Genomic DNA, 57,284 nt, shown 5'->3' on the forward strand with positions numbered 1-57,284 from the left:
GTTCCGGTAAGCTTTTCCGAGTTGGACGACACCAAAGGGTAATTTGTTTCTGAAGAATCTTAGGAGTCTTTTAAATGGTGTGAATATGCCCTGGGCTGTTTCGGGTCTGAGGTATCCTATCTTTTTGCCCTTTGCCCCTATTAGCGTCTGGAACATGAGATTGTAACTCCAAACGCGTGTAAGGTGCCCGTCACAACGTGGGCATCTTATCTTCTCATTGGAGATTATCTCTGTGAGTTTCTGGTTCTCCAAGCCCTCAACGTCCCTGCCTGTGGCTTCCTCGATCAGGTGATCCGCCCGGTATACCTCATTGCACTCTTTGCATTGGGTCATGGGATCATTGAAATGGTCCACGTGACCTGAAGCTTTAAAAACTTCCTCTGGCATTACTGTGGGCGATTCCATCTCATAGAATCCCTCTTTTATGATATAGTATTCTCGCCATTTGTTCATGATCTTGTTCTTTAACAGGGCCCCTAGTGGACCGTAGTCTACGAATCCAGCCACTCCTGAGTATATTTCAAAGGATGACCATAGGAACCCTCGTTTTCTCGCGATCTTCATCACTTCTTCGTGGCTCATCATTTATCCCTCTTACTCCTTTTTTGTTCTGAGTTTTCTGAGTTCATAGTCTTCTTTTATCTTGCTTGTTTCAGGTTTGAGTTGACCCATATATTTACTTTCTCTTTCAGGATGCCCGTAGGGTTTTTCTGCTGGTGATGTCATCGTCTCGAATACAATCTGGCATACTCTCTGTTTTGGGTAGAGTGCCACTGGCATTTTACCAATATTCGAAATTTCAAGGGTGATACGGCCATGAAATCCCGGGTCTATGTATCCTGCTGTGACGTGCATGGTGATCCCAAGTCTTCCAATGGATGATCTTCCCTCCACCCTTGCGACGAGATTGTCTGGTAATCCTATATATTCATATGTTGTGGCCAGGGCAAATTCCCCTGGGTGTATTATGAAGGATCCTCCGTCTTCTATATGATATGATTCCATGTAGGATTCTATGTCCCCTGGTTCTTGGGGGTCTATACATGGTTTTCTTATGATCTTGAATCCCTTGAATTCGTTCCCTATCCTAAGATCTACTGATGATGGTTGTATTTGCCTTTCAGGATCCTCTAGGGGGTCTATGATTATCAGGCCCCTTTTTAGGTACTTTTTTATGTCATGGTCGCTTAGGATTGCCATATTATGTGTCTCCCTTTTCATCATCCTCTTCTTCTTTTAATTTTATGATAGATGGGTCTTCGACGATGTTAGGTATGCCGCAACTGTTACCCACCCCTACAACTAGTATGTTCCCCTCCCCTGTCCTTTCTATGCTAGCCTTAACCCTTTCGAGGGCTGTTTCACATCCCCTGAAGATTTTCTTATCCATCTGGGTTATTGCCTCTTCCGGACCCATCTTGATCACTATTGAATCTATTTCGATATCGCCTTTGAGTATTTTATCCTCGATGAACCATTTTTCGACTCCAGTGCCTCCGATGACGATACCAACACCCTCCGCGACTCTACCTGTTTCCTCACCTTCCATTTTAACAGCCGCATCCACCATTATAATCTTCTGGATGTTGAACCTGTCTATTAGTGTGTTCACAGCCCTCGCAATCTTACCCAACCTTGCCCCGGGCCCTTCTGGTCTGAGTATGATGAGTTTTCTACCATTGTATTCCCTCTTTGCATAGATCATCTCATCTATGGATTCTATTTCGTCATCCTTTTTAAGGAGCATGGCTGTTGTGAGCGGACCCGCACCGTCACCTACTGGGAGGCCCTTGGAGAATGCTTTCGCCCCATTATATTGGGCTTTGAATATTCTCATGATGAGTGGCATGTTCATTTGTAGGGCGAGGAGTATCTGGAGGTTTCCTGTTTTCTTTGCTAATTCGAAGTTGTGCCTTATCATCTTATATACGCTGTTAAGTCCTATGGCAACCTTGAGGGTCATTATTATATTCGCTTTTGTTTCTCTGCTCGCATCTGGGGCTATAATGTTGACCATATTTTTGAATCGGGATTCGCTTAACTCTAATATTTTGTTGAATTTTTGGACTATACCATGGGGGTCTAGGTCTGTTGGGGGTACTATGAAGAAGTCTAGGAATTCATTAACCTTTTCCCGAATCTCCTTGTCCCCATTGGAGAATTTGATTATCGTGTCCCTTGATTCTTTCACCATGTTCTCCATTTCAATTAAGGCCTTTTGTAGTGTTGAGAATATTCGGATCCTCATTATAATTGGTAGGAATATGATGAGGACTATGAAGAATATTATGCTAAGGATGTCCCAATTTCCTATTCCAAAAAACAGTGCAAAAACCCCCCTATAGTTCGTTTTTTATCCTTCTAAATATGCCCTTTAGGGTGTGGGCTTCTCTTCCTGTGATGAAAGCTCTCCCTATGAGGTTCTTGAAGGCTCTTAAGGCCACTCTCCTCTTATGGTCTGGTAATCCTAATGAGGATATTATATCCTCCATATCAGATACCAGGAGTCTCTTTTCAAGTCCTGAAGCCTCCTCAACCCCTTCAAGGTTATAGTCTCTTTCCTTGAATATTTCATAGAATATTATCGCGGCTGCGTGTGAAACATTCATTATAGGATATTCCTGGCTTGTGGGTATGCTCACGATAATGTCACATTCTCCTATTTCATCATTTGTGAGGCCGTTTCCTTCTCTACCGAATAGTATGGCTATCTTCGCCTTTGTATTTAATGCCTTTGCAAATTGTTCTGGTCTGAGGGGTGTTCTTGCTATCTTGTAGCTTCCACCAGGCACTCCCGTTGTGCCGATGATGAAGTCCGGTGAAACTTCCTCTAGCATCTCATTGAGGGATTTGAATTTTATTGAATTTTCTAGGATGTCTGTTGCGTGCATTGCATGTAAGTATGCTTCATCGTCTAATTTGCATGGGTTTATGAGGACCAATTTTTTTAATCCGAAGTTTTTCATGGTCCGGGCTATGAAGCCGATGTTTCCTGGTGTTTCGGGTTCGACGAAGACCACGATGATATTATTTTCGAGCTCTTTTATTCTTTCTTCTTTCATTTTCCATCATATGCTAGGTCTAGTAATTCTAGTATGTTCATGACTTTGATGTTTCCTAGTCCTTCTCTTTCGAGGGAGTCTTTTATGTGTAATTGGCAGAATGGGCATATTGTTATGACCGCGTCTACGTCTAATTTTCTTATCATCTCTGCTTTCTTTTTCCCTAGACTATATGCTAGGTCTGGTTTTCCAGATTTCACACCACCCCCGGAGCCGCAGCACTGGTCTGGTTTTTCCATTTCAACAAATTCCAGGCCCTTTATCTTTCCGAGTATCTTTCTTGGTTCTAGTCGCACTCCCTGGCCCCTTGCAAGGTGGCATGGGTCATGGTATGTTACTCGCATGTTCACCGGTTTCATGTCCTTTGTGTTGAGGTTTTCTGATAATAGTTCGCTTATGTCCAGGACGTTTAATTTTAGGCCGTATTTTGGGTAGTCGTTTTTGAGTGTGGAGCCGCAGCCTGCGCAGACTGTTATGATAGCATCATATCCTTGTAGTGCTTTCCTGTTTTGGGCTACAAGTTCCTCTATTATGTCTGTTTGTCCTGTGCGTATCATGGGGGAGCCGCAGCATACTTGATTTTTTGGCACGTCGATTTCTATTCCATGTTTTTTCAGGACTCTGAGTAGTGCTAGTCCTACTTCTGGGATCCTGTAGTCTACTAGGCATCCTGTGAAGAATCCTAGTCTTGGATTCTCACCCTCCAATTCTAGGGATTCTATGAATCCCTCCTTTATGTGTTCAACCGATCTTCCAGTCTCTTCTATGAGCTTTTTAACCCTCTTGTGGGCTTCTAATGGTCCGATGTCCTGTTTGCATGCTAGTGCTCTTAATTTTTCGATGGCGTCTCCTGGTACGTTCAGTTGTTTTGGGCAGATTTCTTCACATTTTGCACAGGTTGTGCAACAGTATAATCCCTCTTTGAATCCTTCCTCGGCCCTGTCTGCCTTGTCTCGGGGGTCGAAGGCGAATTTTGACAAGTAATTCATGAAGTATGGTCCTGCGAATTCTGAGCTCTCTTTGATAACCGGACAAGCAGCTATACATGAGAAGCATTCAATACAACTTCTAAGCTTCTTTGAGTCCATGTAATCTTCCGGTCTGATCTCCTGGAGTCCCTCACCAGACGATTCTAGGTATAATCTCATTTGGCGTGCTTTTTCCTCTATTTCGCTCCTGTCAACTATGAGATCCTTTATTACTGGGAAGTCTAATGGTTCTATCAATGCTCCATCCCTTACTTCCGCTTTACATGCTAATACCACTTCACCATCCATTTTAACCGCACAGGACCCGCATTGACCGGCCCTGCACGAGCTCCTGAATGCGACGTTAGCCCCGTATTCATCATTGACCAGGTTAAGGGCGTCGATTATCCTCATCTTCTCCTTAAATGGGATCCTATACTCTTCAATGAATGGTTCATCGTCCTTTTCCGGGTCGAACCTTAATATTTTAACTTTTATCATATCCTTTTTATCTCCAAAATTTTTTGGGGAAATTATAAAAGTCTAGTAAAATCAGATTGGAATTATAAAACTTTTAAATTTTTTTCATTATTATAATTTTCCCCACACACGGGGTGATTCTCCTAAAATCTAAAATTTAATGGTAGGTGATCATATGACCAAAATCCTAGAGGCAAGGGACGGTGATGAACTTTTCCTCCTAGGCAATGAAGCCGCTGCAAGGGCAGCCATAGAATCTGGGGTGGCTGTTGCAAGCACTTACCCTGGAACGCCATCATCAGAGATAGGGGATGTCCTCTCAAGGATAGCATCCAAGGCGGGCTTATACTTTGAATTCTCGACAAATGAGAAGGTTGCGGTGGAAGTGGCTGCAGCGGCAGCAGCCTCTGGTGTGAGATCATTCACCTTCATGAAACATGTAGGACTTAACGTTGCATCAGACTCACTTATAAGCATAGCATATACCGGAGTCGAAGCAGGAATGGTCATATTATCTGCAGATGACCCATCAATGTTCTCATCACAAAACGAACAAGACAACAGACACTACGCAAGCTTCGCGAACATCCCCCTCCTCGAACCATCAAACCCCCAAGAGATCCTAGACTTTACAAAATACGCCTTCAATTTATCTGAAAAATTCAAAATACCAGTATTAGTCAGGACAACAACAAGAGTATCCCATATGAGAAGCAGAGTAAAAGTGGGTGAAATCAAAAAGATGAGGAAAAAAGGCCAATTCAAAAAAAACCCCAAAAGATTCGTCCTCGTACCATCAACCGCAAGGACCATGCACAAACAACTTATCAAGAAAACCGATAAAATATCCAAGATCGTGAACAAGTCCCAATACAACCAAATCCACCACAAAACCGACAGCAAATATGGGATCATAACAAGTGGCGGTGCATTCAACTACGCCCACGACCTAATAAACGAAAAAGAACTCCCCATATCCATACTAAAATTAGGATTCACATACCCCTTCCCCCACAGGATAGTATCAAAATTCCTAGAAGACCTTCAAAAAGTCTTCATAATCGAAGAAGTCGACCCCATAATAGAAAAAAATGTACTATCCATAATCGGCCAAGAAAACCTCGAAGTAGACGTCCACGGGAAACTAGACGGCACATTCCCAAGAATCTACGAATACAACCAGGACATAATAGAAGCCTCCATTGGAAAACAAATACCACTAAAAATTGAAAGAAAAAAGCCCCTGAAACCCCATCTCCCCGAAAGACCCCCAACATTCTGTCCCGGATGCCCCCACAGGGCAACCTATTACTCCATTAACAAAGCACTTGAAAAATTAGAAACTGATGCCATCTTCTCAACCGATATCGGATGCTACACACTAGGTATAGAATCACCATATAATACAGCAGATTACCTCCTATCAATGGGATCAAGTATAGGGGCGGCCTGTGGCTTTTCCAAGGCAACAAGGCAGAAGATAGTGTCATTCATAGGTGATTCAACATTCTTCCATGCTGGAATCCCACCACTCCTCAACGCCGTTCATAACAAACATGATTTCCTCATTGTAATCCTAGATAATAGAACAACCGCAATGACAGGAGGACAACCACACCCCGGCCTCCCATTCGATGGTATGGGCAGCGAAGCCCCAGCCATCCCCATCGAAAACATCGTGGAAGCCCTTGGCATAAAATTCAAAGTGATAAATCCCATGAATATAAAAAAGAGCATCAAAACCTTCAAAGATGCTCTAACAAAGGACTCGCTTAATGTTGTGATCGCAAGATACCCATGCCAACTTACAATTAAAGCAAAGGGAAAACCAGTTAAAGTAGATAACAATCTCTGCAACGAATGCCTAGAGTGTATTAATAAACTCGCATGTCCAGCCATAATATACGATAACGGCATCAAAATAGACCACAGATACTGTCGAGGATGCGCCGTTTGCATCCAAATCTGTCCAGAAAAGGCCATAAAACCTGAAAGGGGGAGTTCAAGGTGAAATTATCATATGACATTTACATCTGTGGTGTTGGCGGACAAGGAATCATAAAAGCTGGTGAAATCATAGGATGGGCTGCTATGAAAGAAGGGATGAACGTGGTGATGAGTGAAATACATGGAATGGCCCAGAGGGGTGGTGGAGTATCTACCAACCTCAGGATAGGCAAGGCAAAAGGTACCATAATCCCAAATGGCCATGCAGATCTCATGATGGCATTCGAACCCCTCGAAGCCCTAAGGGCCATTGACAAGATAAAAAAGGACGCCCACCTGGTGGTTAATCTGACACCTATTCCACCATTTAACATAAACCCGGGGGAATATCCACCAGTAGATGAGATAATAATGGAGCTTAAAAAGGTTTCAAGGAATGTATATGCCTTTGATGCCGACAGGATGGCCTTAGAGGCTGGACATCCCCTTTCAATGAACATGGCCATCTTGGGTGCTGCCACGGCCACCCCAAACTTCCCCCTATCCCAGGATGTTATAATAGAATCCATGAAAGAGAACTTGCCCAGCAGATTCTTCAAGGTTAATCTGAAAGCATTCAAGGGGGGTTTCATGAGCTTAGAGGGTTGAAATGTCCTCTGCCGATAATAGTGGCACTCCAGCCCCCCTTAATACCCTTATACCCTCGTCGATGTCTTCTGTCCTTATCACAACAATCGCTTTTTCACCCTTTTTTTCCACGAAAGCATAGATATATTCAACATTCATATCCGCCCGTGTGAGGATACCTAATATCTTATCAAGTCCTCCAGGCCTATCAGGCACTTCAACAGCTATAACATCATTAAGTTTAACCACGAAATTGTTCTCTTCAAGGACCTTCTTCGCCTGTTCAGGGTCTGGGACCATAAGCCTTAATATCCCGAATTCTGACGTGTCAGCGATGGATAAAGCCCTTATATTTATGTTGGCCTTGGCGAGTGCATGTACAGCCTTTTTTAATCTTCCCTTCTTGTTTTCAAGGAATACAGATATTTGTTTCACTTTCATTCTCAAGTCCCCTAAAATTTTCTTTTATCAATAACCCTTATAGCTTTCCCCTCACTCCTGGGCAGAGTTTCTGGTTCGACTAGGGTCACGTTAACCCTTAATCCTATCTCCCTTTGTAGGTGTTCTTCTATCATCTTCTTGGCTTCCTCCACATGTTTCACCTCATCTGAGAATAGTGCTGGTGAGGCTTCAACCTGGACTTCGAGTTCATCCAAGTATTTTGGTCGTGTTACCACTATCTGGTAGTGTGGTTCGAGTCCATTGATTTTAAGGAGGGCCTCTTCGATCTGTGATGGGAACACTATAACTCCACGTATTTTTAGCATATCATCGCTTCTTCCTGTTATACGATCCATTCTTATGAGGGTTCTGCCACATGGGCATCTCCCCCTCCTCAGGGTTGTGATGTCCCTTGTCCTGAATCTTATTATGGGCATGGCCTCCCTTGTGAGGGTTGTGAGTACCAGTTCTCCCTTTTCTCCTGGGGGTAGGCTTTCTAGGGTTTCTGGGTTGATTATCTCTGGGTAGAAGTGGTCTTCGAAGATGTGTAAGCCATTTTTTTCATGACATTCCATGGCGACTCCCGGGCCGATAATCTCTGTCAAACCGTAAATGTTAAGGGCCTTGAGGCCCAATCTTTCCTCTATAGCATCTCTCATCTCCTCTGTCCACATTTCAGCCCCGAATACTCCTGCCTTGAGTTTGAGGTTGTCTATTTCAACATTTTCTTTTTGGAGGACTTCTGCGAGGTATAATGCATAGGATGGTGTGCATGTGAGTATTGTTGTCCCGAAGTCTTGCATGATTTCGATTTGCCTTTTGGTGTTGCCCGCTGATATTGGGATTACTGTGGCCCCTATCCTCTGAGCTCCATAGTGTACTCCTAGGCCACCTGTGAATAATCCATACCCGTAGCAGTTTTGTATGCGGTCTTTTCTTGTGGCCCCTGCCATTGTCAGGGCTCTTGCCATGACCTCCGACCATAGGTCTATATCCCTTTGGGTGTAACCTGATACTGTTGGTTTGCCTGTGGTCCCTGAGGATGTGTGGACTTCTATGATGTCCTCGTCAGGTACTGCGAACATCCCAAAGGGGTAAGCTTCTCTGAGATCCTGCTTCGTAGTGAATGGCAACTTTTTAATATCTTCTAGGCTTTCTATGTCCTCCGGTTCTATTCCAAGTTCATCGAACCTCTTATGATAGTATGGGACGTTCTCATAGGCCCTTTTCACAGTATCCTGGAGTCTTTTAAGTTGTATTCTCTTTCTTTTCTCCTCATCCATGCATTCTGCCTTCGGATTCCATATCATTTTAATCTACCCTTTCACTCTACCCTCTAGCCGGGGTGTGATGATAAAATTTATAAATTCTATATCTTCATTATTTTTTTATAATAATTCCGATTCTTCTAAGGGAGGTAAACTATATGAACATAATAGTCCTTGGCGTAGTCATATTAGTCTATTTCATCATGGTAGGCTATGCAGGTTATGTTGCATGGAGGAGAACCAGCACATCAGAAGATTACATGGTAGCCGGTAGGAAAACACACCCCTATATCATGGCCATGAGTTATGGGGCCACCTTTATCAGTACCGCTGCTATAATTGGTTTTGGTGGGATGGCAGGCGTCTATGGTATGGGTATACTCTGGCTTGTATTCCTTAACATACTCGTGGGGATATTCATAGCCTTCATATTTTATGGTAAAAGGACTCGTAGGATGGGTGAGAACCTTTCCGCCTTCACTTTCCCAGAGTTCCTCGCAAGGAGGTTCAAGAGCAAGTTTATACAATATTTTGGGGGTGCTGTGATATTCCTGGGCATGCCACTCTATGCTTCCGTGGTCCTTATAGGCGCTGCAAGGTTCCTCGAAAGTTCCTTAAAATTGAACTTTAACATTGCACTTATTATAATGGCACTAATAGTAGCTGTTTATGTTGTTATGGGGGGCATAAAAGGTGTTATGTATACCGACGCCCTCCAGGGTACTATAATGTTCCTTGGCATGATATTCCTCGTAGTGTCAGTCTATTATATGCTCGGTGGTGTTACAAGCGCCCATGAAACCCTTACAAGCATGGGACATCTCATACCAGCATCTGCCAAAAGTGTGGGTGCAACAGGCTGGACCAGTATGCCCATCCCTGGAAGCCCATACTGGTGGACCCTCTTCTCCACCATAATACTAGGAGTGGGTATAGGAGTTTTGGCACAGCCACAACTTGCAGTAAGGTTCATGACAGTTGAATCCAACCGTGAACTTAATAGGGGAGTTCTCATAGGCGCATTATTCATATTTGTCATGACATGGGGGGCATATATTGTTGGTGCGTTATCAAATGTCTACTTTTTCCAAGAAAAGGGCCTGTTAGCGATCCAGGCAAGTGGGGGTAATGCCGATAAGATAATACCTGTTTTTATAAGTTCAGCCATGCCTGAATGGTTCACATACCTTTTTATGTTAACATTGCTTTCAGCGGCCATGTCCACTTTAAGCGCGCAATTCCATGTGCAAGGGACGGCTATTGGTAGAGACGTTTATGAAACCTTGAAGAGAGGGGGAAGATCAGTGCTTATCACAAGGATCGGTATAATAATCGCCGTTATACTCGCGGTTATACTAGCGTATATTCTCCCAGGTAGTATAATAGCACAGGGGACCGCCCTATTCTTTGGTTTATGCGCGGCCACATTCCTTTCTGTTTATACTTGCGCATTATTCTGGAAGGGGATTACAAGGGCCGGTGCAATAGCAGGGATGGTCTCAGGGGCCACTATAAGCATATTATGGCTTCTCCTAGTTTATAAGAAAACCGCCACGGCCCTTGGCTTGGCAAAGTTGCTCTTCGGCGGTTTACTCATCAAGACGATGCCTTGGCCCTTCGTGGACCCCATACTGGTAGCCGTCCCAGCCTCGATGATAATAACAATACTCGTGAGTCTATTAACAGAAAAACCCGATGAAGACCATCTCAGAGAATGTTTCAAAGGTATAGGTGGTGTATGATCATGGAAGTCCTTGGCATACCCGATCCATGGGTTTGGAGCGCCTACATATCCTGCATGCTAATAACAGTAGTATGTATAGCCTATGGTCTAATAAACTGGAACAGAAACTGAATCTTGGAGTTATCAGATCCCCCTCCAAAATTATAAATAACCATAATATCATAGGAATATAAGGTGAATAATATGAGAGTTGTTGAAGATATTATAGGTAAAGAGGTTCTTGACAGTTCAGCCAAGGTAATAGGGAAAGTAAAGGACATTGAAGTAGACTTCGAAACAAGAACCATAGAAGCGCTCATACTCGGTAAAGGTGGATTGTCAGAGGGCCTCGGACTATCCAAGGGGGAAACAATAGTACCCTACGAGATGGTTAAAAAGATAGGGGATAAAATACTCCTTGAAGGGCCGATAGAATGATCCCATAGGCCCCCATATTATTTTTAGGGTGTTGAAATTGGAAGTTAGGGGTTTATGCAGCCTCTGTGGCAAAGTTGCCTTTTTACACACTTGTCGTCTATGTGGGGCCCTAGTATGTTCAGACTGTTATGTTCCAGAATTGGGAGTTTGTAGAATATGCGCGGGGAAACTGAGAAGGAGAAACTTAAAAGGCGCCTTTTAAAGCTACTAGATGAAAAAAATGTTATAAAAACGGGTACTTTTATTCTCTCCTCCGGGAAAAAAAGCAACTATTACGTAGACATTAAAAAGGCCATAACAGACCCCCAGGTCCTAGATCTGATAGCGGAACTGATAAAAATGAACATAAACAGTGACAATATCGATAAGATAGCTGGACCAGCCCTGGGTGCTGTGCCCATCGCCACAGCAGTATCACTCAAAACCAAAAAGCCACTTATCATAATAAGAAAAGAAAAAAAGGGATACGGAACCTCAAAATTGATCGAGGGCACTATAAAAGAGGGTGACAAGGTGGCGATAATTGAAGATGTTACAACAACAGGAAACTCCCTCCTAAGGGCCATCAGAATAATAGAAGAGAATGGTGGCCGGGTCAGGAGAGCGTTTGTGATAGTAGACCGTGAAGAGGGGGCGAAAAAGAACCTTCAAAGGGAAGGTTTCACCTTAGAACCTTTATTCTCCATCAGTCAAATGAAATAACCTAGTTTATTATTTTTTTTGGATGGGGCTTTTCTTCTTTTTGCCTTGAATGTGTGGGGGGTAATTTTTATATGGGGGATACGAACATAATGTAAGTAAGTGCCTACGTACCTATGTTCCTTTGTGGTACCATGAAAACTACAAGAGAAAGGATACTCGAAGCTGCAAGGGAAACCTTCATAAAGAAAGGATATAAGGGTGCTACAACGCGTAAAATCGCCCAGAGAGCGGGTGTAAGTGAAGTCACATTATTCAGGAAATTCAAATCAAAAAGCAACCTACTCAAGGAGATACTAAACGAAAACGCCACCCTATCCTCCCAGATATTCAACAAACTCCTAGAGTCGGAGTTCAGAGACAAACCCGAAAAATTCCTATATAAATTAGCAGAAGAGTTCTTCAAATTAGTCACTGAGAAAAAAATAGACCTCATATTCATAATACTCGTGGAAAAAGAACTGGAAGAACATGGCCTAGAAGAATGGGAATTACTAGACTCAATCAACAAAACACTCTACTCCAACCTAACCAACTACTTCAAAGAACAGATCAAAAAAGGCAACATCCGAAAAATCAACCCAGAAACAGCAGCACTAATCTTTGTAAGCTACCTTTCACATCTAAACCTACTATCACACTTCAAAGAATGCGAAATACAAGAAGAAGAATACATCAAGAACTTCATCAACATCCTCCTAAATGGGATAAAGGGGGAGATTAAATGCTAGACAAAGGAGGTGAGGAAGAAACCAACATGGGGGACATGATCAACACATTTAAAAGAATAGCTGAAAATCCCCTATCAAGACTCCTAATAAACCTCATGCTCCACAAATGCAGAAAAGATAATAAAACACGCCTAGAAGCCGCACTAGAAAATTATATAAAGGATAGAAACTGTTGCATGGAATGCAAGATCCTATCATACTTCCTCTCAAATATAATAAAAACCGGGGCAAAGGCCTTCGGAGTAACAGAAGAAGAACTCAAAGAACAAATGAACGACCCCTACTGGTTACAAGGCCTGATAAACGTCCTCAAGGGTATAGGCATCTTCGGGGTTAGAAGACCATTCGTGCCAGGAGCACCATTCCAGGTCGTTTGGAACATCACACACCGCTGCAACATGAACTGTAAACACTGCTATGAAACCGCAGGCACCCCAAGAAAAAACGAACTAGACAAAAAAGAGGTAATAGAAGCCATAAACATCCTAGCCGATAATGGTGTCACATCAGTCGCATTCTCTGGTGGAGAACCAAGCATCCACCCAAATATACTCGATTACATATCACATGCAAGAGAAAGGGGCCTATACGTTGCAATGGCAACCAACGGTTACATATTAGCCGATGAAGGTCGCTGCCAAAAATTCATAGACGCAGGCCTGCAATTCGTCCAGGTTAGTATTGATAGTCTAGATCCAAATGTCCATGACACTTTTCGCGGCGTTAAAGGCTCATGGGAGCGAGCCTGCAAGGCCGTTAAAAACTTCTCAGCCCATGACGTTTTCGTTGAAGTGGCCATGACAGTGACAGCTGAAAATCATCATCAAATCCATGGGATGATGGAACTAGCCCACCACCTTGGCGCTGATTGGCTCATGTTATTCAACTTCATACCCACAGGTAGGGGAATGGAAAACATAAACCTCGACATATCACCTGCCAGAAGGTATAGGATACTACAAGATGCATATTATGGCAATTTCAACAATGATATACAAGTGCTTTCCACAGCACCACAATTTGCAAGGGTAGCCGAAGAACTTAACAGTTGCGACAATCAGATCATCCCCACACACTTCTACAATCCAGAGTATACAAACCCTGACCTGAAACAGTTAGCAGATTTTATAGGTGGCTGCGGTGCTGGGAGATTCTACCTAAGCCTAGAACCCAACGGTGACATATACCCATGTGTATTCTTCCCCCACAAAGATGAACTTAGAATAGGCAACATCCTAGAAGACGATTTCGAAAAACTTTGGAAAAATAATAGGATACTAGAAGCGCTCAGGGACAGGGAAAAACTCCACGGGGCCTGTCACACTTGCAAATCAAGGAACATCTGTGGCGGATGCAGGGCAAGAGCATACGGGTACTTCGGTGACGTGTGCGCCCCAGACCCCGGGTGCATAAACAACAAAAACCTATGGCACAAGATAAAGGAAAGCGCACTTGCAAAATAAAAATAGGGAGAGTGTTAAAAGTGGATGTGGTCCTCTTAAACCCCCAGGACAAAACCGCAGTTAAAAACAAACTAGGATTAAGTTTACCCCCACTAAACCTAATGTATCTCGCAGCCTCACTAGAGAAGGCATCATTCTCTGTTAAAATAATAGATGACGACCTTAAAAGGTGGGGCTCTGAAAGAATAGCTAATATAATAGAAAAACTCAACCCCCTGATTGTGGGTGTCACAGCAACCACAGCAACAATCAAAAGCAGCCTAGAATATATCAAAACCATTAAAAAGTTATTACCCGATGTTCTCACAGTCATCGGAGGACCCCATCCAACATTCCTACCCCTGGACACCCTAAAAAGCCTAAAAGAACTTGACGTGGTCGTGATAGGTGAAGGGGAAGAAACCATCACAGAACTCGCCGAAAAATATGAAAAAAAGGACAAAAAAGGACTGGAAGAGGTTAAGGGGATCGCATACCGTAAAGGATCCAAGTTAAAGATTAACGAACCACGACCCCTTATAAAAGACCTTGACAGGCTCCCATTCCCCGCAAGACACCTTATACCATTCCATGAATATGAAACATCAAACGAAGAAGCTGGGGGGATGATAACAAGCAGAGGATGCGTATACTCATGCGAATACTGCTCATCATCCCTCATCATGGGCAAAAAATTCCGTTTCAGAAGCCCCGAGAACGTGGTAGACGAAGTCGAAGAACTCGTATACAAGTACGGCCTCCATGACATAGCATTCCTCGATGATACATTCATGTTGCACCGTAGAAGAGCCCAAGCCATAGCAGATGAAATCAAAGCAAGGGGTATAGATGTTAATTTCGTGACATCATCAAGAGTCGATATGGTGAAAAGGCCACTTTTAGAAAAACTCAAATCAGCCGGTATGAGCACAATCTACTATGGCGTTGAATCAGGGTCACAGAGGATCCTTGATCTTATGAAGAAGGGTATAACACTCCAACAAGCAAAAGATGCTGTGAAAACAGCTAAGAATGTTGGAATAGATGTCATAGCATCATTCATATTAGGTTACCCGGGTGAAACACCAGAGGAAATGGATAAAACAATAGATTTCTCAATTAAACTTGACCCAGATTATAGCCAGTATTCTATCCTAACACCATTCCCCGGAACGCCAATCTACTATAAACTGAAAAAGGATGGTTTGCTCGAAGAAGACTGGGACAAGTATACCGTGATCCATCCAGTGATAAAATATGAAAAATTGGGCTTGAGCAAAGAACTCGTGAAAAGAAAACTTGTAAAAGCATACCTCAAATTTTACTCAAGACCATCATACCTACTAAGACACACCCACATGATAAAAGTATTCCTCGAAACATTCTATAGAACCTATATAGAACCGAACCTCCCATTCAAAGACGTTACCACCCCTAAGTCAACGTAACCCCTCTATGGATTTCATCTCCTTTTCTATGAACTTTCTTATATCATTTATACTTGACATAAACTGGGCTGGGAATATTATAGTGGAGTTTTTCTCAGCAGCTATCTCACTAAGCACTTGCAGGTTCCTAAGTTGTAATGCTATAGGATGTTCCGCTATAACATCAGCAGCTTCTCCAAGTTTAGAAGCTGAAAGATATTCCCCCTCCGCTGTGATAATCTTAGCCCTCTTCTCTCTTTCAGCCTCGGCCTGTTTTGCCATGGCCCTTTGCATCCCCTCCGGCAGCTTAATATCCTTTATCTCCACCGTGGTAACATTTACACCCCATGGTTCGCTGTGACTGTCAATGATCTCCTTGATCTTATCATTGATCTTGGCTGTTTCTGAGAGCACTTCATCAAGGGCGAATTGTCCTATAACGTTCCTTACTGTGGTCTGGGATATTTGGTTCACCGCCCCATAATAATCTTCTATAGCCACAACAGCTTAAAGGGGTCCACAACCTTGAAATATGCCACCGCTGCAACATCAATTGAAACATTATCCTGGGTTATTATCTTCTGTGATGGTATGGGCATTGTCACTATCCTCAAGGAGACTTTAACCATCCGGTCTACAAGTGGGATTATAAGGCGAAGGCCGGGTTCTTTGACGCCTATGACTTTTCCCAGTCTGAAAACCACCCCCCTCTCATATTGCTTCACGATTTTTATAGATAGGGACGCTATCACAAATAATATCATGGCGACGATTATTAGTAATAATATGTTCATGGTTCATCCCCCTCCTATATTATTTTTTTATGGTAGAAAAATCCTTCCACGTTTTTCGTGTGAGGACACTAAAGTGTTATGTTGCCAATTTAAACAAGGCTAATGTTATTGTTTCACCAATCTTTCTAATGTCTTCTTGGTCAAGCTTGTCTGCGCTGTTCTCCGAACTCCAAGGCGCTACCTTGAATGGTTGGCTCATCACCTGACAGACTGGCACTCTTTTGATACTGTTATAATAAAATGGGTAAGTGTCACTAGGGTATGTCGTTTCTCCAATGGTGACAGGATGTTCTAGTTCTTGTGCACATTCCATTATGAGGTTGATTAGTTTAGGGTCTCCTCTAACCGGCTTTGGCTGATAACTATACTCCGTTAAGAATACATTTTCACCAGCACCAACACAATTTAAATCTATCACCGCTTCACAGTTTCGGACTATTTCAGGGTGTCTTTTCACAAAATCTTCAGAACCTTTAAACCAGAGCTCTTCACCCCCAAATCCTATGATCAAGATCGTCTTCTCGGGTTTAAAATCTTGGGATGATAATATCCTCGCAACCTCAACTTGTACTCCTAGTGCAGCCCCATCATCGGTAGCTCCTTCACAGAATCCTGGAGAATCAATATGTGAAGCCAAAATAACATATTTATTCTGGTTGGTGCCGTTGATAACCCCAATAACGTTGTAAGTGTACTTGCCCCCGCCAAGATCCACCCTTTCTTTACGGGCTTCTATGCCATTTTCCTCGAACTTTTTCTCCATAAGATCAGCAGCCTTTAACTCGACATTGTTACCCCCATATCTAGGCCCTAACTTGCATATTCCCCTGCTAAATCCCATGGCATTTTCTGCATTAAACTCCCTAGCAGTCGCCGACGCATTGAACACCCTCAATTCCTTTTCTTTTTTGTATGGAGTGTAAAATACCAATCCACCCGCCAATATAGCGATTATGACCGCTATCAAAATAATCTTGTATTTCACGATTCAAACTCCCTAGATAAATTTATATCCTTTCCCTATTAAAAATTTATGATACATGATGGGGGGGTGTATAAAGTAAAGAAAATAAAACTCCTGATAAAATCATACACAGAAAAGAACCTCTGATCCAAAAAGAAGGAAAAAGCAAGATATCCCCTAAGTGGCCATGAATAGAGGATATAGGTGGTTGAATAAAATTTTCTTGGTTAGCAACCAGTCCAATTTTAATGGTATAGGTGAAAAATATGAAAATTAAGTATGCTACAATAATAGTTAAGGACATGGAAGAGTCGATTAGATTCTACACAGAAGTTATGGGATTTAAAATAGACAGTCAATACGATCTAGGGTCAAATGGGACGATAACACTCCTAAAAAGTGAAGGAGAGGCCATGTTAGAGCTCATCAGAAGCCCCTTAGACGAGCCCGGCTTATTCTCTATAGGAATAGAAGTTGAAGACCTAAAGGCTAAAATCAAAGAACTCAAATCTAAAGGCGCCAAAGTCATCATGGAGCCGACTCCAATAACAGTCGGACTTCTCGCATTTATAGAAGATCCAAACGGGGCGCGGATAGCCCTAATCCAACACCACTAACCATGAGTTTAAGTATCTCCGAACGCGCGGCCGCAGCCGTTGAAAATATAGACGAAAAACTACTAGCAAAGATTAAAGAAAGTTGGGAGAATGCATTAGAGCAGGTATTAGAAGATTTCGATTTTAAACGGGAAATTTACCTTGAATACAACCCCCTAATCTGGCATGTTTCCAAGTATCCCATAGGGATTAGAGTCTATCGTAGCATACCGGGTGTTATAACAATAATAGAATTCTCCACACCCAATAGGATAATACCCTTTGATATATTCTCCAGTTTCGAGTCGAAGAGGGCTGTTATAGCCCATGAAATCGCCCATATACTCGATGACCAGAAATGGTATCATATGGATTATAATAGAATAGCATATGAAGCCCAAAATTACATTTCAAGAGAACAGAGGGCAGAATTACTAGCATTCTTTTATGAGCCAGTTGGTATAATACACTCCAACAATTCACTTATCAAAGTAGCATCCTATATTTCCAAGACAAAGCTTAAAAACCATTACATGCTGGCTTATGGTATTTTAGAGGCTCTTGGGAGGATTGGTATGAGCAGGACCATCAATGTGCCTTTATTCTTCAAGAAGATGAGCGAAGATCATGAAGATGACCTTTCAGGGCTTCTCAGGTCACATATAACCTATCCATATTCCTTCGCAGGATTATTGAGTTCACCAACTGAAAAACCCGTTGGGATTGTGAAAATTTCAGATCTTATCAACTGCCGTGAAAAATTAATAACCTATTTAAAAGGCCTGTTAAGCCTCCAAGAATTAAATAAGGAACTCAAAAAGATGGGCTACACCACAAGAACCGACAAGAAAAAACTCCTAGAAAAACTGGAAAAGATACTAATACCCCGGATACTAAATGTTTCTTCCCCTAAACAAATGAAAAAAGCCAAAAAGTACACACTGGGTGTTAAATTCACAAGATTAAAAAATGACATGACAGAAGCTCTAAGATTATGTGAAAAACTCCTGAAATAGTTTACCAGCACTTCAATGGTAAGAGATAAGTAAAAAGACCACCCTATAATACTAAGAAGACTAAAAAAATGTTGGGGGTGAAAACATTGGTTAAATTGCCAGAAGAAGCCCGGGAAATGTTAAATAACGAATTCTGCAATAAAGAAAAGCCATTAATCTGGATTGCAACAGTCGACGATGGGAACCCACACCTAGCCCCAGTCTGCTTCACAAAAGTCATTGACAGCGACAAATTACTCATCGCCTTAAACTTCGCCACCAAGACCATGAAAAACATCCAAAGGGGTTCAAAGGTCGCCATAGGATCAGCAATATACTATGACGGGTACATGATAAAAGGAACCGGGAAAATAATAAAAGAAGGCAACCACTTCCAAGAAGTCAAAAAGATGGTGAAAGAAAGATTCGGCGAAAAGATAAAACCACAAGCAGCCCTACTAGTGGAAATAGAAGAAATATATTCTCTCAAACCAAAACCAGGAAGCAAAAGATTATAAATCCCACCAAAAAGACTTCCCTAATGATACAAACAATCAAATGACCCCACCACCGGCAGATTTACTCAAACAATTTCACGTGCAGATTCGATGAGACTCCCCCCATCAACAAATACCATAATAAAAAGTTGACCAAACAGATACCCCATCAAAAACCCCCCTCTATCAACCTAGATCATAGGCTGATAATTTCCCACAAAAAAAGTACCTTCAGAGGGAGCTTTCGGAAAAGTTCAAAGAAAAGGTTATAATCCCCAGATTACAAACCATACCAAGATGAAAGACCTTTATCCATTTATTTTCAAAAGGAAATCCATAAGAAGATATAAAGGCCCCATAAAAGGAAGACAACTTAAAAAAGTCCATGATCTCCTAGATTCCCTTGAACCTCTCACCAATGGCATTGGAACAGAATTCCAGATAATATCAAATGATGATGTTAAAACCTTTATTCAACGCCCCGCACCACATTATATAGCGGCCTTTTCTGAGAAAAACAAAAGAGCAAAGGTTAATGTTGGTTTCATGTTGCAACAGATGGACCTCAGATTATCAAGTATGGGTATTGGGAGTTGCTGGCAGGGAATACCCAAACTAAAATCTCATGTTAAATCCCAACTTGAATTCATCATACTACTGGCCTTCGGGGAACCAGCCGAACCATTACACCGAAAACATGCCGAATTTAAGAGAAAATCATTATACGAGATAACAGACATTAAAGGCATGGATAGAATCCTAGAGGCTGTGCGCCTTGCACCATCAGCAGCTAACAACCAACCATGGTTCCTTAAAGGAGAAGAAAATATGATACATGTATATCAGAAGATCCCCAACATATTAAAGGTCGGGTTCATCGGAAGATGGAATCCCATTGACATGGGCATAGCCCTAGCACACCTTAAAATAACACTGGAACACTACGGTTATAAGCCAAAATTTGAAATTTATAAAAACCCGCCAAAATTAGAAAAACACGAATACATCGGAACCATGAAAATATAGGATTTGGTAAATTTGGGAAAAACCCTTGAAAAATTCCTTAAAGATAAAGAATTCAAAAACTCAGAATTTATAGGGGCCATAATAATAAATCTGATCCTCCTCTATGTTATAAACAACATCCTATCATGGAAACTTTCATTTATACTAGCATCATTCAAGTATGTTATACCCATCCTAAACATTGTAATCGTCACAAGTATCATACTAAACTTCTTATATCTTGTATATAAGAAGGAATGGTTCTGGTCGCTTTCACAAGCAGCTTTGAATCTGATCAATTATATTATGCTCTCGACAGTCTACAGAATCTTCCCATTCCATTTCAAAAACATCTACATATATTACATGTTTAGGGGGCTGTTAATCGTTGCAATGCTCGTAACACTCACCGCAATCTTTGGTCACAGCCTTAAATTCATCTTGAAAAACATCTACACCACAAAAAAATAAGAAATAAATGGAATTTTATTTTATTTTGGGTAGTGTTAGGCCGGCTATTGTCATGAGAACTGAGAGTATTGCAAGTGCTAATGGAGCGCCTGTAGGTTGCATAGGAACCTTACCAGCAGAAACTGGAATAACAGGTTCCAGGATATCGATGACATATTCGTCTTCATTGTTTGAATAATCTGGGTCGTATTGGTCGCCTTCTATCCCTGCTCCAAGGATGCCCGGTCCAGCTTCCTTTGCCGTGAATCCTATCAAGAGCGTGTAAACATCCCCAGCTGGCATGTCACCTATATCCCATATGCCATCTTCTGGGTCGAATGAAGGGTCAAAGTCCACCCAATTGACACCATCCCATGAAACAGACCACCAGTTGACAATATTCTCCACATCAGGGTTTCCGAAACCCTGCTGCCATAAATAGACAACAACACCAGTCGCATCATCCGGTCCATTGTTCGCCGCTTCAACAACACCTACAACCTCATCACCAACAGTAGCCTCATCCAAAGGATTACCCTCAGAATCAGTCAGCGTAACATCAACCGCCAAATCCGCTTCTCCGTCCGGTAGATCATCTTCCTGTGCCGCGACTGCTCCAGCGCCGATTATAGAAACTAGCATCACCAATGCAAGGATTGGTGCAATTTTTTTCATCCCCTTTTCACCCCCCCATAAATTTAGTACATGTGAAGGAGACCATCACCCTACAATTTCACCTCATAGGATGAAGACCACCATTCACATGCCCAATATTATTCTAAACATTATAATATTAAAATTTTGCTAATAATAGATGATTAGTAAACATTATATAGTGTTATTGAGATTTCAAAATCTCTATGCGAAAAGGTTTGAATGCTCCTGTAATAGCCATATCCTAAAAATATGCAGACGAGCGAACCCCCCCAAACTAACAAACGAGGAGAGAAGCATAAAATTCCCTCTGAATACCGGACCCCCCATCAGACAGAAAAGAAAAGTACCGGCCAACCTATGTTGTTGATTTCATTTAATTATTATGTTTTTAAGGTGAAAAGAGGAATGTTCCTTTTCGTCTGCGATTGGTCCTATAATTATGATCTTGAAAACTTTCTTTAAATTCTGTGGATATACATTTAAAGCCCATCAACCACCTGAAATCATCCTTTAAATATATTTTGATCTAGTTGAAATAGCAAGAAACAATAAATAAAAAATGTAATTCCATAAATAATCAAATCAAAAAGAAGTGATGTGAAAAATTCCAAAAAATTAAAAAAATCAGCCAAAGTAGAATATACAAGATAAAAAGTGTATATAACTGATTTTTTTGCAAAATTAGACAAATTACACTAAGATGGTGGCAAAATTGGAATGGACACTATTAATTTATGTGATGGGAATAACACTATTTGCACTTATCCCTGAAGTTCTTGACATAACCCTAGCATACCGATCACAGGATAAAACACGAGAAATACTCCTGAAGAAACTCATAGATAAAGCATCACACGATAAATTAACATTAGCTGAACTAAGAGAATTTATCAACGAAAGTGGAAAATCCCCACCTGGTATACCAAGCCTTACCCGGGGTGTGATAGCACTCACTGTGATACTAATCCTGGGTATAGCCACACTTCACATATTAGTTGCAGGAACTAAAGGAAACGATTCACAAATCATCGGCAACATCCTAAGCATGCTCGCCGGGCTTTTAGCTGCTATAACCGGCTTCTACTTTGGGGGTAGAGCAGCAGAAACCCTCCTCACAGGGGAATCTTCAACCCCACCAAAGCCAACAAGAAAACCAACCCCAAAACCAAAAGTAGAAGAAAGTAAAGTCCCTGAACAAAACCTATAACTCCCCCCACACGGGAGTGTAAAATTCCTTAACCGACCATAAAAAAGAGTGACAATACTCCAAGGGGTATAATACCCCACACCTTAAAAGGGGGGGTGCCAAATGGCCAATATCACCTAAATTTCCCCCTACACTCCAAATTATTCAAATTTCAACGAGAGTGTAAAAAAACCTTATCCTACCACCTTGGATAATCTTCCCAAAAGTTCATGATTTCCCCCATCAACTTCACATTTAACTCCAATTCAGAAAAACAATAAGAGTGTCCTGGACTTTCAGAAGAAAATCCTCTATAAAAGTAAATATAATGTTGGGGGGTTGCTATTTCATTTCAAAGGTTCCTAGAACGCCAAGTGGGGGGGTTAGATGGGTTATATCGAAGGTGAGAGTATCGGAGAAGCCTACTTCAAAGCCTTAAAGGGGATAGTAAATGCCAGGTCACCCCACTGGTACCTGATGGTCCATATTTCAAAGCCAATCCTAGACAATTCAACGTCTATTTCATCCCTAGATGTTACTGATTGGCTTGAAGTTATAAACGTGGAGAATAGAATATACCAAGCTTTCACTGAATTCAAATTTTCTAAAAAAGATGAACAAACCGGCGGTTATTCAGGCAAGGATTGGATAAATGGTAGGATACAAGACCTCCTCAATAGCCAAGGCCAATATAAAAAAAGCTTAGCAGGAGAGTTTTCCTTCCACCAACTCAAGGAAGTAGAAAAACGCCTATCCGCCAAGGACAAAAAAGGCAAGAAAATGCACGGAGGTTCTACAAATGCCATGGTATGCATCCTATTTTCACCAACCAAAGACTTAAAAGCCGCATGCAGACCATGTCCACGGGTAGAAGGGGTGAAATGCTTAACCCAAATCATTTTAAACCCATAAAAGACAAATTAAACCTAATGGCAGTTTTCAGGAGCCAATTTTTCGATACAAAAGCATACGGAAACTTCATAGCCCTAGCCATACTACTCCATAAAATGTGCCAAGCCACCGGATACAAACCAGGGGCCCTCGTCTCCACGGCTAATAAAGTAACATTTGAAGGTCACAAAAAAGATCTCTATAAACACTTAAGAACAAACATCAGAGGACATTTCACTCATCAACGAGCATTGATATACAAGATTAAATAAAACAACAAAAAATATCTAGAGTTTGTTTTATATTAGTGGTTACAAGAGGAACAACCAATCTTCTAGTAAAACCACCCCAACATAATTCTAAAAGCAAGGAGGTAGAAAATATCCAATCATCAGATAAAAACGATCTTGCAACATACCCAATAGGACTTCTAGTCCATGTAGGCGAGGCACGCCCCATCTGCCCCTTCTGTGGCTCTGCTGACACCTATCAGACCAGAACGGGACCAGTAGGAGGGTACTGGTACTATTATTACCATTGTAATTCTTGTGGCAGAGACTTCGCAGAATACACAGAAAACGTACCCACATAAATGGATGCCTTTTCAAAGTGTCATCCCCCTATCTGGGATCTTAACAGTCCAAAACATGGATGTTAGTTCTCAATGACACCAAAATAAACCACCACTATCTGTAAAAAATAAACCTTAAAAGCACCTTCTATGAAAAACGCTATTAAACATACAACCCACAAAAAAACCTTAGGGTACAAACCAAGGACTAGCCCAGGATAACCCCATACCGAGATCACATCTCCGTTAACCTGATATTACCACGGGGGCTTAGTAACCACGAGCCCCTGGAAACAGAACCACAAAAAAGTCTAAATTCCGGCAAACCCTCACTATTAAAGCGGGAAACCCCCAAGTGGTTGGCCAGCTTTTTATTTAGTCGGATTTGGAGGCAAGTTCTTCGAGGACTTCTTTGGGGAGTTTTTTGGCGATGCTTAACTTGGTGGGGCATCTTCCAAGTTTTATATTCCTCTCCTTTGCCGCTTTCTTAAGATCGACAAGTTTAACCTTTTTAACAAGTTCCTCTACTTCCATTGCTTCACCCCCTATAATCTTATATAAACTTTAATATTTAAACGATTTTTTGGAATGTTATTTTGTATTTTGTGCCTTGGTTTGTTTTGAGGGTTAGTTTTCCGTTGATTTGTTTTGTTAGGATGTTTACTAGTTTTAGGCCTAGTGTTTCTGTTTTTTCTATGTTGATGTTTTCTGGGAGGCCTATGCCATTGTCTGCTACTGTTAGTGTTATTTTGTTGTTTTTAGTTGTGAGTTTTATTGTTATTGTCCCTTTTCCTGTTGGGAAGGCGTATTTGATGCTGTTTGTTACCAGTTCGTTGATTATTAGGCCGAGGGGTATGGCGGTGTCAAGGTCCAGTTGTATGTTTTCAATTTCCAATCTTTTTTTAACCTTGGCCCCATAGGATGTGAATATATTGTTCACTAACCTTTCTACGTATTCTTTGAATTTGATCTTTGCCAGTGTCCTGGATTAAGGTGTTCGTGTATCATTGCCATTGCCTGTATCCGCATTTGAGATTCTCGCAACAGCCTACGAACTCTACCATCCCCTATTCTACCAACCTGCAAATTTAACAGGCTACTGATAATCTGCAGATTATTCTTAACACGATGATGTATTTCCCTTAAGAGTATTCCTATCTCCTCAAAAGCCTCCTTAAGATCAGTGATATCAGTAAGTGAAACCACACTCCTTTTCGTCCCCCGAATCCTACCCACTCCCATTTGCACATGCCTCATTCTCCCACAAAAATCACGCAACCTAAAAACACACCTTCCAGATGCTCCACCAAAAAGATATTCCTTCACCCTCAGATCTTGCAATTCCCTTCCCGGCGCTCTTGGCAAGACCTATCATGTTATCCTTGGCACCGTACCTCCGGAGGTATTCCGGGATGTTACATGCAGAGTGGGACAGTTGGTGTCTTCAATACTTGTTAAAACTGAAATTAAGAATCAGGTCTCTGCGATCAGGGAGGTCTACCTACCAGCACCCGTCACGAACCAGCTTGATGGTCTCAGGGTGAAGCTCAACTATGACCGCCACCATGAGGAAATAGCGAATATGAGTGTCTCTGGTTACAAGCTTGGGGATATAGCTGATATCAAAAGGTTCATGATGTATGGCTACATCCTTGTCAAACTTCTACCTGAAAGCTCCATAATCCAGTGATCCAATGAAGAGGGGAGTTTCAGGTTTTATTTTTTAGCATTCCCTACAGCAGGCTACTACATCCTCAACAGCATCACCCTGGGGTTTCTGAGCGCCAGATTCTTGAGCATACCATTCACGCGTTCTGCCGCTGACAGTCATACTTGAGAGGTCACGGTCTTCAAGGTCCACGTACATTTCAATGATATGCCGTTTTCCTTATTTACTTCCTCATTGGCTATGCAGTTTTATTCGCCTTATCCTTTGAGGGTGTATTCTGGCTGAAGGCTATCCTGGTAGTCTCTACAGCACTCCTGGTCGTCTACGGGGTCTTGAATGACATGAAGCTGAAAGTGAGAGTGCTTGAAGTCCCCATGAAGGTGAATGGCAGGTTTGCGCATTTTTCCGATCTTCACATCACCACTGTTCACTCATGGGGGTTTTCTCAGGAAGGTTTCTCTGACTTTAAATGGACTCGACGCTGTCTTCATAACAGGGAATCTTATTGATAGTTCAAAACCGGTTGATTCCCCCATATTATCGGGACTTAATATGGATGCGCCTGTATTCTTTGTTTCAGAGGACCCTGACACCTATGCCGGCGACTTAACGCCCATATCTGATACGGATTTAATTTGTATTGATCAGTCTGTTGTTGAGTTCAAGGGTGTGGAGATTGTGGATGTGGGGGATTCCATGTCAAGCATTTTCTACCCGTCTTCCCCCAATGCCCTTGATTTTGATCTTGAGGAACCCCTTGTACTTTTACACTACTTGCCGGTTGACTGGGAATATGCTAGAGAGAGGAGTGTTGACCTTCAAATTTCGGGGCACACCCGTGGCGGCCAGTTCTATCCCTTCAACCTTCTTGTTGGACTGATGTTCCCCTGCCTCTCTGGCTTGTATGGAGATCCGGTGGGTTTCTTTTCTATTTCGGAGGGTACGGGTATATGGGGGGCCTTTAGTGCCTATTGGATCATCATGTGAAGTTGTGGTGCTGGATATTGTACCCTTGGCTTGATCTCTGCAAGGTTTTTCTCATGGAGGGATCCATAATCAACACCTTTAAATAAAAGTTTTGAATATATATTCAAAACATGCCTAGACCAAGAAGGCACAGAAGAATTTTAGGAGAACCACAAGTGGCTTCATTCTCCCCCGAATCTCCCCCTTCATGTGTGAGGGTTGAAATAACCCTTGATGAATTTGAAGCCATAAGACTCAAAGACCACCATGGCATCCAGCAAAAGAAGGCAGCTGAAATCATGGGCATATCCCAGCCAACATTCCACAGGATCCTGAAATTAGCAAGAAGCAAAGTTGCAGAGGCACTGGTCGAGGGCAGACCAATAATACTAAAAGGAGGTGATTATATTATGGATAGAAGAAGGTACAAATGCATGGACTGCCAATTTGAATGGATATCACCAGGAAAAACCTATGAAAAATGTCCCGACTGCGGATCAGAAAACATAACCTTCGTATCAGCAGACACATTACCACGTGCTGGTAGAGGTCCTGGCAGAGGATTTGGAGCTGGACCTGGGGCACCACGCGTATGTAAATGCATTAAATGCGGATACGAAGTACCCAAAACACCAGGCATACCATGCAGAATAGAGAAATGTCCAAAATGCGGAGCACCAATGTATGGGGCCGATTAAGGAAGGAGGTGTAAATAAATGCGAATATGTTTACCAGTGATAGAAGATAGAAGCATGGATTCACAGATCTCAGAACATTTCGGCAAAACATCCCTATTTGCTTTTTATGATGATGAAACACAGAAACTGGAAATAATAAAAATTAAGGGAAGACATAGTGGAGGCCAGCTAACACCAGCTGAGATCATTCTTGGTGCAAGTGTAGATCTTCTTATATGTGCAAATCTGGGACCAAAAGCTGTGCAGATTCTTAACACCCATGGAGTTGATGTTCTAACAGGTGCGAGAGGAACCATAGCAGAAGCACTTGAAAGTTTTAAAAAAGGAGAACTTAAAAGCGGCGCTGAAAATCCATGCAGAGAACATTAAGGGGTTGCAGAATGAATACGGAAGATACTCAAAAACTTGCAATTATGAAACAGGATGTGGAAATAGCCAGGGCACTTTCCAATATAAAACATAAGATCGTGGTTATGAGCGGAAAGGGTGGTGTTGGGAAGTCTACAATCACAGTGAAGCTTGCTGAAGAATTCAACAGGGATGGTTACAAGGTATGCATACTGGATGCAGATATACATGGTCCAGACATCCCGGAGATGATGCAAGTTCACGAGCCAGAAGTTACCCTAACAGGAAACAAGATAAACCCAACAGTCACACCTTCAGGGGTCAGAGTGCTGTCAATAGAGTTTTTCCTCCCATCAAAGGACACACCTGTGATATGGAGAGGACCAAAAAAGACAGGAGCCATAAGACAGTTCCTTTCAGATGTTAACTGGGATGGAATTGATGTTTTAATGGTGGATAATCCCCCGGGAACGGGTGACGAACCCCTTACGGTGCTGCAGTCAATTCCATCTATTAATGGTGCGGTCATTGTCACAACACCCCATAAGTTTGCAATCCACGATGTGAAAAAGTGCGTTAACATGGTCAAACACATGAAGATACCCGTCCTGGGAATAATTGAGAACATGTCATATCTCAAGTGCCCCTCATGTGGAGAGAAAATATTCCTGTTCGGTAAAGAAGGTGGAAAATATCTTGCAGAGAAATTTAACCTCCGTTTCTTGGGTAAAGTTCCATTTGACACACGGATGACAGCTACAGACGCACCACCCACATTAATTCACTCAGAGATAAGAAAAATCTTTAAAAATTTAAAGGAAAGCTTAAAGGATAGATGAGGTGTTAATTATGAAAATAGCAATCGCATCTTCTGGAAAAGATATTGAATCAAAGATTAGCAGATTTTTTGGAAGGGCACCCTTCTTTATTATTTTAGATATGGAAGATAAAGAGATAATCTCTTCAGAGGTCATTGAAAATTCTTCCGCATTACAGTCAGGAGGTGCAGGTATAAAGACAGCCCAGCTACTTGCAAATAAGGGCGTGGATGCGGTGATATCCTTTTCAACCGGGCCGAATGTATTCGAGATTTTGAATAAACTTAACATAAAAATTTATAGGGCAACTGAGGGATCAGTTGAGGAAAATCTCGCGCTTTTTAAGGAAGGAAACCTCGAGGAGATAAAATCACAAGACAACATCCGCGGAAGAATGGGTAGGAGAATCCGTTGAACTGCCAGTTCCATAGGATAGGACTTCTACTTCAGTTATAGCAGATTATCCTGACAGCCCAAATTTCCTCCTGAAGGTGCTTTCATGAATAATAAGCCATTAAAAATAGCGGTAACTGGCGGGAAAGGCGGCACGGGAAAATCAACTATAGCGTGTTCCCTTGCACTGCTCCTTGCTGAAAAATTCAAAGTTTTGCTTGTGGATGCAGACGTTGAGTGTCCAGATGATCATATTATTTTATCAGTCAAGAGAGAAAAGAGATGTGACGTAACGATTCAAGTGCCGTCCCTTGATTTTTCAAGGTGCCTCATGTGCGGTAAATGTTCAGAGATATGTAGGGAAAATGCAATAGTATTCGTGGAGGGCAGGCAACCTATCTTTATTGAGGATAGGTGTAATGGATGTGGAACATGCATCATTGCATGCACAAATAATGCCATAAAACCTGTAGAGAAGATTATAGGGTCAATATATGAAGGCAAAGTTTCTGAAAATTTCAGGTTACTTTCTGGTGAGACAATGATGGATACGATGGCCAGCGCAGCAGTGGTGGATTCGCTTATAAAAAATGCAGGAAGTTACAGTGATGTGGATTTCATTATCATTGACACCCCAGCAGGAGTACACTGTAATGTGATACATGCTCTTCTGGACGTTCAGATAGCATTTGCCGTCACAGAACCAACACCTTTCGGAGCCCATGACCTGAAATTAATCCTGAAACTTCTGAATAAACTTGGTATAGATTCAAATATCATACTCAACCGTGCAGGCATAGGTAATGCTGATATGGTACTTGACGTCTCCAAAAAAAGTAGAACTCCTCTGGTTGCTCAAATACCCTATTCTGAAGACGTTCTGAAGGCTTACTCAGATGGAAAACCATCCAAACTTCCAGGGATAGAAGATGTTGCAGGGTTACTTGAATCCAGGAGGGGCTAATGTGCAGGAGATATGTGTTCTCTCAGGTAAGGGCGGTGTTGGGAAGAGCAGCATAGTAGCATCAATGGCTGTTTTACTTGCAGATAGGACAGAAATCATCCTGGGAGACTGTGATGTAGATGCACCCAATCTGGAGCTTGTTCTTGGATTCACAGAAGATAAAGTATGTGAAACTATAAAAGCTTCTGAAAAGGCATTCCTCATGGCTGAACACTGCAAATCAAGAAGGAAATGTGTAAATGTATGCAGATTCAATGCAATAAAATGGAACTCTGAAACATCAACACCGGAAATAAATGAACTGCTCTGTGAAGGCTGTGGCGCGTGTGAATACATATGTCCGGCTAGAGCAATAGAAGTCAGATCGGTGGACACAGGAAAGGTTTGCACTTTCACATCGAATTATGGTTTCAGGATAGTTTCAGGGCACCTGAAAATTGGCGAAAAAGGATCTGGAAAAATCGTGGATGCTGTTAGGAAAATGACCCTTGAAATCGGTGAACTGGAGGGTGCAGAACTTTCACTACTGGATGCTGCTGCAGGCATTGGATGTCCTGTTGTATCTTCAGTTAAGGGCGTTAATCATACAGTTATAGTAACGGAACCCACAAAGGCCGCTTTAAGTGACTTTAAACGCGCAGTTCAACTCGTAAGACATTTTGGGATTCATCATAGTATGATAATCAATAAATGGGATATAAATAAACATATTACAGCCAAATTTGAAGAATTCGCAACAAAAAACAGAATCCCTGTCCTGGGGAAAATACCATATGAAGTGACCTTCATGGACGCTCTGGTCAACGGGACCCCTCCTGTCCTCTACAACCCTAACCTTAAAGAAGTTTTCATGGAGATAACCGACAATCTGATGTTAAATATGGAGCTTTAAAAGCCACATTTATTCTTCCAATGAGCAGTGAAACAAGACCTGATTCACTTGCAAGGCTTTAATAGCAGGAAAGGATTGCGGATGTGGATTAAGATATGGGGGGTTAACATGCCATATAACAGCGGGATGAATATCAAAGAGGGTGAAACTGCTTCAAAATACTCCATAGTTTCAAACATAGTTTTGATGTTAATAAAAGGGATTATCGGTTATCTATCAGGAAACATAGCCCTTATAGCTGATGCTCTGCATTCATTTGCAGATGTGTTTTCATCAGCCGCTGTATTCATAGGTTTAAGATTATCACAGAGGAAACCCGACGAACTCTTTCCATATGGATACTACAGGATTGAAACCCTAGCTTCCCTTCTTGTTTCAGTGATGATAATTATTACAGGACTTGAAATAGGATGGGATTCTCTTATCTACTTGATGCATCCACCTCCAGTGGTTTCCATGGCCGCAATAAGTCTTGTTGTAAGTTTAATAGCAATTGTAGTATCCTATGCAGTTGCAGTTTATAAAGAAAGGGTAGGGGAAAAAATTGGTTCAAAGGCTCTTATAAACGATGGAAAGCACAGTTATATTGATGCAGTATCTTCCACACTCGTTTTCACAGGAATAATTGGAGAGTACATGGGGCTTCATGGTTTTCAGGGATTTGCAGGGCTGATCATCGCAGTAATAATAGTATATGTCGGCAGTACTCTTACAAAATATAATCTTCTGGTACTTCTTGATGCATGCATTGACAAGGATTCCCTGGAACTCTTAAGAAAAACGGTTTTATCTGTAAAGGGCGTTGAGGGAGTCCATGCAATTCGAATAAGAAGATCAGGACCCTACCTTTTTGGAGAACTCCACATTGAAATTGAAAGGAGCCTATCAGCAGATAAAATTGAAGATATAATCTCTAAAATAAACTCTGAAGTTAAAAGGGTATTACCATCCATCGACCATTTGATAATCCAGCCAGAAACCTTAAAAAAGGACGAAATAGTTGTAGCAGTACCCCTTGAAGATAACCAGGGCATCGATTCAAAGATCAGCCTTCACTTTGGAAGGGCAGCCTATTTCATAATTGCAAGAACCCGCAAAGGCGATATAATTGATTATGAGATACTGGAGAATCCTGCAAGATCTCTTAAAAAAAAAAGAAAGGAATAAAAGCAGCTGAAGCACTAAAAAAGAGGAACATAGACGTTTTAGTGGTTGAAAAACTATCTGAAGGTCCGAAATATGTCTTTTCAGACTCCCTCCTTGGAACAGCACAACCAGAAGGCTCATCCCTGAAAGAGATTATAATAAATGCATCCACAAAATTTCTAGAGGAACAAGGTCCAAAATAGTCAGTGGTTCACTTTTTGCCATCTTGGCACTATTCATGGAGGACTTCAGTAGAAGATCCAAAATAGCCAGTGTTCCACCCAATTCTGAAGCATCCCCTATAACGGTTTTTATATGCTCCTGCTACTTGCAAACTTCATCAAAAATCGATTTCAGGAACTGCATGTTACCAGAACAAGCACATTTCTGAATACAGAGGATTCAAGTGAACTACCCCTCCATGATGGGAGGGGTTTCCTGTTTCAATGATGAAACTTGCCCAGCTACCATGACCGAAGCAGGGGATGCTGAGTAGGGGGTTTTTCGTGGGCTTGGGGGGCTGTCCCAGTCCCGAGTCGAGTATTCTGGTGGCGGATATGGGGGTCTTGGTATGGGTTATTAGGGATTAGTCCTTTGCTTGTGCCCTTTGGGTTTATTTTCACTGCTCGTTTACCAGCGTTTTCAGCTTTGTAAGCGAGCATGTTGGAGGAATCTACCCCATGAGGCATCCAGTATCCCTTTGGCAAGACGACGGTTCCTGAGCATAGTTCAGGTTTTCAACACAGATAATATCATTTGATGTAGAATTTTGAGAGTTTGTGGAGTCTTTTTGATTTAAGTTTTTCATGGGCCCTTGCAAGTTTTATTCTCGCTTTCTCTCTGTTTTTTTTGAATCTTTCTTTTTCCTTGAAAAATTCTTTTGCAGGATCTATCTTTTTAAGTGTTTTTTTCATAGTTTGGATTTTCTATTTGTCTTCCTTTGCTGTCTGTTAGGAAGTGTTTTATCCCTATACCGGTGGCTTTTCCTGTTTTTGAGAGTGGCTCTGGCTTGCCTTCGACCTGGAGGACTGCGAACCACTTTACAGAGCTCTCTCACTTTATTATCCTATGGGCTTTAATTCTTATTAGCTCCAATTTTAGAAAGGATTAGCCTGTTTCCTTCAAGCGCGGACCCTGATTGATTATAATTTATGGGTACTATTTTCCTTTGTAGCGTAATCTTCCCACCTTTTTTTACCATTCTTTTTCAACCTGGAGAGGGCCCTGATGTTGCCCCAGAGCTACTGGTTTACCATTTGCAAGACTTTACTGTAAACTTTCTTAAGTTCAAGATTCTCCCCATACTATTTTGTGTATCACACGGGGTTGGTTTCCGCCCTTCTGCCCTGGCCTTGTTCTTGGAGTGGGCGGTTGTAGAGCCACCTGCAAAGGTCAAAGTGTTCAAGTAGGTTTCAATGGTTTTAGACGGGTAAAGACGAAACTTGTAACCGAGCACTCTCTTTTGCTCCCCCAACATACAAATATAGTGATACTGGAGAGCATATCACATGTAAGCCATGTATCACTATAAAATGTTTTTCGGCTTTCATCCCCCTTAGAGGGGGACTTCCCGCTGAAAAAGTTAAAATGTCTTATACACTTTTTTTGAGGTGATGGGTCTTAAAGTCTCTTAGCTAGAATCAAGGTGGGGGTTGGTTCGTTGGCATTTTTATATGTTTAGTGTGTATATTGTGTAGTTTAGTGCTGTTGCTATGGTCACCCATGTGATGTATGGTATGAGAATTGCAGCTGCTGGTTTAGACACCCTGTAAAATGTGATCATTGTTAAAAGTATTGTTGTCCAGAGTATTATGATTATGATGAAGGCTCCTAGGGTGGATTTAAGGGCGAAGAATACTACTGACCATAATATGTTTAATATGAGTTGTAAGCTGAATATCCCCAGGGCTATTTTAACTTCTTTTTTCTGGAAGCCTTCACGCCATACTAGAAAAGCTGCTATACCCATTAGTATGTAGAGTGTGGTCCATATTGGTCCGAATAGCCAGTTTGGTGGGGTCCATGGTGGTTTTGTTAGGGAAGCGTACCATGTGTTTATGGATGATATTGTGGCGATTGAGCCTAAGAAGCCCGCGATCAAACATATGAAAACTGAAACAGCTAATTTTGGAATTTCTTTCATTTTAATATTATCTCCTCCCAGTTTATATTCTTAGTTTTTCTGTTACTATATATTATTTGTAAGAGTCTTGTAGGGTGTTTTTTGGCTGTTATATAACTTCGTTTAACATTGCTATAACGAACAAAAAAACAGGAACATAATATAATCGCAAGTTATAGAGAAAAAAGACTTTAAAGAGCTGTGATCATCCTCATCAACCAAAGAAAAACATAACCCCCTGCACCCCCTTTCATGTTATAGGATGTTTTAAGTGGACATTTAAAATCTGGGGGAGTGGTTCCCCTTGTATTGCCGGAAGTGTGGAATTAAAAACCATGACACCGCAAAATTTTGTGTTCGTTGCGGAACACCTTTAAAGCCAAAACCAGAAAATGGAATTCCCGATAAAAGAACAGAAATGATACCAGCACCTGGAACCAGAAAGCCTACTTCTAGGGAAGATAAAAGAACTAAGAAAGAAAAAATCTACAAGCTGATAAAAGAGAAAAAATTTTCAGAAATTTTCGAAGACGAACGCCTGAAAAAAGCAATAACCCAGTATGGGCCAAAAAAACTCACAAAGGGGCAGAAAATCCTTATTTACATTGACGCGTTTTGCGAAGGAATTTTCATTGGATTTATCGCTGGGTTAATCATTAGTCTACTCTTCGCCCTGTTCTTAGGACCTTTTGGATTGATTTGGCTACCCATCGCGATCGCCTATGCAACGTACAAGTGTCTTGCAGACGCTGAACTGAACTATAAGTTCAAAATAGGATACAACCAACTAAAAAGAGAAATAGAAGAAGAAGAGTATGGACTGTAATGTTAAAGGGATTGTCAAGGGATATTATGAACTGTTCGAGGGTTATAACAAGCGATTAGATAAGAAGAACGCTAGTAGACACGGCTATCATATCACCTAAGCTTGTGAAGGAAGTAAAGTTTTCCAATGTTCTGATCCAAAGAAGCTACAAATATTAATGACTATGTAGCTTCTGAAAAATCCTCAGATCTGATATAAAAACTATCTAGTGTGATTATAGAAAAATCTCACCTGCTGTAGAAGTGACATGCGTTAAAATCAGAGGCAGAGAATATTAACTCCTCTTTTCATAAGTCCTAAAAGAACAAAAAACATAAGAAATGAACCACCTTCAAACCTCATGCTAACAACCAATACCCATAAAATAAATTAATAAATTAGGAGGAAAAATCCACACGGGATACAACACCAAAAAAACTGTAAACAAAACATAAACCCCCACAAGGTAGCAGGTATTCGGGAATATGAAGGTGACATTATGAATTGGTTTGTTGAAAATGTTTAGGTAAATTAGGATCCAGAAAAAAGCCCCATATTCTGGGCGTATTTCCTCCCCATTGCTTTAATTAAACTTCTTAGGGCGACAAAGGATCCCATTAGAACACTGCTTTTCTTAGTGGGTCTCTTACCCGAATATAATGTTGGCAATCTCCGATATTTAAATAATGTTTACGGAGAATGATAAATTTCTTTTAGAGGTGCTGATAAGTGTTTGTTCAAGAGATTTGAATGATAAGCAAAGGAAAAACTTGCGTAATATCATCTCTCAAAGACACAATAAAATCATACAAATGGATTCCTTGAAGTTTTAATGCCAATGTGGAACCTTTCATTCTCTTAGAAGTTTTTGTTGGTGAAGATTATTGTTTTGAGCATCTTTCTGATGATGCTCTCATTATAGATGTTGGCGCTTATGTTGGAGATACCGCCCTTTACTTTGCCAGCAAAGGATATAATGTCATCGCATTTGAACCAGTCCCAGAGCTTTATAACACAGCAAAGAAAAACCTCGAACTAAACCCAAAACTATCAAAGAAAATCAAACTTATAAATAAAGCCATTTCAGGAAAAAAAGGCACCAGAACTATTAGATATTCCCCAGATGCTTTGAACATATCCCAATTTTATAGTAAACTGGATAAGGAGCAGGTAGTTGAAACAACAACACTCCAGGAAGTATTAGATAACATCCCAGAAGATCAGGAAATCGGACTAAAACTTGATTGTGAAGGCTGTGAATACGAGGCCATAGAAAAAACAAACCTTTCAAGGATAAAAGAAATAATCCTAGAATACCATCCACAGCCAAAAAACAAAACTCCAAAGGACATAACAAACAAACTAAAAAAAGAAAACTTCAAAATCAAAATAATAAAAGGAAACTATGAAATAGGAATAATCCACGCATATCAAGATACACCAAAGTAGAAAACCAATTCAGAGAGCCTAAAAAACAAAAAAAAGTATTCCCCAATTTCAGCTGTTAATCTTAGACCCCCATATCTAAGATCATAAGAAAGCAGATAATAAGCCCTTTTACTCGGCTTCAACAAAAAAACCCAGAATAGACCATTACTTCTTCAACAATACAGGCCCCTCCGAGCAAGACGACTCATACAAGATTAAGACCAATAAATCCACAACCAGTGCCTAGGAAAGCCACCATAATGTGAATTAAGAAGCCCAGGTTTTACAGTGCATGGCCTCCCAAGATTCAGTAAATGTAAGATCTCCGCTCTTTCTGAATTTTTTATTTAATAACAGCTTACTCCACCCCCAGCGTCTGTCATGTTTATTTTAGAATTATTCAGAATGTTTACCAGTATAAGATTCCTATTCCAGCCCATCCTTGATTTACATCGGCAATGAACTCTTCTGATCTAAATTCTCCCTTTATTTCATCCCAAAACCTTGTCACACCCACCTCAGGATAATCCCAGTGCGGTGCTATGTCATGGAAAGCAATAATCCCCCCTTCTCTAACTAAAGGTGAATAAAGTTCAAAATCTCTTTTCACACCTTCATATGAATGGTCACCATCAATAAAAAGAAAATCCAATTTATTCTCACCCAATAATTTTTTAACATCATTTAAAGTTTCAGTTTTATGAGAATCCTTCCTTAAAAGTACAAGTTTCTGGTTTTCACCGGCAAAGGCAGTGTATACTGGGATCTTCCATTCGGGATAACCACCACCAAAATCTCCTCCAGGTAAGTCAATGCTGATTATGGTCGCATCATCTTCTGCTAATTTACAGAAAGAGAAGAGAGAACCTCCATTCGCTGTTCCAATTTCAAGGATATAACGGGGATTCTGCCCCCTGAAAACTTCCAGGAGCTTCAAAAATTCATATTTTACCTGCATTGGCCTTATAAATCCAAAGAAAAAGTTCCATGAGAAATCAAAAACCTCAGATGGAATATCTGAATTAAATGATCGCAAATTATGGATTATATCCCCCCTAAAAAGTCTGGCCACTAATTCAACAGCAACCCCTTTAGAATTGAAAAGTACAGATCCCATCATGATTCAACGATCTAAATGATTTAATATTTAATATTTTTCCTTGTAGCATCTCCCAGTAGCCTCCAACATGATATTCAGGGGACCATTACTTTATGGCTTTTCTTAAGTCTTCTCATGTGATCTGTAAAAGCCCCCACAGTGATCACCAAAAGAGCCAAGTTACAGAGGATTATGGCCCTCAAGATCACCGGATCAAATTCCTCCACCTAAAAAAATAGCCTAGTTGCAGAAGTCCACTGACCACCACGACATAAAATGGTAAAAAAGGGGTCTCAAAGTTCTCTCTATAACTATATGAAAAAAAGGATATAAAATATGGACCTGTTAAGTGATTGGCCTTCGTACTCCTCATATACCTTGCAAGGATCCTTGGCGAGGCCGACTTCGGAAAATACAGCTTTTTAATCTCACTCACCACCCTCCTTGCAACACTCACAGACCTCGGCGTCAACCAGTTACTTGTAAGGGAGAAGGTTCATATGACCGATAATGACCTATATACAGCAGATTTCCCAGATAGATTTCATTGATAGATTGATCTCCCCCTTTGAACTGAAAAACTGAAGATCCTTGAGAAGTTAATGTTATATTATTTATAAGTCCAACGCATATCCTTAGCCGATGTTGCAAGCGCCACAGCATATGTCCGAACATTATCCTAGATTACTCGCCAATGTTAAGATTAGCAACAGAATTTATAGTATACCGGAATTTGCTTTATCTGCTCTGCAAGGCCACAGTTAATATCAACGCCGGCAATTTAGCTCAGATTCCCCATGTACTCGTCGAAAGTCCCCTAGGACCTTCTGGCAACTACAAAGCCGGTAAAATTTACAAGTCTGAGTATCTGAAGGTTGCGGTGAAAATATTGGATTTTATCAATACCACTGAAAGAGCACCAAACTATGCCACAAGTCTTGGCAGAGTACCCTACCAGAGACCCATGTATGCCAAGATCATAAATTTCTGGAAAAACAACAGTAGACTACCCAGCCCACGTGACAATCTAAACTCCACACACCCCCCCACCACTTATTTTTCGAGAAGCCCCCCAATCCTAGGTGTAGGATAGTTTCACATTGTGTGGTGGGAGGGTGAAACATTCTCTCCATAAAAAAACCAAGGTTAGTCCCCAAAAAACTATTTATATTGTCCCATGGAACCTATCACATGAGAGTGTAGATGTCAAAATAAAATCATATTCACCCCCCTAGAATAAAAGGGTTACTCACTTTGTAGATGGTGCAACCTCATCTTCCCAAGGGTATAAACTCGTGGAGTTAGAGGAAAATCCAAAGCTAACACGCCTAAACCAAACTCATTGGGGGTGCTTCACTACTGGAGTAATTATGTGCGGAGGAGGAAAAAGTGTGAGAAGAGACATCCTTTACATCCTAATACTCTTGATACTCACGGATATTAGTATTATAGGTGATATTCCCTTTTTAAGGCAATCCTTGCCATTCCTATTCTTTAGTATGGTTCCCGGTTACCTGCTGGTTAAGGGTCTTGATCTTAAGCCTATTGAGAAGTTTGTCTTGTCTGTTGGGTTGAGTCTTGCCCTTCTCATGTTCACTGGATTTTTCGTGAATAGCCTCTATCCGCTAATCTTAAGACCCTTAAGTTTAGCGCCCCTTTTAGTTTCATTGAACATCCTCATGGTCTTACTATTGTCTATTCACATGAAAAGGGTGGGTGATGCCAGGTTTTCGCTTGAAGGAGACTGGATGAGTATGCTGAATCCGATTGTCCTTTATCCTCTCTTTTTACCTGTTTTAACCGTTCTCGGATCGTATATGATGAACATGTATTCCAATAATCTCATTTTACTTTTCATGCTACTAAGCATACCAGTATACCTTCTCACCCTAACCCTGGAAAAAAAGAAGGTACATCCTATTGTTTATCCTCTCACACTTTACTGTATCGGATTTTCCCTTCTCTCCTTGAACACTCTACCATCTAATTATCTTATCGGAAGGGACATTCACATGGAATATTATTGTTTCAAGAGGAGTTTAATAGACCATCACTGGGATATCCACGACCCTTATCATGGCTATAATAGTTGCTTGAGTCTTACAATATTACCCGCCATTTATAAATACTTGTTAGATGTTCCATCCATCCTCGTGTTTAAGTTTTATTATTGTATCCTTGGGGCTATTGTACCCTTACCCATGTATGTCTTCGCGAGGAGAATCCTTAAAAGTCGAAAACTTGGATTTTATGCTACCTTACTCCTCATGTTCCAATTCGCTTACATTTACATGGGACAATATGTGCGTCAACTTATTGCATTCATTTTCTTCGCGGCGGCCATCATGATCCTAACATCACCAATAAAAGGATCCCATAAAAAGGCCATTTTCATAACATTCATCACCGCCACGGTCTTATCCCATTACACTTCAGCTTATGTCTTCTTCGCGGTTGTGGCATTGCCACCATTTATTATCTGGGCAAGTAAACACCTAAAATGGAAATCCATCCAATGGGATTACAGTAAGAGATTCTCCAATAAAAACCTGGTCCTTCTCTTCTTTTCAATCATCTTTTTATGGTATGCACAAGTCACAGGCCCAACATTCAGAGACACTTTACATGTTATCATCGAAACGTTTAAGAGTATGGCGAATTTCTTCTCCCTTGACCTGAGGAACTATTCAGAACAGGCAGTATTAGGTATAGGCTTGGCCCATTTCCCTAACTTCCTGAGCACTTTCGTCCATGACATTATTTTTGCGATCATCGGCGTGGGAGTCCTAGCATTATCTTTCAAGGAAGAGTATAGGAGAGAATATCAGGTAAATGATGAATACATAGCATCCACTCTTGTTATACTGGCCATCCTTGCATCATTTGTCATTCTACCCTACGTTTCAAAAGCCTATGGGGGTAGGAGACTATTTTCACAGTTACTCGTGATTCTAGCACCTTGTTTCATAATAGGGACAAGATTCATAATAGACCATGCCAAGAAGCTTAAAATACCATTCAAACGAGAAAAGATGCTAAAAGCCACCATTTTAACACTCCTAATCCTAGGATTTATATGTACAAACTATCTAAACTATCACTTCGCAGGCATACCATATTCTTACGCCTATGACACTGGAGAGAGGAGATACGAGACTTTTATCTATGACAGTGAAGTTACAGGCGCAGCATGGTTAAACCTCTATGGCAACAAAACTTCAATGATACACACCGATAGAGTAGGCGACCACAGAATTTTACTAGGCTTCAACAAAGAACCCAGAATAGACCATTGGTTCTTCAACAATACAGGCCCCTTCAATCAAGGCGACTACATATACCTAAGACACCTTAACATAAACGAAGGCCTTATATTCAAGGATACACCCCTCAAACCCCCAATATTCGTTAATGGCACCATTAAAATGCACAATATAGAACCAATAACCAAATACCTCTGGCTACTCAAGGATAAAAGCGTCATATATGACAATGGAGGATCAAAAATACTAATCTAAAAATAACGTTTATCCTATTCAACCATGCATAAACTTTCAACAGAGGACAAGGCTCTCATAGTATCTAAAAATAGCATTTATCCTACCACCACACAGCAAAAGCTCCCAGAAACTCCATAAACAAAAACAATATTTTCAGGGGGCGCCGTAACAGCCCCCCATTTGACCCCATAAGCCACCTTAAAGGTTCTCATCCCATATTGAAAAAAAGGCCTCAATATCTTTCAAAAAAGGATAATATGCATTTACTGAAAGAGCCTCTATTGAATACTCCAACATCCCAAGAAAAAACTACCCCTAATTATGGTGCGGAGTTATTCAAGAGCGAATGGCACATCTAAATTATTGAAAACCTCAAAAAGGTACACTATGAATGCTGAAAAATATGGTAGGGTATGAAAAAGTTCCATAAAGAAAATTCCTCCAATTCCAACAACCAAAAGGATGTCAAACCTTTCTGATAATTAAATTGTTAAAATTGAACTAGTACAAATGTTGAAATACAAACTGATCATCTATAGAATTTGACCTCGCCCCCTTTCAAAGTAATCAAATACAACATACTTAATGCTAAGTGATAATATGAACGAAGTTCAGAGGATAGTTAAAAACATCAGTGTTACAGGACTTGCCCAAGTTTTAACCTCTTTAATGGCCTTCGTACTCTTCATATACCTTGCAAGGATCCTTGGCGAGGCCGACTTCGGAAAATACAGCTTTTCAATCTCACTCACCACACTCCTTGCAACACTCACAGACCTCGGCGTCAACCAGTTACTTGTAAGGGAGATAGCAAGGGATAAAGATCTCTCAGAAAATTACATCAACAACGCAATTATCCTCAAAATGCCCCTAGGAGTAATCACCCTCACAATAGTACCCCTAATCTCATGGTTACTCTCACTCAGCAAAGAGATGACCATACTCCTTTACCTCTTCGGATTCTATAATGTCCTCCTCACAATCTCAGGCACCTACCTCTCACTCTTCCAAGCATGGGAGAGAATGGAATATGTTGCAATCTTCCAGATAATAGAAAGATCCGTGACCGTCACACTTGGACTCGCAGTCCTCTTCATGGGCTATGGAGTCTTTGCTGTTGCCCTTGTCTATGTAGCCGCGGGCGTCCTTGACATCCTCATCGCAGCCTCTATCAGCTTTAAAAGGTTTGTACGTCCATCCTTCAAGTTTGACCCTGCTCTTCAATGGAGGCTCCTCGTGGAGGGCCTGCCCTTCGGTCTTAACTCCCTGTTTGCAATGTTCTTCTTCAAGATAGACACCGTACTCCTAGGGATCCTCAGGGATGATGTTGCTGTTGGTATATACAATGCAGCCTACAACCCCCTCCTGAACCTCAGCATGATAATAGCCGGTATGGTGTCATCAGCAGTTTATCCAGTGATGTCAAGGCAGTTTACTAATGGAGGAGACATTCTTGAAAACTTCACCATGGTATCCTCCAAGTACCTTTCAATCATCAGCTTCCCCATAGCCACCGGGTGCTTGATACTTGCAGACAGGTTCATCTCCCTCTTCTACGGTGGAGGTTACACTGCATCCATAATCGCCTTTCAAATCCTGAGCCTGTTTATACCCATAAGGCTTGTGAGCACCATCACAGGAACCCTTTTAAGTTCAATAAACAGGCAGGGCTTCAGGATGCTCAGCGTGGGCCTGAGCGCTACCCTCAACATCATACTGAACATCATACTCATACCATTATACAGTTACATCGGTGCAAGTATAGCCACCGTGATGTCTGAACTATTCCTCTACATGCTCTTCCTCCACTATATAGGAAGATACTATAAACCTGTAAATGTGAACAGCACATTCAAGAAACCTGCAATTGCATCTGTAATTATGGGAGTGGCCGTGCACCTCATGAAAGACCTGAACCTTCTAATAATGATACTTCTTGCATCCTGTATTTACCTTGGAGTCCTCATCCTCATCAGGACCTTTGATGAAAAAGATAAAATGATACTGATGAAACTTATGGGGAGGAACCATGAAGAATGTTGATGAGATCGGTGACCTATGCACCGGCTGCGGGACATGCGCCGCCATGTGCCCCAGCGAAATAATTGAAATGAATATTAACAAAAAAAAAGGAATATATGAACCCATCATAAAAGGGGAATGTGATGAATGTGGCATCTGCATAAAGGTCTGCCCAGGGGTATCTGTTGATTTCAGTGAACTTAACAAGGAAATATTCGGTTATGAAGGAGAAGACATGCTCATTGGGAACTATAAGGCCTGTTATGTTGCCCATTCAACCAATGAAAAACTCAGATACGATGCATCATCAGGTGGTATGGTAACCCAGATACTCATCCACCTACTTAATAAGGGCATTATCGACGGAGCCCTCGTAACCCATATGAACCCCAAAAAACCCCTTGAACCTGAACCATTCATCGCAAGAACCCCCGCGGAGATCATTGAGGCAGCTGGATCCAAGTACTGCCCGGTACCGGCGAACATAGCCCTCAAAGAGATCCTCAAGAAACCCGGAAGGTACGCTGTTGTAGGTCTGCCCTGCCATATCCAAGGCGTCAGAAAGGCCGAAATAATCAACAGGAAGTTAAAGGAGAGAATAGTATATCACCTAGGAATAGTATGCAACCACACACCATCATTCAAGGCAACAGAATTCCTCCTTGAAAAACTGGGAGTCAACAAAAATGAAGTTAAAAGTATAAAGTATCGTGGTGAGGGATGGCCCGGAAGCCTTAAAATTGAAACAACCACGGGCCAAATACTACTACTACCCGAATATTGGGGATCTGGGTTCGGGCAACTCTTTATACCCCCAAGATGTAGAAGATGCTCTGACCATATGGCCGAATTATCTGACATGTCATTTGCAGACCCCTGGCTACGGGAATTTGAAGGTGAAAGTATAGGAAAAACCTTAATAGTACTCAGGAAGGACATTAAAATACTTGATGACCTTAAGAAGGAGGGACTATGTAACCTTGAACCTATAGAAGCAGAAAAGGTCCTTCTTTCACAATTATACAATATTTACATGAAAAAGAAGATTCATATGATCGATAATGACCTATATAAAGGCAGATTCCCAGAAATTGACCTTATCGACAAATTAATCTCCATTTTTGAACCAGAAAAACTGCGAATTCCCAAAAAACTCATAAAAATATACATGACCCTATACTCCATTCTCGTATCTCTAAAGGCTCGTAAAGATTTCCTCATGTGATTCCAATGGAATCGCAGAATTCCCTTACAAGTTCACCGTTCCTGAGGGCTTTTCTTTTTATTCCTGGTATGACTTTTTCAAGATGCTTCTTTATATCATGTCTATTTTCCCATGCTTCTGATATTTTTGATATCAACAGATCTTCAGTAAGATCCTTAAATTCAATATAATAGTCTTCAAGACCGCAAAGTTTCATGAGTCCCGGAGTTTTTATGCTGTAAGATATCGCCACAACAGGAACACAAGTAGAGAGTGCAGCTATATTTGCATGCATACGGGCTCCAACAAAGAGATCGCATTGCGATATAACACCTTTAAGTTCTTCACTTGAATAATCTTCATTCAAATTAAATACTCTTTTTTTATTTCTAAGTCCATCAAATACCTTCTGGTTTATGACCCTGTCATCATTTAAACCATCAATCGTTACGTGGGCAATAAGTATGACATTGGCTTCATATTTTTCTATTATAGTATCGATTACCTCTGTGATCAATTCTATGTACTCATCGTAACTACCACCACCCCATTCTGCTATTGCATTACTAATAGAAAAACCTATTAAGTTATCATTTTTCATGAAATCATCCAGTAGAGGATTCTTGACATCTTTTTTATCTAATAGGAACGCTGAATCTGCTGTAAGATAAACTGGTCTTTTAATACCAAGTTTATCAATATGATTAAGTGATATTTCATCCCTTACTGTTATAAGGGCTGCTTTATTGAGAATGAATTTTGCTATAGCTATTGTGATACTGCTTTTGAATGGACCCACCGATTCTGCAAAAACAATAAAAGGTTTTTTAAGCAATATTGCTAAGAATAAAGCAAAAAAATGAGTTAAAAATGAGAATAAACCATAATCCTCGGATAAAACGTCCCCACCAGTTGTAACAGCTATATCTGAACTTTTAAGTGCATTTAACTCCTCGTTCCAAGATAATAAAAAATCTACTTTAACAAAATTTGAAAGAATCCGCCAGAGCAAAGCCGATATTAAGATTATGGGTGTGTTTAATGATTCAAAGACCGGAGCTATTAATGCTGTTTTTTTATAGGGTTCTATTTTAGGATTAGAAATAAACTGTTTTGGAATAGATGCTAAGTTTGAAGCATGTTGAACAAAAAAATAGGGATGGTCAAAAATTTGCTCCATAATCTTAACACGAGATAAGATCAATGCTTCAGTTCCTCTATTTAATCTATCAGTAGGCCCCACTACGGTTATTTTGATCAATTTATCACCACCAAATTAGCTTATAGAGAGTCTATAACTTTTTTCAGGTCTTTTTTCATTTTTTTTAGACTGAATTCTTTTTCAGCCATTTTCCTGGCATTTTGACCCATTTTAATTATGTCATTTTTTGAGAGTGATTTGAACTTATTTATGCCTTTTATAATGTTTTCTGGCTGGTTATCTTCTATAACGATTCCGCATTTATACTTTTTAACGAGTTTGGCTGCATCGCCAACGTCCGTTGTGAGTATTGGTTTGCCCATTGCAGCGTATTCAGCAAATTTGGTAGGTGCGGCGACTTCAGTTGATTTATGATAGGGTCTTGGCAGAACAAGTATATCAGAAACTCCATAATATGATTTAACCAAATCTAAATCAACTCTTGGTAAAAACAAAGAGTTATGGTCTCTTTTTTTGTTCTTTGAGAAACCTACAAATAAGAAAAAAACATCGTCATCCCTATAATTTTTACTAGTCTTTATGAGACTATCAACACCTTGCCATTTATCTGCACTCCCAATATATCCACATATTAATTTATCTGGTAAACCTAATTCATCCTTCAGTTTATTTATTTCAGTTTCATTCAAAGGTTGGAAAAAATCAAGGTCAGTTGCGTTAGTCACATAATATAACTTATCCTCTGGGACACCTCTTTGCTTAAGATCATCAATCATCGAATTAGAAACACAAATTATCCTATCAGCAAGCCTAAAATCAAAAAAGGAAATCATCTTATAATAAAGTTTCTTCAAAGGATCCTGATTTAATAAATCCATCTCACTAACTAAATCCCCATGATTATCTAAAATCATTGGAATACCCTGAAGTTTAGATAAAGAACATATAAAAGGGCTCATCGCCAAATTACAAAATATAACATCATAATCGCCAGAATTTACCTTTAAAAAGTGCTTAAGATGTACATTAAGGGGTGAAGACTTAATAACAGAATATTTGAAAGGTGGATTAAACCTTAATTTTTTTCTGGTATAGAAACATAGTTCAATCTCATGACCTAAAGATGATAATATGTCCATATGTTTTTTTATTCGAAACCACAGTGCCTCCTCGTGGAAGGGGGCTCCTAAAATAACGCTTAAAATTTTCATAAATATCACCTTACTATAATCATAAACTCAAAACTTGATCTCAACTCTTATAAGAATAGTGAATAATTTATATAATATAGTTTAAGATGAGTACGCCACCATCATAAATTCTGTTTTTATAAGAGGATATTTCTGTATTCATCTATTCTCTCAACTTTATCCATCTTTAACTTTCCTTTAATAAACCTTGGGGTTGCCAGGGGTGCGTCCAGAAATACAAGGCCCTAACATTCGTCCAACGGAGATAAACATATCCATTTTCAGTTCTTTTATTCTTACTCAATGTTCAATTTGGGATTGGTGTAAAAACTCTTAAGTATCCTTGAAGAACCAAATGTATCCGTGTTTATGGTTTTATTAGCCCCAGGACTGAAAGTCATCTTGCACCAGTAACCTCACTATCATAAATAAATGTTTCATATCGTCTCTCACCTCACTATCATATGCATAAGAATAGGGAATACCAGCAAAGTGATAATTCAAGTATGTGACAGATGAGAAAAGGATTAATAGGAGAACCAGAATTAAAGGTGTATATGGCACTTTACGCCTTAAAATATCCCTTCAACACCAATTATAAATGAAGGCGCCAGGAAAACTAACATTTGTGTGAATAATCTCACCATAACCCTTTGATACAAATGGTAAGATGATAAACAATGCAAGTAGTCCTATTGAAATCATTACACTAACCGTGTATTCCTGATTCACATCATCCCTTCCTTTAAAGATTAAACTTAAAGCCCCGATACCAATCAGGAGGAAAATAAATCATGTATAACCGTACTGAGGAAATTTGGAATCTGTGCTATCCCTATACCCACTACTGAGAGTTCACTGTTATTTCTCATGTCCTCAGAGAAAAAGTTCCCCATGCTTGAGATTGTTCTTTCAAAGAAAGTGATAGCATCTTTAAAAGAAGCTCCCCTTGCCGGGCATGCCATGCAAATATAACCACAAAAAACAGAACAGCTACTGAAGCTCTGAAAAAGTAGCTCTTCTTTGGTTTTCCAATGAACTTTTAAGAACATGAAGGTTAAAATTGCAAACACATAGGCTATTGTGTAATGAGAGAAGACCGTTGATATTATGAATAACAGCTTCTTATATGACCTCTTAAGGCCTGAAATCAACACTATTATTGCAAGAGAGAAAGAGGGAAAAATATGAGTGCTATAAGTTGTCTACACCATCCAAGGATATAAATGAATGAAAACTGGAATATGAAGAGCAGAGAAGTGTCCGTGTTCCTGTCCTTAAGGACCCTCTGACTGATGAAGTAAACTGCAAGGGGCATTACTGCTCCAAGGAAGCCATAGTAAGACTTGAAAATGTAAGGGGCTGGTACATTCAGGATGAGCCTGTAAACAGTAGGTAGTATGGTTACACTTAAACAGGCGTTATATGCATCCTGTATTGTACCTGAAAACATCCGGTGGCCATTCATGAGTGCCCTAAAGAGGTAATACTCAATATGGATGTTCCTCCCTATAACGTAATTTGATGGAAGACCATTCATATTAGAGTGACAAGGCTATATTAAAGAGAGCGAAGGGGCATGTTAAATGATGTAACCTCTCCCTCAGGAGGGTCAAGAATATGATATAAAGAGGTGTGGGAGCAGGACTCCTAGTAGAAGCATATTGATGGAATATGTGTTCATGAGGTAACCCGAGGACTGTTATGACTGGAAACATGAAGGAGACTAATGCTAGTGAGAGGATCCCTCTTTTAAATCAAATCATGGGTCAACCTGCCATCCGTCCTGAAACGGTAACCTATTAAAAGGATTGCTATAAGTATATTCAGAGATACAAGAAGTGGTAACAGGAAATGGGTCGTGGGATTAATGGATAGGTCATGTTAAGCAGTAGTCCGGTGAAAATGAGTAGAGATAACTTAAACATATAGAAGACTTTTCAAGTAATTCAAGTTTAAGTTCCATTATCGATCAGAAGATAGCCAAGGAGAAGATTGAAGATATGAAGGGTAAAGACTGTCTTAGGAGTAGAATATTTCATCAAGACAGGTTACATTAAAAGTAAAAAAATGAAATAGATGATATCACGTCAATATTAAATATCTACTAATAACTTCAATTCAGCGTCTGAGTTATTTTTTTTGCTATAATGAAAATCACTTCCTTAAACTGTGGCCAAATCTTTGTTAGATTATTATAAAGTAATTTAATGGTCTTATTCTTAAGGTATATGGTGGATAATTCCAAAAATATACTTTTTGTAAATCAAATCCAGTCCGTTTAAGCAAATACTTTAATTCATCTGCTGTATATTCTCTATTATGTCTTTCATAAACATTTCCTTAAAAAAGTTTCTTCGGGATTTATGCTCTTCCCAGCTAAAAGGCGAATCCTGTTTGAAAGTTTAGAGAGGTTGGGAGTGGAAAGTATTAAAACACCCTCATCTCTTAAAACTTTATAAATCTCATTAAGAGCATGATGGGGGTTAAGCAGATGCTCTATAACTTCAAAAAAGACAACAAGATCAAATTCTCCTTTTTTATACGGTAATTGTTCACTATCAATATTACAAACATCTATGGGAATCGACATCCTATTCATTCTTTCTTTAAAATTTTTTCGAGTAATATAATTGACACCCCTAACATCATATCCCAGCTTTTTAAGAAAAATAGAAGCATAACCTGGTGCTGAACCAACATCCAATACTTTTGATGTAGGCTCCCAATTTGTAAAATTTAGTAATAAATTTAAACCATAAAATATCCTTTCCTTATGCAACTCATAATATTCTAATTCTTCGGGGAAAACCAGATTTTGACGAACTATTTTTTCTATGGTCTCCTCAAAATCTTTAAATTTAATTTTATCCATGATACTCCTCCGATAAATTATTATAAATCCTTTCAAGTTTATCTACGTGCTCCTTTAGTGTATACTTTTTTGCACTCTCATATGCGTTTTTTTCGAATTCCTTTAAGATAGAAGGATCCTCCAAAAGATTTTTAAGTATACGCTTAAGCTCATCTTTATCTCCCGGCTCAAACAGAAATCCATTGTAACCATCAATAACAAGTTCAGGAATCCCCCCAATATTGCTTCCAATCACTGGCGTTGAATGAGCAAAACTTTCATATACAACCATCGGCGAATTCTCATACCATATTGAAGGAACAACAGTCACATTAGCTTTATTATATGCATATTTCAACTCATCAAAACCTTTGGCATAACCCTGGAAGTTCAAGTTTTCGTTGCTTATTTTTTTTAAGGATTGTTCGTAGGGTCCTCTGCCATAGACCGTAAGAGTAGCATTATCAAGTTCATTAAAAGCCTTAATCAAGATATGAACACCTTTATGTCTGCTCAGTTCTCCAACATAGAGAATGTCAAGTTTGTCATAAGTTTTAGAATTTGAAGATTCTTCGTTAATTTCCACAAGATTTGGTAGTCTAACGGCATCACTTGAAAACCCTTCTTCTTTTAATTTTCTGATCAAGAAATCTGAAGGGGATATGAGGACGTCAACATCCACAAGGTACTTATTCAGGGTTGAATAAAAAGAGCAGATTAATGGTCTTTTTTTACATACATCCCCATCAGACCTTAAAAGGTTAGCACGTGGACATATAAGAGTGTAGTCATGGGCTGTCAAAATTATGGGAAGTCCCAATTTTCTTATATGCCGAAACAGGAGCAATGAAAGTCCCTTGAAATTATGAAAGTGAATAACGTCTGGCTTCTCATCAAGAATAATTCTGCTTATCTTATTCTTAAGTTTGAAATTAAACGTGTCAATCATGTGCCAGAGAATCTTCGACGAAAGGCTATGAGCACTCTGGTCTACAAAGTTTTCATATAACGGGTAGACATTGTAAGGGGGTAGCCTGTAAACCTTAACACCATTTGTCCACTCAACAGTTAAATAGTTAGTTTCACTCGTAGTTATAACAAATACATTGTATCCTCTCTTTACAAGTTCTTCTGCTTCTATCTGAGCAACACCAGTAGCTCCCCCAAATGCTAGTGGAGGATATAAATTAGTAACAAGGCATATTTTCATAGATTCACCACTCATCAAGTGTTTTCTGATTGCTATTTTCTAATAAAATTTTCCTATCTGTATAAAAATTGTTAAAACGGGACCTATTTGGTTTAAGTTGTTCGTTGAATAAAGTTCTTTCCTCTGGAGGCTCCTTTAGATCATGTCGTGGAAAGAACTGAATCTGCTGTTTCCTATAATAATTGTAACTACTATTCTTATTTTTAGGTGCTTTAGTAAGCCTATATACTAAGGGCTTTATTTTTTCTCCAAGGATTCTTTTATTTCGATTTTCTGGAGGATGGAAACAAGAAAAAACACTTCCCATAATAACATCCAGAAACTGGATAAAGTGAGATTCCAAAGAGTGTGACTTTTTATGGTTTGAATCTACAAAAATTATTTCATTATTATTAAATCTTATATTGTTCTCTTTACTTATTTTGTATGCGAAATGCCAAGAAAAAAGTTCATAATACTCCTGTTCACCTTTATCATGAAAGACACTGTTAACTATAATATTTGAATCATTAAAAAAATATTTAATACCAGAGAGTAAAACCGTCCTGAAAAACCTGTTATAAACGCTCATTTTCTTGTTTTTAGGATCAAATAAATCAAATTTTATCTTAAAAAGATCAAGGCCAAGGATATTAAAATATACGAGTCCTAGATTCCTCTTATTATTGTCAAGTAACATTTCAATCCATTCCTTGGCTATCCTAAACTTATAGTGATCATTAGCATCTCTATAGTGAATTTCTCTATCATGATTTTCATGTTGTCGGCATCGATTTTTGCACATCTCCTCCTTTTCTTTCCAATCACCATTCGGACACCTACAACCCATTAATTTCCTTAAAAGTTCTTCTTTTTTATTTAGAGGGACAAATAATGCACCTATATAAATCCAGTTTCTTTTCTTACCAGGCCATATTTCATCCGCGTACACATCAAGCTCTAACATCAGATAAACTCCTCTCTAACCATAGTATAATCTGGATAATATTCATCATTCCATTTTTCTCTTTTTTCATGGTATTCAATGACTTTAAATCCCAATTTTTTATAAAAAGAGATTGCACGTTTGTTATGGGCCATTACAGTAAGGTGAATTTCTCTGATCATGTTTTGATTACATAAATCAATCATTTCATGAGCAAGTTTATTACCGATACCAGATCCCCTAAATTCTTTTTTTACAAATATTCCAAAATTTCCAGCCATTCTTTGATTGTTGAGGTTTCTTATATTTGAAACAAAAACAAACCCAGCAGGACCACCATTATCCGCTACAAGGGATAAAACTGTGTATCGGGTTATTAGACCTGTGATCCTATATAAATAGTTTGAAAAAGCAAAATAAAGTATTATTAAAAAAACTGGCAAATATCTAAAAGGGAAAGGATGGAATAATATTTTGTCTTCGTCGCTGATTGACATATAAAGTCCAGTTATTGATTTAACATCTCTGAATCCCAATAGCCTTATCTGCAAGAAATTGCCTCCTCAAGGTAATTTGAAAAATTTTTTGCAATTACATTGAAATCCAAGTTTTCCTTTGCCCATTTATACCCTCTTTCACCCATCTTTTTTCTAAGATTTTCATCTGAAGCCAACCTAATCAACCCTTCAGCGAAAGCCTTAGAACTCTTCTCTTTTACAAGGATGCCATTTTTTCCATTATGAATAGTATCGGAATTAGCACCAACATCAAATGCAACCATTGGTTTTCCCATTGCAAAGGCCTCCGCCCTCAAGAAGCCCTCCCAAAGTGAACAGGTAGCATAAATATCGCACGCAGAATAGTATCTTGGAAGCTCCTCCCACGAAACCTTTCCAGTAAATATCACATCATCTTCAAGACCTTTTTTTCTTAAAATTTTCATTAAATTCTTGTAATAAACGGGGAATGTCCTTCTTCCAACAATTATTAACCTGACATCATCTATGTACTCTTTTAAAATCTGAAAGCTTTCTATTAGGCACTCTATATTTTTATGAGGAGCCACTCTCCCTACATAAAGAATGTTAATATACCCATCCATAAAATTTATAGGCCGATAATCATATTCCCTGTTGAACAATTGGAAATTAATCCCATCAAGGTAAATCTGCTCGGAATCTAATCCATAATTTTCTTTTATCCACCTTTTTACAAAAGGGCATGGAGCTATTAAACCATCAGCCTTTAAAGCTGCTATTTTATTCATCTTCCGTATTAGTTTCATGTAAAGTTTTTCATGAAACTTGACTGCTCCAAGTTTACTAGATGGAGGACCACTCCATTCCGTAACAGCAATAAATGTATCACTCCTTGATGGAAAAAAAGGTATTATGTTTGCCGGATAGTGGTGGACATTAATCGCATCAAACTTGTCAAGATGTCTCCTCAAAGAGTATGTATGAGGAATCACAGGATTAAAAACGCCATTGATCACTCGATTTTTTTTAAAAGGGAATCTTATTTCCCTAATAATTGGACTTGAATATTCACTGTTAAATGTTAATATTTCAACATCATGTTCTTCACACAATCTGCTGGCAATCTCCCATATAACCGTGTCAATTCCGCTTCCGATTATCATTGAGTGGTGGATGAAACCAATCTTCACTTTAAAACCTCCCTGATCCGTTCACATATGAATAAAATGGTATCTTCACTTATTTCAACTCCAGAAGGAAGGTTTAAACCATTGGATGAAAGTCTATCTGCAACGGGGAAGTTACCCCCCGTCTTGTAGGGTGGCATGACATTAAGTGGATAGAAGAATGCTCTGGTGTCTATCCCCCTCCTAGAAAGCTTTTCTCTAAATACTTCGCTATCAGTATCTTCCAATATAATTGAATAGGCCCAAAAGACACACTTTGCCCATGGCATTTCAGGATGAAGTGTAATCTTATTATCCTCTGCGAGATCATTTAGATTATCATGATAAACGCTGGCAATCTCCCTCTTTTTCTCAATAAATTTATCCAATTTACTAAGCTGTGCAACACCTAAAGCTGCTTGAATATTCGTCATTCTATAATTGAAACCCACCACATCATGCCAGTATCTCTTTCCAGGTTTCATTCCATGATCCCTAAGGATTATCATTTTTTCTGCGAGGTCCTCATCATCTGTAAGGCACATTCCACCCTCACCAGTTGTTATTATTTTATTTCCATAGAATGAGAAGCATGAAATATCACCAAATGTACCTACCTTTTCACTTCTATATTCGGCTCCATGAGCTTCCGCAGCATCTTCTATAACGTACAGGTCATTCTCTTCTGCTATATCTTGTATCCATGCCATGTCACAAGGGTGGCCATAAAGATGTACTGGTATTATTGCCTTTGTGTTCTTTGTGATTCTTTCCTCGATCTTCTCTGGGTCAATACACCAATAATCTGGGTGTGAATCAACAAATACTGGTTTTGCGTTGCAATACAATACCGCATTTGCAGTTGCTGCAAAGGTTAGCACTGGGACTAAAACTTCATCTCCTTTCCCGATGCCCAAGGACTCGAGGGCGAGGTGGAGTGCTGTTGTGCCATTTGATGTGCTCACTCCAAAATTGACCCCGTGATATTCTGCAAATTTTCTTTCAAATTCTTCTACAAACTTGCCCTTTGAACTTACCCATCCACTTTTGACCGCTTTAAGGACATTTTCAATTTCTTTTTCTCCAATAGATGGCTCTAGGACGGGTATCATGATCTCACCGTCCTTGTGATAAGTTTTGTTTCATTAGGGTGGTTGGGAGCATCCCATGGGAATTTTTCACCGTTCTGCCATCGCTCCCATCGATTAAGATCCTCCCTAACCATAATCTTTACAAGTTCATCAAATTTAACGCGTGGTTCCCATCCAATTTTCTCCTTTGCCCTCGTGTAGTCCCCACATAAAAAATTGACATCGATTGGACGCATGAATCTCTTATCTACCTTAACATGTTCCTGCCAATCCAATCCAACCTCATCAAAGCATCTTTCACAAAATTCCCTGACAGTATGAGTTTCCCCTGTGGCTATAACATAATCATCAGGAACTTCATGCTGGAGCATCATGTACATTGCCTCAACATAATCTGGGGCATAGCCCCAGTCCCTTTTTGCATCCAAATTTCCTAAAAGTAGCCTATTTTCAAGTCCGAGCGCTATCTTGGCGACTGCGTTAGATATTTTCCTTGTAACAAATTCTAAGCCCCGAAGAGGACTTTCATGGTTGAAGAGAATACCATTACATGCGAAAATATCATAAGCTTCGCGATAAATACGCGTAATCCAGTATCCATAAAGTTTTGCCGCTGCATAAGGGCTTGATGGTTTGAATGGTGAATTTTCGTTCAATATCTCATCGTGGCCATCTCCATATATCTCGCTACTTGATGCTTGGTAAAATTTTATTTCAGGATTATAGTGCCTTATTGCCTCTAGCATGCTTGTTACGGCAACCCCTGTAACCTGTGCCGTACCTACTGCCTGCTCAAATGATGCTCCGACAAAACTTTGTGCAGCTAGATGATATACTTCATCAGGATCAGATATTTTCAATGCTTCTAAAAGTGAAAATTCGTCTATTAAATCCGCGGATATCAAATTAATTTTATCAAAAATTCCGAGATATTGAAGTCTCCAAAAATTTGGTGTTGAAAGCCTCCTGTAGATCCCATAAACCTCATAACCTTTTTCAATAAGAAATTTAGCAAGATACGCACCATCTTGACCGGTTATACCTGTAATCAAAGCTCTTTTCATTCTAAAACCTCCAAGTATACATTTTCAGTTAATTTAACTATATTATCCCAACTATAATTCTCTGCAAACTTAATACAATCTTCTTTCATGCCTTCATGATTTTTCATCATGAAAATAATCTTTTCAGCTAAGTCTTCAGGTGTCAAATCGAAGAGAATCCCATTATTACTGGTAATAAGTTCTCTACTGGCATTTAACGGATGATCAGCCGTTATAACTGGTAAACCCGCTGCATTTGCCTCCAGCGTTACGATGCCTGCGCCCTCCCTAGAAGAAGGAAAAACGAAGACATCTGAAGATTTCATATATCTATATACATCATCATCTGATGGGACTCTACCTAAAAATTTGACTTCATATTCAAGTCCCAATTCCTCTGAAAGTTTTTTAAGATTCTTCTTTTCGGGTCCATCACCTATTATGAAACACTTAAAAGAAAAACCCCTTCTTTTAAGGATATCCATTGCCCTAAGTAGGATATCAACGTTTTTATGTTTTATTAAACGTCCCACAAAAATCAAATTTGACTTTTCACCTTTTTTTCTTAACATTCTTATCCTATCAAACTGCACACCATTAGGGACCACGTAAATTTTTCCATTATAGAAATCTAAGGTGGACTTGACATAGTTTGAAATAGTTATAACATTATCTGTAAGCTTAAAGGTTAATTTTTCAATCAATCTTCCAAAAAGACCTTTTATTTTACCAAGATATTCATACCAATATGGTCCCCAGTACTCATGAACAGTCATTATAAAAATGCTCCCCCTGATAACTGAAACCAGCTTAGAGATAAAACAAGGAAAGAAAGGGAACTGCTGACAATCTATTATATCAAATTTATTTCTTAAAAGTGGTCTGAATAAACTTAAAGAGAATTTTATTGCAGCTTTTATTGATCTTCTCCCATTAACATACATTTCCATCGGTCCACAGACCGCATGATAATTTATCCCATCAACTTCAATATCCCTGTTCCTATTCTCATTCAACCACCAGCCCACACAGTACCAGTGAACCTCATGGCCACGTTTAACAAGACCCTTCCCAATTTCATGGAGCCTCTTCTCCACACCCCCCTTGATCCATGGATATGCTCCATCATAAACCAATGCTATTCTCATCCTCAAACACCCTTCAACCTTAACCTTCCAGAAAAGAGTGCCCTGAAAATCTTAAAACCATCAAAGAGGGATGAAAGTTTAGGTTCATCAAACCTCCTCCCATAGGATATGGGAACCTCAACAATCTTAAATCCTGCTTTTGAAAATCTGGAAAACATCTCAGCTTCAAGTTCAAATCCCGGATAACTAAACCCCTCTAGAAGGAGATATTGAATGGCCTTTTTTTGTAAACTGAAGCCCATGTCACGTGCCCTTGAAACGCCCACGCCATCTGTTTCAATGTACTGGTAGTTGAAGGACCATGATCCCTTCTCTATTAACTCAGCAGTGTTATCTGTTGAACCATCATTCACAATCACAATCTCAAGGAGGTCTCTAGGATAATCCAGTTCCTCCATTGCATGGAGGCATCTTTCAAGAATATCTGCCTCATTCCTCATGGGTATAACAATCGATACCGTCCTCAAATTAAACACCTAGTAAAGTGAACCCCTGAGGAATTTCCTCCTGAGCATATATTCTATGTGCCTCCACCCATCCTTGAAGGAGTGGAGCTTGGTCTCACCACCCCTCCTCTGCCTGTAGGGTATGGGTATCTGCTTGATCTTCAGGTTCTTCTCAGAGGCTTCGATTACCATCTCTATGGCGAATTCCATTCCAGGAGCCCTTAGTTCCATCCTGTCAAGCGCCTTCCTTGTGATGGCCCTCATACCACAGTGGGTGTCCCTTATATTGTTCCTGAAGAGTATGTTGAGCATCCTTGAGAGGATAGGATTTCCTACGTACCTGTGGAGGGCTGGCATGGCACCATCTTCCATCATACCATTCATCCGATCCCCGATTACAAAGTCGTAGCCATTCTCTATCTCCCTTAGGAAGTCAGGGATCATCTCAAAAGGGTAAGTGAGGTCAGCGTCACCCATCACCAGAATATCGCCCCTGGCCTCTCTGAACCCCCTCTTGTATGCGTTTCCATATCCCCTTTTATCCTCCCTGACAACCCGTGCTCCTGCATCAAGGGCCTCCCTGGCCGTTCCATCCTCTGAGGCATTGTCAACGACCAGTATCTCAACATCGTATCCC

The 57,284-nt window shown here is 40.1% G+C and carries 67 protein-coding genes and 1 pseudogene (2 of these 68 only partly in view); 36 read left to right on the forward strand and 32 right to left on the reverse strand.

Annotated features, from left to right (window positions below):
* The 5 genes in view from glyS to tfrB are tightly spaced (at most 13 nt apart) and all read right to left on the reverse strand, a layout consistent with a single transcriptional unit that may run on beyond the window.
* On the reverse strand, nt 1-582 hold the start of the coding sequence (gene glyS / locus MTTB_RS06590; protein ID WP_248565309.1) for a glycine--tRNA ligase. Its footprint begins 1,161 nt before the window's first position; only the first 582 of its 1,743 coding nucleotides appear in the window; it begins with the start codon at nt 580-582; its stop codon lies off the left edge, out of view.
* 12 nt (nt 583-594) lie between these two features.
* Entirely contained in the window at nt 595-1,200 is a 606-nt protein-coding gene (gene dcd, locus MTTB_RS06595; RefSeq protein WP_248564215.1) for a dCTP deaminase, read from the reverse strand.
* Nucleotide 1,201: 1 nt separating this feature from the next.
* A complete protein-coding gene (locus tag MTTB_RS06600; protein WP_345894026.1) occupies nt 1,202-2,326 on the reverse strand; it encodes a DUF1512 family protein in 1,125 nt (374 codons plus the stop codon).
* A 13-nt stretch (nt 2,327-2,339) separates the two neighbouring features.
* A complete protein-coding gene (locus MTTB_RS06605; protein WP_248564216.1) occupies nt 2,340-3,062 on the reverse strand; it encodes a TrmJ/YjtD family RNA methyltransferase in 723 nt (240 codons plus the stop codon).
* The gene (gene tfrB / locus MTTB_RS06610; RefSeq protein ID WP_248564217.1) at nt 3,059-4,531 is read right to left on the reverse strand and encodes a fumarate reductase (CoM/CoB) subunit TfrB; all 1,473 of its coding nucleotides are present in this window, start codon (nt 4,529-4,531) and stop codon (nt 3,059-3,061) included. The genes MTTB_RS06605 and tfrB overlap by 4 nt, the downstream gene beginning before the upstream one ends.
* A gap of 154 nt (nt 4,532-4,685) precedes the next feature.
* On the opposite strand from tfrB, the gene iorA reads away from it, so the two are divergent.
* Nucleotides 4,686-6,521 (forward strand): indolepyruvate ferredoxin oxidoreductase subunit alpha, encoded by a 1,836-nt coding sequence (gene iorA / locus MTTB_RS06615; RefSeq protein WP_248564218.1) that lies wholly within the window; start codon nt 4,686-4,688, stop codon nt 6,519-6,521.
* Nucleotides 6,518-7,105 carry an indolepyruvate oxidoreductase subunit beta gene (locus MTTB_RS06620; RefSeq protein WP_248564219.1) on the forward strand — a complete coding sequence of 196 codons (588 nt, stop codon included), beginning with the start codon at nt 6,518-6,520 and terminating at the stop codon, nt 7,103-7,105. Before iorA ends, MTTB_RS06620 begins: the two co-directional genes overlap by 4 nt.
* On the opposite strand, the gene MTTB_RS06625 is transcribed toward MTTB_RS06620, so the two are convergent.
* Complete coding sequence (locus MTTB_RS06625; protein ID WP_248564220.1) at nt 7,094-7,525, reverse strand: ACT domain-containing protein; 432 nt, start codon at nt 7,523-7,525, stop codon at nt 7,094-7,096. The two genes, MTTB_RS06620 and MTTB_RS06625, sit on opposite strands and share 12 nt — an antisense overlap.
* A gap of 11 nt (nt 7,526-7,536) precedes the next feature.
* Nucleotides 7,537-8,835 (reverse strand): phenylacetate--CoA ligase family protein, encoded by a 1,299-nt coding sequence (locus MTTB_RS06630; protein WP_248564221.1) that lies wholly within the window; start codon nt 8,833-8,835, stop codon nt 7,537-7,539.
* Nucleotides 8,836-8,951: 116 nt separating this feature from the next.
* Between MTTB_RS06630 and MTTB_RS06635 the strand changes: the two genes are divergently transcribed.
* The 8 genes from MTTB_RS06635 (at nt 8,952) to MTTB_RS06665 (ending at nt 15,274) form a co-directional block, all read left to right on the forward strand.
* Nucleotides 8,952-10,535, forward strand: a complete 1,584-nt coding sequence (locus MTTB_RS06635; protein ID WP_248564222.1) for a sodium:solute symporter family protein — start codon at nt 8,952-8,954, stop codon at nt 10,533-10,535.
* A 2-nt stretch (nt 10,536-10,537) separates the two neighbouring features.
* Nucleotides 10,538-10,648: a symporter small accessory protein gene (locus MTTB_RS08410; protein WP_345894001.1), complete on the forward strand. Its 111-nt coding sequence runs from the start codon at nt 10,538-10,540 to the stop codon at nt 10,646-10,648.
* Between the two features lie 72 nt (nt 10,649-10,720).
* Nucleotides 10,721-10,954: a PRC-barrel domain-containing protein gene (locus tag MTTB_RS06640; protein ID WP_248564223.1), complete on the forward strand. Its 234-nt coding sequence runs from the start codon at nt 10,721-10,723 to the stop codon at nt 10,952-10,954.
* Between the two features lie 28 nt (nt 10,955-10,982).
* Nucleotides 10,983-11,156, forward strand: coding sequence for an orotate phosphoribosyltransferase (locus tag MTTB_RS06645; protein ID WP_248564224.1), 174 nt, complete (start codon nt 10,983-10,985; stop codon nt 11,154-11,156).
* Nucleotides 11,111-11,656 carry an orotate phosphoribosyltransferase gene (gene pyrE, locus MTTB_RS06650; protein WP_248564225.1) on the forward strand — a complete coding sequence of 182 codons (546 nt, stop codon included), beginning with the start codon at nt 11,111-11,113 and terminating at the stop codon, nt 11,654-11,656. Before MTTB_RS06645 ends, pyrE begins: the two co-directional genes overlap by 46 nt.
* Before the next feature lie 131 nt (nt 11,657-11,787).
* Nucleotides 11,788-12,384, forward strand: coding sequence for a TetR/AcrR family transcriptional regulator (locus tag MTTB_RS06655; RefSeq protein ID WP_248564226.1), 597 nt, complete (start codon nt 11,788-11,790; stop codon nt 12,382-12,384).
* Entirely contained in the window at nt 12,378-13,847 is a 1,470-nt protein-coding gene (locus tag MTTB_RS06660) for a radical SAM/SPASM domain-containing protein (protein WP_248564227.1), read from the forward strand. Before MTTB_RS06655 ends, MTTB_RS06660 begins: the two co-directional genes overlap by 7 nt.
* Nucleotides 13,848-13,867: 20 nt before the next feature.
* Nucleotides 13,868-15,274, forward strand: coding sequence for a B12-binding domain-containing radical SAM protein (locus tag MTTB_RS06665; RefSeq protein WP_248564228.1), 1,407 nt, complete (start codon nt 13,868-13,870; stop codon nt 15,272-15,274).
* Here the strand turns inward: MTTB_RS06665 and MTTB_RS06670 are convergent.
* The 3 genes from MTTB_RS06670 to MTTB_RS06675 all read right to left on the reverse strand — a co-directional run bounded on the left by MTTB_RS06670 (nt 15,266) and on the right by MTTB_RS06675 (nt 17,032).
* The gene (locus MTTB_RS06670; protein ID WP_282570348.1) at nt 15,266-15,754 is read right to left on the reverse strand and encodes an SPFH domain-containing protein; all 489 of its coding nucleotides are present in this window, start codon (nt 15,752-15,754) and stop codon (nt 15,266-15,268) included. The genes MTTB_RS06665 and MTTB_RS06670 overlap by 9 nt on opposite strands.
* A complete protein-coding gene (locus MTTB_RS08375; protein WP_282570349.1) occupies nt 15,745-16,047 on the reverse strand; it encodes an SPFH domain-containing protein in 303 nt (100 codons plus the stop codon). The genes MTTB_RS06670 and MTTB_RS08375 overlap by 10 nt, the downstream gene beginning before the upstream one ends.
* 76 nt (nt 16,048-16,123) lie before the next feature.
* Nucleotides 16,124-17,032, reverse strand: a complete 909-nt coding sequence (locus MTTB_RS06675) for a M28 family metallopeptidase (RefSeq protein WP_248564229.1) — start codon at nt 17,030-17,032, stop codon at nt 16,124-16,126.
* A 245-nt stretch (nt 17,033-17,277) separates the two neighbouring features.
* On the opposite strand from MTTB_RS06675, the gene MTTB_RS06680 reads away from it, so the two are divergent.
* From MTTB_RS06680 to MTTB_RS06700, 5 genes are all read left to right on the forward strand, one after another.
* A complete protein-coding gene (locus tag MTTB_RS06680) occupies nt 17,278-17,628 on the forward strand; it encodes a VOC family protein (protein ID WP_248564230.1) in 351 nt (116 codons plus the stop codon).
* Nucleotides 17,629-17,630: 2 nt separating this feature from the next.
* On the forward strand, nt 17,631-18,623 hold the full coding sequence (locus MTTB_RS06685) for a hypothetical protein (RefSeq protein ID WP_248564231.1): 993 nt from the start codon (nt 17,631-17,633) through the stop codon (nt 18,621-18,623).
* An 86-nt stretch (nt 18,624-18,709) separates the two neighbouring features.
* A complete protein-coding gene (locus tag MTTB_RS06690) occupies nt 18,710-19,120 on the forward strand; it encodes a pyridoxamine 5'-phosphate oxidase family protein (RefSeq protein WP_248564232.1) in 411 nt (136 codons plus the stop codon).
* A gap of 276 nt (nt 19,121-19,396) precedes the next feature.
* Nucleotides 19,397-20,125, forward strand: a complete 729-nt coding sequence (locus MTTB_RS06695; protein ID WP_248564233.1) for a nitroreductase family protein — start codon at nt 19,397-19,399, stop codon at nt 20,123-20,125.
* Nucleotides 20,126-20,137: 12 nt separating this feature from the next.
* Complete coding sequence (locus MTTB_RS06700) at nt 20,138-20,575, forward strand: hypothetical protein (protein WP_248564234.1); 438 nt, start codon at nt 20,138-20,140, stop codon at nt 20,573-20,575.
* A gap of 15 nt (nt 20,576-20,590) precedes the next feature.
* Here MTTB_RS06700 and MTTB_RS06705 read toward each other — a convergent pair whose 3' ends face one another.
* Nucleotides 20,591-21,229, reverse strand: a complete 639-nt coding sequence (locus MTTB_RS06705) for a DUF11 domain-containing protein (RefSeq protein ID WP_248564235.1) — start codon at nt 21,227-21,229, stop codon at nt 20,591-20,593.
* Nucleotides 21,230-21,923: 694 nt separating this feature from the next.
* Between MTTB_RS06705 and MTTB_RS06710 the strand changes: the two genes are divergently transcribed.
* From MTTB_RS06710 to MTTB_RS06725, 4 genes are all read left to right on the forward strand, one after another.
* Nucleotides 21,924-22,418 carry a hypothetical protein gene (locus tag MTTB_RS06710; protein WP_248564236.1) on the forward strand — a complete coding sequence of 165 codons (495 nt, stop codon included), beginning with the start codon at nt 21,924-21,926 and terminating at the stop codon, nt 22,416-22,418.
* Nucleotides 22,419-22,784: 366 nt separating this feature from the next.
* Nucleotides 22,785-23,309, forward strand: a complete 525-nt coding sequence (locus tag MTTB_RS06715) for a hypothetical protein (RefSeq protein ID WP_248564237.1) — start codon at nt 22,785-22,787, stop codon at nt 23,307-23,309.
* Complete coding sequence (locus MTTB_RS06720) at nt 23,279-23,560, forward strand: hypothetical protein (protein ID WP_248564238.1); 282 nt, start codon at nt 23,279-23,281, stop codon at nt 23,558-23,560. Before MTTB_RS06715 ends, MTTB_RS06720 begins: the two co-directional genes overlap by 31 nt.
* A gap of 35 nt (nt 23,561-23,595) precedes the next feature.
* Nucleotides 23,596-23,880: a hypothetical protein gene (locus MTTB_RS06725; protein ID WP_248564239.1), complete on the forward strand. Its 285-nt coding sequence runs from the start codon at nt 23,596-23,598 to the stop codon at nt 23,878-23,880.
* Nucleotides 23,881-24,234: 354 nt separating this feature from the next.
* On the opposite strand, the gene MTTB_RS06730 is transcribed toward MTTB_RS06725, so the two are convergent.
* From MTTB_RS06730 to MTTB_RS06745, 4 genes and pseudogenes are all read right to left on the reverse strand, one after another.
* Nucleotides 24,235-24,393 carry a hypothetical protein gene (locus MTTB_RS06730; protein WP_248564240.1) on the reverse strand — a complete coding sequence of 53 codons (159 nt, stop codon included), beginning with the start codon at nt 24,391-24,393 and terminating at the stop codon, nt 24,235-24,237.
* Nucleotides 24,394-24,430: 37 nt separating this feature from the next.
* On the reverse strand, nt 24,431-24,799 hold the full coding sequence (locus MTTB_RS06735; protein ID WP_248564241.1) for a sensor histidine kinase: 369 nt from the start codon (nt 24,797-24,799) through the stop codon (nt 24,431-24,433).
* A gap of 8 nt (nt 24,800-24,807) precedes the next feature.
* Nucleotides 24,808-25,116, reverse strand: coding sequence for a histidine kinase dimerization/phosphoacceptor domain -containing protein (locus tag MTTB_RS06740; protein ID WP_248564242.1), 309 nt, complete (start codon nt 25,114-25,116; stop codon nt 24,808-24,810).
* A gap of 85 nt (nt 25,117-25,201) precedes the next feature.
* Nucleotides 25,202-25,303, reverse strand: a pseudogene (locus tag MTTB_RS06745) (methyl-coenzyme M reductase family protein); the annotation flags it as partial.
* Between MTTB_RS06745 and MTTB_RS06750 the strand changes: the two are divergent.
* The 10 genes from MTTB_RS06750 to MTTB_RS06795 all read left to right on the forward strand — a co-directional run bounded on the left by MTTB_RS06750 (nt 25,298) and on the right by MTTB_RS06795 (nt 31,956).
* Nucleotides 25,298-25,549, forward strand: coding sequence for a methyl-coenzyme M reductase family protein (locus tag MTTB_RS06750; RefSeq protein WP_248565311.1), 252 nt, complete (start codon nt 25,298-25,300; stop codon nt 25,547-25,549). The pseudogene MTTB_RS06745 and the gene MTTB_RS06750 overlap by 6 nt on opposite strands.
* A 363-nt stretch (nt 25,550-25,912) precedes the next feature.
* A complete protein-coding gene (locus tag MTTB_RS06755) occupies nt 25,913-26,515 on the forward strand; it encodes a metallophosphoesterase family protein (RefSeq protein ID WP_248564243.1) in 603 nt (200 codons plus the stop codon).
* Between the two features lie 155 nt (nt 26,516-26,670).
* The gene (locus MTTB_RS06760; RefSeq protein WP_248564244.1) at nt 26,671-27,192 is read left to right on the forward strand and encodes a DUF134 domain-containing protein; all 522 of its coding nucleotides are present in this window, start codon (nt 26,671-26,673) and stop codon (nt 27,190-27,192) included.
* Between the two features lie 18 nt (nt 27,193-27,210).
* Complete coding sequence (locus MTTB_RS06765; RefSeq protein WP_248564245.1) at nt 27,211-27,561, forward strand: NifB/NifX family molybdenum-iron cluster-binding protein; 351 nt, start codon at nt 27,211-27,213, stop codon at nt 27,559-27,561.
* Nucleotides 27,562-27,572: 11 nt separating this feature from the next.
* The gene (locus MTTB_RS06770; RefSeq protein ID WP_248564246.1) at nt 27,573-28,379 is read left to right on the forward strand and encodes an Mrp/NBP35 family ATP-binding protein; all 807 of its coding nucleotides are present in this window, start codon (nt 27,573-27,575) and stop codon (nt 28,377-28,379) included.
* A 10-nt stretch (nt 28,380-28,389) separates the two neighbouring features.
* A complete protein-coding gene (locus tag MTTB_RS06775; RefSeq protein ID WP_248564247.1) occupies nt 28,390-28,773 on the forward strand; it encodes a NifB/NifX family molybdenum-iron cluster-binding protein in 384 nt (127 codons plus the stop codon).
* 84 nt (nt 28,774-28,857) lie between these two features.
* Nucleotides 28,858-29,715, forward strand: a complete 858-nt coding sequence (locus tag MTTB_RS06780; protein WP_248564248.1) for a nucleotide-binding protein — start codon at nt 28,858-28,860, stop codon at nt 29,713-29,715.
* Nucleotide 29,716: 1 nt separating this feature from the next.
* Nucleotides 29,717-30,607 carry an ATP-binding protein gene (locus MTTB_RS06785; protein WP_248564249.1) on the forward strand — a complete coding sequence of 297 codons (891 nt, stop codon included), beginning with the start codon at nt 29,717-29,719 and terminating at the stop codon, nt 30,605-30,607.
* Nucleotides 30,608-30,715: 108 nt separating this feature from the next.
* On the forward strand, nt 30,716-31,774 hold the full coding sequence (locus tag MTTB_RS06790) for a cation diffusion facilitator family transporter (RefSeq protein WP_248564250.1): 1,059 nt from the start codon (nt 30,716-30,718) through the stop codon (nt 31,772-31,774).
* A gap of 41 nt (nt 31,775-31,815) precedes the next feature.
* A complete protein-coding gene (locus MTTB_RS06795) occupies nt 31,816-31,956 on the forward strand; it encodes a hypothetical protein (RefSeq protein WP_248564251.1) in 141 nt (46 codons plus the stop codon).
* A 549-nt stretch (nt 31,957-32,505) separates the two neighbouring features.
* Here MTTB_RS06795 and MTTB_RS06800 read toward each other — a convergent pair.
* On the reverse strand, nt 32,506-32,667 hold the full coding sequence (locus tag MTTB_RS06800) for a hypothetical protein (RefSeq protein WP_248564252.1): 162 nt from the start codon (nt 32,665-32,667) through the stop codon (nt 32,506-32,508).
* 755 nt (nt 32,668-33,422) lie between these two features.
* Complete coding sequence (locus MTTB_RS06805) at nt 33,423-33,896, reverse strand: TspO/MBR family protein (protein ID WP_248564253.1); 474 nt, start codon at nt 33,894-33,896, stop codon at nt 33,423-33,425.
* A 283-nt stretch (nt 33,897-34,179) separates the two neighbouring features.
* Here MTTB_RS06805 and MTTB_RS06810 point away from each other — a divergent pair, with 283 nt between their 5' ends.
* Together MTTB_RS06810 and MTTB_RS06815 are read left to right on the forward strand one after the other, a co-directional pair.
* On the forward strand, nt 34,180-34,701 hold the full coding sequence (locus MTTB_RS06810) for a zinc-ribbon domain-containing protein (RefSeq protein ID WP_248564254.1): 522 nt from the start codon (nt 34,180-34,182) through the stop codon (nt 34,699-34,701).
* Nucleotides 34,702-35,520: 819 nt separating this feature from the next.
* A complete protein-coding gene (locus MTTB_RS06815; RefSeq protein ID WP_248564255.1) occupies nt 35,521-36,129 on the forward strand; it encodes an FkbM family methyltransferase in 609 nt (202 codons plus the stop codon).
* 388 nt (nt 36,130-36,517) lie between these two features.
* Here the strand turns inward: MTTB_RS06815 and MTTB_RS06820 are convergent, their stop codons facing one another.
* Nucleotides 36,518-37,228 carry a class I SAM-dependent methyltransferase gene (locus MTTB_RS06820; RefSeq protein ID WP_248564256.1) on the reverse strand — a complete coding sequence of 237 codons (711 nt, stop codon included), beginning with the start codon at nt 37,226-37,228 and terminating at the stop codon, nt 36,518-36,520.
* 332 nt (nt 37,229-37,560) lie between these two features.
* On the opposite strand from MTTB_RS06820, the gene MTTB_RS06825 reads away from it, so the two are divergent.
* From MTTB_RS06825 to MTTB_RS06845, 5 genes are all read left to right on the forward strand, one after another.
* Nucleotides 37,561-37,758 carry an oligosaccharide flippase family protein gene (locus MTTB_RS06825; protein ID WP_248564257.1) on the forward strand — a complete coding sequence of 66 codons (198 nt, stop codon included), beginning with the start codon at nt 37,561-37,563 and terminating at the stop codon, nt 37,756-37,758.
* 143 nt (nt 37,759-37,901) lie between these two features.
* Nucleotides 37,902-38,300: a pseudomurein-binding repeat-containing protein gene (locus tag MTTB_RS06830; RefSeq protein WP_248564258.1), complete on the forward strand. Its 399-nt coding sequence runs from the start codon at nt 37,902-37,904 to the stop codon at nt 38,298-38,300.
* Between the two features lie 655 nt (nt 38,301-38,955).
* A complete protein-coding gene (locus tag MTTB_RS06835; protein WP_248564259.1) occupies nt 38,956-40,725 on the forward strand; it encodes a DUF2206 domain-containing protein in 1,770 nt (589 codons plus the stop codon).
* Between the two features lie 582 nt (nt 40,726-41,307).
* Nucleotides 41,308-42,750 (forward strand): flippase, encoded by a 1,443-nt coding sequence (locus MTTB_RS06840; protein ID WP_248564260.1) that lies wholly within the window; start codon nt 41,308-41,310, stop codon nt 42,748-42,750.
* Entirely contained in the window at nt 42,737-43,954 is a 1,218-nt protein-coding gene (locus MTTB_RS06845; protein ID WP_248564261.1) for a Coenzyme F420 hydrogenase/dehydrogenase, beta subunit C-terminal domain, read from the forward strand. The genes MTTB_RS06840 and MTTB_RS06845 overlap by 14 nt, the downstream gene beginning before the upstream one ends.
* On the opposite strand, the gene MTTB_RS06850 is transcribed toward MTTB_RS06845, so the two are convergent.
* From MTTB_RS06850 to MTTB_RS06915, 14 genes are all read right to left on the reverse strand, one after another.
* Nucleotides 43,947-45,194 carry a polysaccharide pyruvyl transferase family protein gene (locus MTTB_RS06850; RefSeq protein ID WP_248564262.1) on the reverse strand — a complete coding sequence of 416 codons (1,248 nt, stop codon included), beginning with the start codon at nt 45,192-45,194 and terminating at the stop codon, nt 43,947-43,949. The two genes, MTTB_RS06845 and MTTB_RS06850, sit on opposite strands and share 8 nt — an antisense overlap.
* Nucleotides 45,195-45,214: 20 nt before the next feature.
* Nucleotides 45,215-46,306: a glycosyltransferase family 4 protein gene (locus MTTB_RS06855; RefSeq protein WP_248564263.1), complete on the reverse strand. Its 1,092-nt coding sequence runs from the start codon at nt 46,304-46,306 to the stop codon at nt 45,215-45,217.
* 755 nt (nt 46,307-47,061) lie between these two features.
* The gene (locus tag MTTB_RS08460; protein ID WP_428343364.1) at nt 47,062-47,442 is read right to left on the reverse strand and encodes a DUF2206 domain-containing protein; all 381 of its coding nucleotides are present in this window, start codon (nt 47,440-47,442) and stop codon (nt 47,062-47,064) included.
* Between the two features lie 2 nt (nt 47,443-47,444).
* The gene (locus MTTB_RS06865) at nt 47,445-47,825 is read right to left on the reverse strand and encodes a hypothetical protein (RefSeq protein WP_248564265.1); all 381 of its coding nucleotides are present in this window, start codon (nt 47,823-47,825) and stop codon (nt 47,445-47,447) included.
* 789 nt (nt 47,826-48,614) lie between these two features.
* Complete coding sequence (locus MTTB_RS06870; protein ID WP_248564266.1) at nt 48,615-49,160, reverse strand: class I SAM-dependent methyltransferase; 546 nt, start codon at nt 49,158-49,160, stop codon at nt 48,615-48,617.
* Nucleotides 49,153-50,349 (reverse strand): glycosyltransferase family 4 protein, encoded by a 1,197-nt coding sequence (locus MTTB_RS06875; RefSeq protein ID WP_248564267.1) that lies wholly within the window; start codon nt 50,347-50,349, stop codon nt 49,153-49,155. The genes MTTB_RS06870 and MTTB_RS06875 overlap by 8 nt, the downstream gene beginning before the upstream one ends.
* Nucleotides 50,350-50,353: 4 nt before the next feature.
* Nucleotides 50,354-51,295 carry a hypothetical protein gene (locus tag MTTB_RS06880; protein ID WP_248564268.1) on the reverse strand — a complete coding sequence of 314 codons (942 nt, stop codon included), beginning with the start codon at nt 51,293-51,295 and terminating at the stop codon, nt 50,354-50,356.
* Nucleotides 51,295-51,825, reverse strand: coding sequence for a GNAT family N-acetyltransferase (locus MTTB_RS06885; protein ID WP_248564269.1), 531 nt, complete (start codon nt 51,823-51,825; stop codon nt 51,295-51,297). Before MTTB_RS06885 ends, MTTB_RS06880 begins: the two co-directional genes overlap by 1 nt.
* Nucleotides 51,816-52,943, reverse strand: coding sequence for a glycosyltransferase family 4 protein (locus MTTB_RS06890; RefSeq protein WP_248564270.1), 1,128 nt, complete (start codon nt 52,941-52,943; stop codon nt 51,816-51,818). The genes MTTB_RS06885 and MTTB_RS06890 overlap by 10 nt, the downstream gene beginning before the upstream one ends.
* The gene (locus MTTB_RS06895; RefSeq protein WP_248564271.1) at nt 52,940-54,031 is read right to left on the reverse strand and encodes a DegT/DnrJ/EryC1/StrS family aminotransferase; all 1,092 of its coding nucleotides are present in this window, start codon (nt 54,029-54,031) and stop codon (nt 52,940-52,942) included. Before MTTB_RS06895 ends, MTTB_RS06890 begins: the two co-directional genes overlap by 4 nt.
* Complete coding sequence (locus tag MTTB_RS06900) at nt 54,028-55,074, reverse strand: GDP-mannose 4,6-dehydratase (protein WP_248564272.1); 1,047 nt, start codon at nt 55,072-55,074, stop codon at nt 54,028-54,030. The genes MTTB_RS06895 and MTTB_RS06900 overlap by 4 nt, the downstream gene beginning before the upstream one ends.
* A complete protein-coding gene (locus MTTB_RS06905) occupies nt 55,071-56,201 on the reverse strand; it encodes a glycosyltransferase family 4 protein (protein WP_074358786.1) in 1,131 nt (376 codons plus the stop codon). The genes MTTB_RS06900 and MTTB_RS06905 overlap by 4 nt, the downstream gene beginning before the upstream one ends.
* Nucleotides 56,202-56,203: 2 nt before the next feature.
* Nucleotides 56,204-56,677 carry a glycosyltransferase family 2 protein gene (locus tag MTTB_RS06910; protein WP_248564273.1) on the reverse strand — a complete coding sequence of 158 codons (474 nt, stop codon included), beginning with the start codon at nt 56,675-56,677 and terminating at the stop codon, nt 56,204-56,206.
* On the reverse strand, nt 56,678-57,284 hold the 3' portion of the coding sequence (locus tag MTTB_RS06915) for a glycosyltransferase family 2 protein (protein ID WP_248564274.1). 92 nt of this gene lie beyond the right edge of the window; 607 of the gene's 699 nt are visible here — the last part of the coding sequence; the start codon falls outside the window, past its right edge; the stop codon is at nt 56,678-56,680. It lies immediately after the preceding gene.

The sequence above is a fragment of the Methanothermobacter tenebrarum genome (genome assembly GCF_023167465.1).
Taxonomy (GTDB): Archaea; Methanobacteriota; Methanobacteria; order Methanobacteriales; family DSM-23052; genus Methanothermobacter_A; species Methanothermobacter_A tenebrarum.

What these genes read in the sequence shown, in the direction of transcription:
- dcd (WP_248564215.1), bottom strand. Translation starts at nt 1,200, where the DNA reads ATGGCAATCCTAAGCGACCATGACATAAAAAAGTACCTAAAAAGGGGC.
- MTTB_RS06605 (WP_248564216.1), bottom strand. Translation starts at nt 3,062, where the DNA reads ATGAAAGAAGAAAGAATAAAAGAGCTCGAAAATAATATCATCGTGGTC.
- tfrB (WP_248564217.1), bottom strand. Translation starts at nt 4,531, where the DNA reads ATGATAAAAGTTAAAATATTAAGGTTCGACCCGGAAAAGGACGATGAA.
- iorA (WP_248564218.1), top strand. Translation starts at nt 4,686, where the DNA reads ATGACCAAAATCCTAGAGGCAAGGGACGGTGATGAACTTTTCCTCCTA.
- MTTB_RS06625 (WP_248564220.1), bottom strand. Translation starts at nt 7,525, where the DNA reads ATGAAAGTGAAACAAATATCTGTATTCCTTGAAAACAAGAAGGGAAGA.
- MTTB_RS06630 (WP_248564221.1), bottom strand. Translation starts at nt 8,835, where the DNA reads ATGATATGGAATCCGAAGGCAGAATGCATGGATGAGGAGAAAAGAAAG.
- MTTB_RS06635 (WP_248564222.1), top strand. Translation starts at nt 8,952, where the DNA reads ATGAACATAATAGTCCTTGGCGTAGTCATATTAGTCTATTTCATCATG.
- MTTB_RS08410 (WP_345894001.1), top strand. Translation starts at nt 10,538, where the DNA reads ATGGAAGTCCTTGGCATACCCGATCCATGGGTTTGGAGCGCCTACATA.
- MTTB_RS06640 (WP_248564223.1), top strand. Translation starts at nt 10,721, where the DNA reads ATGAGAGTTGTTGAAGATATTATAGGTAAAGAGGTTCTTGACAGTTCA.
- pyrE (WP_248564225.1), top strand. Translation starts at nt 11,111, where the DNA reads ATGCGCGGGGAAACTGAGAAGGAGAAACTTAAAAGGCGCCTTTTAAAG.
- MTTB_RS06655 (WP_248564226.1), top strand. Translation starts at nt 11,788, where the DNA reads ATGAAAACTACAAGAGAAAGGATACTCGAAGCTGCAAGGGAAACCTTC.
- MTTB_RS06660 (WP_248564227.1), top strand. Translation starts at nt 12,378, where the DNA reads ATGCTAGACAAAGGAGGTGAGGAAGAAACCAACATGGGGGACATGATC.
- MTTB_RS08375 (WP_282570349.1), bottom strand. Translation starts at nt 16,047, where the DNA reads ATGAACATATTATTACTAATAATCGTCGCCATGATATTATTTGTGATA.
- MTTB_RS06680 (WP_248564230.1), top strand. Translation starts at nt 17,278, where the DNA reads ATGAAAATTAAGTATGCTACAATAATAGTTAAGGACATGGAAGAGTCG.
- MTTB_RS06685 (WP_248564231.1), top strand. Translation starts at nt 17,631, where the DNA reads ATGAGTTTAAGTATCTCCGAACGCGCGGCCGCAGCCGTTGAAAATATA.
- MTTB_RS06695 (WP_248564233.1), top strand. Translation starts at nt 19,397, where the DNA reads ATGAAAGACCTTTATCCATTTATTTTCAAAAGGAAATCCATAAGAAGA.
- MTTB_RS06705 (WP_248564235.1), bottom strand. Translation starts at nt 21,229, where the DNA reads ATGAAAAAAATTGCACCAATCCTTGCATTGGTGATGCTAGTTTCTATA.
- MTTB_RS06715 (WP_248564237.1), top strand. Translation starts at nt 22,785, where the DNA reads ATGGGTTATATCGAAGGTGAGAGTATCGGAGAAGCCTACTTCAAAGCC.
- MTTB_RS06720 (WP_248564238.1), top strand. Translation starts at nt 23,279, where the DNA reads ATGCTTAACCCAAATCATTTTAAACCCATAAAAGACAAATTAAACCTA.
- MTTB_RS06730 (WP_248564240.1), bottom strand. Translation starts at nt 24,393, where the DNA reads ATGGAAGTAGAGGAACTTGTTAAAAAGGTTAAACTTGTCGATCTTAAG.
- MTTB_RS06740 (WP_248564242.1), bottom strand. Translation starts at nt 25,116, where the DNA reads ATGAGGCATGTGCAAATGGGAGTGGGTAGGATTCGGGGGACGAAAAGG.
- MTTB_RS06755 (WP_248564243.1), top strand. Translation starts at nt 25,913, where the DNA reads ATGGCAGGTTTGCGCATTTTTCCGATCTTCACATCACCACTGTTCACT.
- MTTB_RS06765 (WP_248564245.1), top strand. Translation starts at nt 27,211, where the DNA reads ATGCGAATATGTTTACCAGTGATAGAAGATAGAAGCATGGATTCACAG.
- MTTB_RS06770 (WP_248564246.1), top strand. Translation starts at nt 27,573, where the DNA reads ATGAATACGGAAGATACTCAAAAACTTGCAATTATGAAACAGGATGTG.
- MTTB_RS06775 (WP_248564247.1), top strand. Translation starts at nt 28,390, where the DNA reads ATGAAAATAGCAATCGCATCTTCTGGAAAAGATATTGAATCAAAGATT.
- MTTB_RS06780 (WP_248564248.1), top strand. Translation starts at nt 28,858, where the DNA reads ATGAATAATAAGCCATTAAAAATAGCGGTAACTGGCGGGAAAGGCGGC.
- MTTB_RS06790 (WP_248564250.1), top strand. Translation starts at nt 30,716, where the DNA reads ATGCCATATAACAGCGGGATGAATATCAAAGAGGGTGAAACTGCTTCA.
- MTTB_RS06800 (WP_248564252.1), bottom strand. Translation starts at nt 32,667, where the DNA reads ATGAAAAAAACACTTAAAAAGATAGATCCTGCAAAAGAATTTTTCAAG.
- MTTB_RS06805 (WP_248564253.1), bottom strand. Translation starts at nt 33,896, where the DNA reads ATGAAAGAAATTCCAAAATTAGCTGTTTCAGTTTTCATATGTTTGATC.
- MTTB_RS06820 (WP_248564256.1), bottom strand. Translation starts at nt 37,228, where the DNA reads ATGATGGGATCTGTACTTTTCAATTCTAAAGGGGTTGCTGTTGAATTA.
- MTTB_RS06830 (WP_248564258.1), top strand. Translation starts at nt 37,902, where the DNA reads ATGTTAAGATTAGCAACAGAATTTATAGTATACCGGAATTTGCTTTAT.
- MTTB_RS06835 (WP_248564259.1), top strand. Translation starts at nt 38,956, where the DNA reads ATGAGTATGCTGAATCCGATTGTCCTTTATCCTCTCTTTTTACCTGTT.
- MTTB_RS06840 (WP_248564260.1), top strand. Translation starts at nt 41,308, where the DNA reads ATGAACGAAGTTCAGAGGATAGTTAAAAACATCAGTGTTACAGGACTT.
- MTTB_RS06845 (WP_248564261.1), top strand. Translation starts at nt 42,737, where the DNA reads ATGAAGAATGTTGATGAGATCGGTGACCTATGCACCGGCTGCGGGACA.
- MTTB_RS06855 (WP_248564263.1), bottom strand. Translation starts at nt 46,306, where the DNA reads ATGAAAATTTTAAGCGTTATTTTAGGAGCCCCCTTCCACGAGGAGGCA.
- MTTB_RS06865 (WP_248564265.1), bottom strand. Translation starts at nt 47,825, where the DNA reads ATGAATGGTCTTCCATCAAATTACGTTATAGGGAGGAACATCCATATT.
- MTTB_RS06870 (WP_248564266.1), bottom strand. Translation starts at nt 49,160, where the DNA reads ATGGATAAAATTAAATTTAAAGATTTTGAGGAGACCATAGAAAAAATA.
- MTTB_RS06875 (WP_248564267.1), bottom strand. Translation starts at nt 50,349, where the DNA reads ATGAAAATATGCCTTGTTACTAATTTATATCCTCCACTAGCATTTGGG.
- MTTB_RS06880 (WP_248564268.1), bottom strand. Translation starts at nt 51,295, where the DNA reads ATGTTAGAGCTTGATGTGTACGCGGATGAAATATGGCCTGGTAAGAAA.
- MTTB_RS06895 (WP_248564271.1), bottom strand. Translation starts at nt 54,031, where the DNA reads ATGATACCCGTCCTAGAGCCATCTATTGGAGAAAAAGAAATTGAAAAT.
- MTTB_RS06900 (WP_248564272.1), bottom strand. Translation starts at nt 55,074, where the DNA reads ATGAAAAGAGCTTTGATTACAGGTATAACCGGTCAAGATGGTGCGTAT.
- MTTB_RS06905 (WP_074358786.1), bottom strand. Translation starts at nt 56,201, where the DNA reads ATGAGAATAGCATTGGTTTATGATGGAGCATATCCATGGATCAAGGGG.